This is a genomic window from Vibrio casei (assembly GCF_002218025.2).
Taxonomy (GTDB): Bacteria; Pseudomonadota; Gammaproteobacteria; order Enterobacterales; family Vibrionaceae; genus Vibrio; species Vibrio casei.
Genome location: NZ_AP018680.1, coordinates 807,400 through 865,070, shown reverse-complemented (window position 1 = coordinate 865,070; position 57,671 = coordinate 807,400). Strand labels below are relative to the sequence as shown.

The following is a 57,671-nucleotide window of genomic DNA, read 5'->3' as shown; positions in this document are numbered from 1 at the left end:
TAACTTACAACAAAAATCTAGTACACTACTATAACTGTGCTAAAATTTTTAATTATAGAATTTTATAGTCAAATAAATTCATTTTATGACAAGCAAAGCAAGCGAAGACAATACAAATGGTACAGCAAACGAGCTTGATACCCTATTAAACTGAATTTAAAAGATTATTACAATCAATTGTGGTGGGTTTGGTGAGTATTGTGTTGTTAAAACCTGTGGTTTTCTTGATAGCGCTACTGTTACTTGTCACCATGGTTTGGCTAACATTAAAAACTTTAGGCGGTCATTTACGCTTTGGTACGATTTATTACACGGTCCGCTCCTGGATAGTGCTGTTAAGTTTGCTGCTAGTCGGCTTGGTTATTAATACCCCAGACTTTGCTTTTGGTATTGCGCTATTAGCCGTACTGATGGCACTCAAAGGTCAGCATGAAATTCGCCGTTTGTTTCGACAGTTTCCTAGCCAAACCACCAAGCAACGATATCTTGACAGGCTCTTTATCCTGGTATTTAGCCTATTTATTATCGCTTTTATTGACCTAGGCACGTCATTGAACCAGCAACATCAGCTAGGCATCTTGCTTTTTGTTATTTTCGTGATTCAGTTTAACGATATTGGCCAATATTTGATGGGAAGACTGCTGGGGCAACGCTTATTCAAGCGTAAACTTGCACCTATCATTAGCCCCAATAAAACCATTGAAGGGGCCTTATTTGGTTGTATGCTGACTTCAGCCCTGAGCTTACCCATTGGCAAGTTTTTAACCCCTTTTAACTATATTCAGATTTTTATACTTGCCTGGATATTGACCAGCGTTGGTATTGTCGGAGATTTACTAGAATCAGCCGTCAAGCGCAGTCATGGCGTTAAGGACATGGGGCGATGGCTAAAGGGTCATGGGGGTATTATAGATAGGATTGATAGCTTAATGCTCGCTGTGCCAGCTTTTTGGCTCATTTATCGCACTTGTTTGTCTTGATGCCGATATTGCAGTTTCATAATCTGATTGAGTAGCGGTTTGGGTAATACCGACAATAGCGAGATAGTACGTTTCATCGGCTTTGGAAAAATATGCAAGGCTATATTTTGCTCAATTGCCGTCATGATTTCTTTAACCGCTTGTTGTTCGCTAATTATATGGGGCTTATGACTGGCATCGCCATTATTGAGTGAGCGTAGTTGAGTGGTATTAATGTAGCCTGAAGCAATACAAATGACGTTAATGTGAAAGGGTCGCAGCCCTATGCGATAAGCATCGCAACTGGCTATCATCGCTCGCTTGCATTTAGCGTACAAACTGGCATCCTCAAAATCCAGCAACCCTGCGACTGAAGCAATTGCAATCAGTGATTTGTCGGTATCATAGCTGTGCTTTAATTGTTCACTTGCCCAGCTAAATACTGCCTGAAATGCCTGTAAATTAATCGCTAGCATGTGTTGGCTTTCATCTTGATTAAGTTGGTTCTGACGCTCATTGTAATATTTACCTGCACAATAAATCAGTCGGTTAAACGGCTGTTGTGTCAGTTTATCAAACAATTTTCTCCTTGCGATATTATCGCTAATATCACAAACATGGGCGGTAAATGCAGGATTTTGAAGTAATGATTGGGGTAATTTGGCAATTTTCTCAGCACTACTGCCAATCACAGTAACTTGCCAACTTTGATTCAAATGCCAGTCTGCCAACGCCAAACCGATACCACTGGTACCGCCAATAATGATGATATGTTTCATGAGGATTCTCGCAGTTTAGCTATTGTGCGTTCATAGCCATAATCATATTGCTCGCGCATAATCGCTTGAAAGGTCGCATAATCAGGGCGTTTTACGTCAATATAGCCTTGACGGAGTTGCAGTTTTTTCGCCATCGCAGGGCGAATGTGTTTGGCGTTATCAGCAGTCTCTATCCAATGGATTTCACTGTCTAGCGTTTGATATTGATGCACATGAGCAAGTCGCTGATTGGCAAGAAAACCAAATGTGCTATAAATCGCTGGTTCTGCTAACAACCGATCATAATTTGCCTTGGTTTCAGCATAGACCTGATGAGCAAGCTCACAAGCCAGTTCAATCGGGGTTAAATTGAGTACACCACCCATCAGTAAGTGACTTTGCCATGTAAGGGGTGGTAGGTAATACATATCTGAAATGGACGCACGCACGGCAACTGCCAAGGGCATATCTGCGCTAACCCAGTGAGAGGAATGAATCGTGTCAGGTTGGTAAGGCGCTAGAGCATTTAAAAGACTTAATTTTTCAATTTCATTGGCTAAGGCTTGCTGACTACAGCGTAGCACGACTTGCCATTGATGAGCCGCATTATCATTGTATAGCCGACTGGCAATAACCAAACTGTTAATTATGGCACTCTGTTGTGAGGGTTGCCATGGCCACAATGGATTATCAGCGCTTTCATCTTTAATTGTAGCAATGCTCTGATGTGCTAGCCTATCAAGGATTTTGTTAGGAGGCGTTGGTCGACGTTTAATAACATTTGGTAGGGAATTTTTTGCTAGCTGCCACGCTTGACTCACTATTAAGCGCTGCAATGCAGGTAGTGCGTGCCCCGTAACCTGTTTAGGTGGCTTTGGGGTAATGCGACAGAGCATGTCATAGCATTCTCGGCTTTGTAATCGCTCAAATGCCTGCTCGCTATCGCCACCCGTTACCTCTAATAATCCAGCTACTAATGCCCCGCCACAACTCGCTAAGATAATATCAGGGGTTTTTGCCTGTTCATATAGCGCTTGGTACATGCCCAAATAGTAACCAAAACGAAGCCCACCGCCAGAGAAAAGGACGGCCGTGTTAAATGGCTTTGTTTGGCGGACTACTGCAGGCAATTCGCTCATGCGTTGACAGTTGGCTTAACCGCTAATGACACAGTGAAAATGCCAAACTCATCTATGCGCATGGTGACTTTTTCAAAACCTGCTTGCGTCACTAACTGATCGATTTCTGCTTGGCTGCGGCAACGCATTACCCAATCTTTGCCTTGATGACTATTAAGCGTTTTACCTATAAACTCTTGCTCAGGGTGCCAAGGTTGGTTGGTATAAATAAAGTAACCGCCCTCTGTTAGCTGACTATAAATACCCTGTATGGCAGTTTTAACTTTGGTATTATCGCTAAATAGCTCAAATACCCCAGAAGCCTTAGCAAGCTGATATTGTGCTTGATTTTGATAACTGTTAGGGTCAAAAGCATCTTTTTGTACTGCAATAAGACGCCCACTCAAGCCTTGTTGCAATGCCTTTTGCGTCATTACTTCAATATTATGGCTATCATAATCGCGTAGCTCTGCGTTTAAATCTGCATTGCCTTTTGCCAATTCAAACATGTAGTAACCGTTGCCACTGGCGATATCCATTGCATGAATGGGCGTATCACTGGCAGTTTTTTGTAGTTGCTCAATCGCCAGTTGACCCAATTCTAATAGGTGTTGTTTACGGATACGAATGCCTCGCCACCCAATGTTGTTCAAGTAGAATTGATCCACCACTTTACCCAAGAAGTTTTTGCCTTGCGGCTGGTTTTGATAGACTTTTTCAAGTGAGCTGCCTGAGTCAAAACCATGTTTGACACCCGTGGCAACGCCATCGCTGATATTACCGAATTTTTGGATGGCAAATTTGGTTAAGGCAAACTGTGGGTTAAAGCCATTGACCGCCATTCTATCGACCCGATCTTTACTGTAGCTATCTGCTTGGCTTTTGGGGTTATCAGCATATTGTAAATCTACTTGCGATAGCGGCTGTGCAAAAATCTTATCAGCAAACTCAATGCAGTCAGCAAATACCTGCTGTTTATTGACTTCATGAAAAATCGCATGATAGCTGTCTGGATAGTAAGCCCAGCGTTTCATCGGTGAGCGTATCGCTTCATAAAAGTCTCGGATGACTCGTTTATCAACGACATAGTCTTTACCCGCACATAGGATAAAGGTCGGGGTAACGATAGCACCTGCGTCATCAACCAAGCGTTTGCCGGTTTGTAATGAGTCGATTAATAGATTGCGTGAGATACTCGATGAAATCAAAGGATCTTCATTGTAAGCTTGCTGTGCCGCATCGTCATGGGTAAGCACCTTGGCTTTAACGTAACTTGAGACACGCGACATGACCCCTAGCTTTTTAGCGACTTTTAATGCTGGCATTGCAAATGGTACATACAAACGAATCGCAAAGGCCGGGGTACCTAAAATCATACCTCGCACAGTCGGTGCGTAATCGTGTACCCAACTAGTCGCAATCACCGCGCCTAAGCTACTGGCGACCAATAACAACTGTGCATCGATAGTTCCAGTTTGGGCTTTCACTACCCCAATAAACTCATCTAAGTCGCGTACCAACTGGGCGAAGTTTTCGGCATCGTCTCGCTCTCCCCCTGAGCGGCCATTGCCTCGGGCATCCCATGCAAACACCGTGAGTCAGCGGCGATTAAAGCCCATGGTCAAGTAAATGTAAAAACTTACACTAATAAATTTATGCCCATGTTTCGTGCGGTTGCACACGATGATATAACATCATCGACAGTTAAAATTGTCTGTGCAGGTCGCGATGAGACCGTGGTGGGCATTCATGCCGTCGGGTCAGATGTGGATGAAATTTTACAAGGATTTGCTTTGGCAATGAAAGTTGGTATTACTAAAGCAGATTTAGAAGAGACATTTACCATTCATCCAACAAGTGCAGAAGAATTTTTAAGTTTTAACTAAGCGGATATAAAGTGAGTGAATATTGAAAGTAAATGAGGTTAGCCGTTATAAGCAACGTCTAACCTCGCTATAAAACAGTTAGTTGATAGCAGCAAACAAATCATTCAATGCTTCACTCATACTAGGGTGGGTAAAAATATGATCACGCACCTGCTGGTAGGTTAAGCCTTGACGGATTGCTAAATCCATAAAGTTAATCAATTCATGCGACTCGGCACACAACAGTTGCACACCCAAGATTTTATCAGTTTTAGCATCTACTACGGCCTTAAGCAGCCCATCAGCTTGTTCTAAGATATTGGCTTTAGGAATAGTTGCTGCATCTAGTGTGGCGGTTTTAATGTCATAACCTTTATCTTTTGCCATTTTTGCGGTCATACCGACATTAGCAAGTGGCGGATTGACAAACACCGCATAAGGGAAAGTACGGTCTTTGGTGGTGTAACTGCCATCGCCCAATACTTGGCTTTTAACTACACGATAATCATCGAGCGAAATATAGGTAAATTGGGGGCTGCCTGCCACATCGCCCATCGCATAGATATTCGGCACGTTGGTTTGTAATTTTTCATTGACAGCAATATAACCTTTATCGGTAAGCTCAATGCCCGCTTTTTCAAGGTTTAGCCCTTCGGTATTGGCTCTGCGGCCTGTAGCAACCAAAATCGCATCGGCATGCAGTTCGCTATCAGCGGTGGTAATTGTGGCTTGCTGTCCACTATCGCTTATTTTTTTGATTTGCTGATTAGTTTTGACTGTAATATGCTGTTTTGCCATGATAGCGAGTAAAGTTTTGGTGATATCTTCATCTTCTCGTGGTAAAAAGGTATCGCCTGTTTCTAAAATCGTCACTTCACTGCCAAACCCTGCAAAAATAAAGGCAAACTCTAGCCCGATATAGCCACCACCAATAATAACGAGCTGTTTTGGTAAATCGGTTAGTTGCATGATACGGGTGCTGTCGTAGGCAAATTTGCTGTCTTTTAACCCATCAATCGGCGGCTGCCAGTTATACGCCCCTGTATTGATGTAAATATAATCAGCAGTGATGGTCAATGTGTCAGTATCGGTGACGACCTGCACGGTTTTATTATCAATAAAACTGGCTTTGCCTGTAATCACTTCGGCATTATCTAGACTATCAACTTTCTCAAAGTTGGCATGATTAAGTTTATCAATTAAATCGTTCTTTTTGCTAACTGCTTGAGCAAGTGATGGTTGTACGTCATGACCATAAGCTAAGAAGGCTAATTTTTTTGAGGGAATACAGCCAATATTGATACAGGTACCACCATACATGGTAGCGGACTGCTCCACTAAAATCACGGATTTGCCTGTCTTGGCTAAAGCTTGTGCCAGAGTTTTACCTGCTTTGCCAAAGCCGATAATCAGATGTTCGATGTGTTTTATGGTCACTGTGAGCCCCTCTGTTTTTATGATTGATTATAAGTTTTATGATTAAATAGAACTTGCTCCATAGTGTAATGATATAGTAGAGATATGCAATTTTATTAATAATAATTTAACATATTAATACCCCACTCTCAACACTTTTAAGCGGGGTTGAAACAAAAAAGGCATGAACTTAAACTTTAATCAATGACCAAAAAGATTAGAGAACAAGCCATGCCCATCGACGAATTTATCATTAAAATCTATCTAATGGTAGATGACTACTACAAAAAGATTGTAACAAACCGGCTAAGACAAGGCGGATATGCACCAAAGCTAACCGACAGTGAAATTATTACCATGGAGATAGTGGGTGAGTTTTTACAGATGGACACCGACTCACAAATCCATCAGTATTTTAAACAGCATTGGCAAACATGGTTTCCACAAATAGGCTCATATCCCAACTTTGCCAAGCAGTGCGTCAATTTGTTACAGGTAAAAACTTTGATACAACAGCATATCGTTAAACAGTATGGACAAGACAACATTCATTTTATCGATGGCTTTCCCATTCCTGTATGCCAATATGCCAGAGCGTATCGGTATAAAACCTTCAAATACGAAGGTAGTTATAGTTACTGCGCCTCAAAGCAACAAAAATATTTCGGCTTTGAAGGACATTTACTCATTAATCTATCGGGCATGATAACCAATTTTACCTTTGCCTCTGCCAGAATAGATGAAAGATTAGTGGCACCTGATATGCTTGATAATATCAAAGGCTTGTTAGGTGCAGATATGGGCTATATTAGCCCTGATTTATCTGAGTATTGCTTTAAGCGATGTGTTGATTTGCAAACACCGCTTAGAAAAAATATGCCCGATAAACGACCAATCAGTGTACTTAATCGTCTTAAAAATGCTCGTCGCAATATTGAGACGGTGATTGGTCAGTTATCACAGCGGTTTAATATGCAAAAGGTGAGAGCGAGAGATTTATGGCATTTATCCCACAGATTTATGCGTAAAATCTTGGCTCATAACTTCTGCTTTGTAATCAATAAACAGTTAGGTAATCCCCCACTTCAGTTTGAGTTGCTTATTTCAAGTTGAGAGTGGGGTTTATCATCATAACTTGTACTGAAAGCCACCAAATCAGCTAATGCTCTGGTAGCGTCTTGATCCTTAGTGCTGGCTCTCACATAAATACGAACGGTCATAACGCTACCTCTATTACTTAGACTTAATAATTAATGTTCATTGATAACAGCAAGAGATTGCTATCATTTAATATCAGATACAAGTCTAATGATAGATAAATTATTATTTAAAGGTTTTATGTTTTAGGTATAGGCTAATGATAGGAAAAAAGCACGGCAACCAGTCCTATAATTCTAAAGTCTGTTATAGATGGTTCCATATTAACAGTCTATTTTGAGTAGTCTGTTAATATGTTTGAAGGGTAAAATAACTGGTTTCCTTGGGGTATACTTTTTAGAACACCACCAATTATTTGATTTTTCTTATCTCTGAATGTTCTTAATTTCCTGGTCAAGCTGTATGCGTCTTTGCTGCGTATAGGTCGTTAAGCAACTGTTAAGGGCCATTGAGTGAGCACTACCACCACTAGAGCTACGGGCAGAAAATTTACAGGCTTTATCTCTAAAGTCAATCCATGCTAATTGCACTATTTTTAACTGCTTTTTCTCAGTTTTATTCAATCCATGCTGTAATTTGCTATAAGAGCTATTCAGCTTACTGTCTTCAGCCTTTAATTCAGCGGCAATACATTTGTTTATATCAGCTTGAGTAGTAGCCTTGTCGCATGTAGCTGCTGATGCTTGGGCAGTAGCAAATAAGCCTATTGAGAACAGCACAATACCAGATGCTTTTTTTAAATTAATTGTTATCAAATTCATATCATACTCGTGGTTAGAAATAATTTTTTATCTTATCATGCAGATTGTTTACCTTCGAGTTAATTACTGTATCTGCAGGCCAAAATAAAGCTTTCATTGAAAAACCAGTTTATTCGGTGAATGCGGCTCCCTAGTATAGAACCGTGTTCTTAGGCTTTGCTGAACAGGTTTTTTATAGCATACCTTTATCATACTAATTTTTCTAACAGTAGCTCTGCATTACTGATTGAATCTAGCTCAAAACTGAGGTTGTTAGGAAACTCTTCCCAAATAACGTTAATCCGTTCATTCTGAAAGCATATACAACCAAATCCCTGATCTATGTATTGCGCCCATTCTATGAAAACAGCCCCTATTAGCAGACATATATCTTTTACTAAATCATATATTTTATTAAATGAACTATACTGGAATTGTCGGCCACAAATTATCTTGAGTCACGCAGCATAGCCTGACGGAATTAATGAACAATAGTAGATATTTTCTGCGTCAATAGGCGACAAATATCCGTTGGTAGTCGACGGCTTTTTTCTTAACTTCTGTTTGGTATTTTTTGATTTCCATAAGGGTATTGTCTCAGAGTTTTAGGTCTCCGACAATCCCGAGACGGTTCATACAGAGTTCGGATCAAACAGCATAGATCACTTTTTTATTGCCCAATGATTATCTAAATACCATACCGCCATCGGTCAAAATAGTTTGACCCGTAATATAGTTGGCATCATCAGAAGCTAAAAATGATACTAAATTTGCTACATCTTCAGGTTCCTGTGGTCTTCCGACTAAAATACCCTGTGTAAATTCTTTCCACGCTTGTTTTGGCGCATAACCTTTATATTTGACAAATGCCGCATCAATTCGCTCCCACATAGGGGTATCAGCCACCCCAGGACAATAGGCATTTACACGAATATTATATTGGGCTAATTCTTTAGCAGTTGAGTGGGTAAATGAACGTACTGCGTGTTTAGTGGCGCTATATAAGCTTAGCATTTCATATGACTCATGTCCTGCAATACTACAAGCATTGATAATCTTACTCACGTTGTTTTGTTTTTTCATCTGCTCGGCGGCTGCTTGCGTGCCAAACACCACGCCTTTGATATTCACATTCATTACACGGTCAAGCTCTTTTTCTTCAATTTCTAAAAACGGCTCAACCGACTCCACCCCTGCGTTATTGACAAACACGTCAACCTGCCCAAAGGCTTTCACCGCTTCTTCGATAAGGCGAAATTGGTCGGCACGTTTTGACACATCGCCCACCACCGTGATGCTTTCATACCCTGCTTTGTCAAATTCGGCTTTGGCTTTTTTTAGATTATCTTCGCTGATGTCGTGTAGCACCACTCGAAAACCATCTTTGGCAAGACGAGTCGCAATGGCATTACCCAGACCCCCTGCCGAACCTGTTATGACTGCAACTTTTGCGTTGGATTTTGTAGATTTAGTCATTATGATTCCTTATTGGTGAAAAAAATTAAAAAATACATCGTATCAAAAAACGCTATCTTTTGAGTATAACAAACGTTGTAGCAATAATTTCAGCAAAATTGTTTGGCGTAAGTAATGTTTTTTTTACAAAGCGTAAAAGCCTGTTAGATATGATAATATTGCTACGACCAACCTTATCGGCAATGTAAATCCCCCAAACTTAAAACAACATCAAAGTAGAAACATTAAGCCACCTGTTTAAACTCAGCAGGTGTCATATCATTCAATGAATCATGCGGTCGTTCATGGTTATAAACATGGATCCATTCATCCGTTAATTGTCTAACCTCATTTAAATTACTGAACAGAGTAAGCCCCCGACCATCCCCTCTACTGGATTCTTAGATGAAGCGAGATAATGTCCATGATTTTCAGTAAATGGACATTAACATGGCAACCAACAAACCCAGACGCAAGACCTACAGTGACGAATTCAAAGAATTTCTAGTCCAAGAAGCGATAAGCTCAGGGCGGTCAATTGCCAGCATAGCCAGAGACAACGGCATCAACCAGAACCTATTGCACAACTGGAAACGAGAACAAAAAGCCAAACAAGCCCAAACCGACCAAATACCCGCACTTATTGACAATGACGCTTACCGCAATACACCAACATTCATCCCTGTCAGTATACAGCCGAACCCAAACCATGAGCAAAGCAACGACCATAGCACAGTCAACTCATCAGTCCTAACGGGTATAGAACTACAAATTCCCAGCCACAACACAATGCCCATAAAACTCACTATCGACCAAATTGACAAATATAGCCTCATCGAACTACTGCGGGGGCTACAATGAACCCCCTTATCAACCCCCAACAAATTTGGCTATCCACCACCCCTATGGACATGCGAAGTGGCAGTAATAAACTACTCGCCTTCATCCTACAGCACCACCCAGGCATCCGCCCACACTGTGCCTACCTATTTTACAACAAAACAGGCACACGGCTAAAAGTGCTCATCCATGACGGACTGGGCATTTGGCTATGCACCCGAACACTGGATGATAGTAAATTTCACGGACTTAGCGAACGCCTCATGCGACATCACAGCCCAAACAAACCCACTTAAACCAAGAAACCGCCCTAGAAGACCTAGCCTTACTTGAACAAGCCCATGACAACTTCTTAGCCAATCTTAGCGATGACGAGCGAGCCAAAATGCCTGCTAGCAAGCCGATTAACACACAGAACGATAGCACAGACATTCAATCCAAAAAGCCGACTCAGCCTAGACGACAAAAACGCATCGTTATCCCTGACAATCTTGACATAATACCAAACCCAATAATTAAAGCACTGCCCAATGACGAGCAGAGAGCGACTTAACCGTAGCCACCTGTTTAGCAAAATTACACCACGCCTGACAGGCGGCATCTACAATAGCTTCATAACTATCAAAACAGCGATTTGATAGCCAGTGTTGCTTAATATACTGCCAAACCTGTTCAATCGGATTTAATTCAGGCGAATAAGGCGGTAGCTTCAAGATAGTCAGGTTTGGTAAATTATAGCGCTCTTTATGCCATACCGCCCCATCCATCACCACAACCGCATGGCGACCTTTGGGTACAGCTTGGCTAATTTCTTGTAAATGCCGCTTCATACACTCGCCATTAGCATAAGGCATGATGAGTCCCACACTTTGACCTGTGGCAGGACATACTGCCCCATAAAGGTAAGTCGAGATAAACTGCTGTTGACGGACTACTCTGGGTCTTTTACCACGGTAATGCCATATTCGGGTGATTGAACCTTGCTGGCCAATCCGGGTTTCATCTTGAAACCAGATGTCAACATCGCTTAGCTTGGTATCTTCGGGCAGTATGGCAGTTACCTGCTCTATGAAGTTTTTTTAAAGGCTTCTTGGGCGTTAATGTCAGCTTGCGGATGCTGGCTTCTGGCACTTATCCAACTCATACCAATTCGAGCCAGTAGTTCATAAATGCCATTGACGCTATAGCTTGCTTGGTAATGCTCGTGAGCAAGCTTTTGGATGTCTTGTCCTGTCAGTCTGCCGCCGCCCCGTTTTGCTTGGCTGTCAACAATCAGTTGTTTAAAGCTTTCTATGTACTCGGGAGCCAATTTGCTGTTTCTGCCGCTTCTTGGTTTGTCATAGAGGCTATCAAGCCCTGATGCTTGGTAGCGTCTACGAGTACGTCGTGCGGTTTCAATGTTGATGTTGAGGTTTTCTGCAATCTCAAAGCTGTGTTTGCCAATGCGATATTGGTGAAGGATGTAAAGACGTGTTCTGGCTCTGGCGTTACTTTCAGTTTTGGCCAGTTCGCCAAAGTCATAATCATCTAGGCTGTATTTTGGGTTTGATTCTTTCATATAGCTATAATACTATATTTTATGGGTTTGGTATTAAATCAAAAGTCGACAGATTCTGAGTTGTACCGTCTAGATAATGAACCTCTAATTCCGCCATTGATGGAGGAAGCGTTTTAAGCTCTGGTCGACCGCGAAAGTCCTTCATTATTTGCTCTTGCTCAGATGTATACGGATACTTTTTAGTAATCCCACCATGACCAAAACCTTCAAATAGAGGCTGAAGAGCAATAGAACAACGGACTTCCTGTTTTAGCCTATTTGCAAATGCTAGACAATCATCAAACCGTTCTGGAACCATCATGATGTTGACGTGAAAACGGGTGTTTTGAGAAGCCTCAAGCACTTTAGATACCTCAATAAAATGAGATTCACTCTTGATGTCATTAATATGAAAACTTAAACTTACACCATGTAAGAAATGAGCATTTTTATTCCACCATTGCAATGACTTTGACCCATTAGAAACAATATTAACTAACCCTTGACGATCATGAATTAACTTAATGATATCTGGAAAATACCTGAGTAAAGTCACCTCTCCACCTCCAAACTCGAAATATGGTGTCAACATCGAGATATTCGAGCGCTCAAGAAGCAACTTAATAAAATTCACTGCAACTTCATAAGGTGGTGCTTTAATAGAACCACTATTTAAGTCTGAGTGGCAATACTTGCATGTATAGTTACAAGTATTTATTAATGCCCAGTTTATTGATTGGTAATTACAACAATTATTTAAGGACTGATAGTTATTCATGTCCCACTAGTCCTCATTGTTCACTAAAAATAATAATATCACAGTCAGGCCCTAATTTTTCGTTGGTTTAATCTCTTTAAAAAACACTCCATGTAAAATAGAGTACAGCACCCAAAATACGACCAATACTAGATAACTGTATTCATGGTTGACACTTCTCAAAATGACTATTGATAACAGTATAAAAATAAAAACTACCAACAGACCTACTAATGTTGTACGAGTTTTTAATTTACTCCCACAAAGTGAACACTTAACCATTCCGTTAATTGACAAAATGCATGATAATAGTGGGACGGCTTTATTTTTACATACAGGGCACGTTTTCATATAAATTGAAGGATATGATAAAGACCATATCCTTCCTCCTTCATAATTACAAATTAGAACAACCTAGACCAACTGCAGCACCTGCTAGGGCGCCCCAACCACCTGTGCCAAAACTAATAGCGGCACCAAGTCCTGCACAAGCGACATCTTGGCCTGAAATGCTTCCACCATGCTGACCAGAAGCTTGAAAGCCATTACCTTGGCCACCATAAGTAGTATGGCCTCCGCTTGTATTACTCCCTGAGTATGCACCATCGCCACCACCATCAACCATTGAAATTTCATCAACACTTAAGTTATACATAAATTATTTCCTTATATTTAATTACAGTAAAGAGTACTGCGCTCATAAAAACTATCTTGTTAACCAACCTTTTTTCTTACCCAAAATTTCATCTGAATAACCGAGTAAATTAGGTATCCACGTAATGGACTCTAACAAGGCTGAATATATTGGTGCTGTAATAATTTGCCGGTTTGATAAATCATCAGAAAGTTCAAAGTCTTTTATATAAGATTGCACCAATAAGAAATAAATCATTATATTGGCAGTACCGATTGCAATTGAAATCCAAATACCGGCTGCAACCATAAAACCAAACAAAATAATGCTAGATGGAAATATATACTGTGCTGCGGTAAGCAAAAACCAAGGGGAGGCACATAAGCCTGCGAACCAATGAGTTTTCCATGCTTCTGTATACGCCTCTACTCGTCCCCGAGCCCAGCGCCTGCGTTGATTAAACAGCCCTTTCGCATCTGTTGGGCACTGCGTTGTTGCCTTAGCTTTAGGTGCATACCCTGTTCGATAGCCATTCGATATTGCCTTCCAGCACCACGCGATATCTTCGACCAACCACTCGCTCCAACCACCTAATTGATTCACCACTGAAGCTCGGTGAGCAACAAACGCGCCAGCTAATACTGGAACACAACCTAGTTTGTCTTGCGCGGCTCTTATCGCACCATAAAAGCTAATGTGTTCATAATGCTGTAATTTGCCTATAAAACTGTCTTTATGGTTTTCTGGCGTAATATACCCACAGACCGCAGCGTATTTTTCATCAGACCAAAGCTTAATTACCAGCTCATAGATGCCATTGGTATCGATATAAGTATCACTGTCTACAACGACATAGACCTCTCCAGTAGCAATGCCAAGGTCTAGTACATGATCTAAGGCAAAACCTTTTCTTCCACCATTCACTGGCCTTTCTATTACTTGGAAATCATGGTTCATCTCGGTGTTATCAATCCATTCTTTAACTCTACTGATTGCGTTGTTTGTAGATCCATCGTCAATAACAATAACCTGAATTTGGCTTGGATAATTCTGATCGTTTAGCTTGTTTAGTGCGCAAACCAAATGTTCTTCGTTTTCATTATAGAAAGGTAAAAAAACCGAAACTGTTGGGTCATTGCTATTTTTACACTTCGACTTTTTTAGTTTATAGCACCCAAATAAAACTAAGGTTGTAATAAACGAGAAAAAAGATGTTGCTATTAAAATTACTTCAATCACATCAATCATAACCATCTCACTTATGCTAAGTAACTATTAATAAGCTGACTAATTGATTGATAGTCGTACTTTGTATTCAAGTGCCCCTGAAGAAGGGTAAAAGATGAATATTTGACGTTTCGTAAAGGGAAGCCAATATAATTCACATCTAACCCCTGATTCTCGGCTTCAATGAGAATATTCTGACGAAATTCTTGGTCATTAAAGCGAGTGACCACTCTACGCTCATCGCTTTTAAGCCGCTCTTTTAAACGACTAGCTCGTAGCAAATTTAAATCTGAATGCTCCTCAACTCCTAACTCTATTAACAAGAATTTATTCTCATATTGTTCTAGTAATTTCGAAAACCCCGACGAATATTCTCTTACTTGATTTGGGGGCATTTTCCCTTTCGAGTAATGATTAAGAGTGTCAATGAAGTTAACCAGCCAGGGTTCTATAAGTTCATGATCATCCCATACGGCACCAACACCATTAGCCAATACATAATTTCCAAAATCGGGCACGGCCGTTATGGTGCCAAAGTCTAAGAACCGACCATCAATTGATATATTTGAGCTCGTTAAGGAACCATGTGGGATTCCTTTCACTCTCGATGCTGCAATCTGACAAGCTAGGCGATCAATCATTTTGTTAAGGACATCACCGAGTGACACATTATTTACTTCACCAAAGAGCAATTTAGATAGGTACGGAACGGCCTTTCTTACGCGGTTAGCATCATTATCCCGTAGAAAGCTGTAACTCTCCTCTGGCCAGAAAAAAGTACATCGCTCAAAATGTGCTGGGCGCACAGAAACTTCCCTGATAGCTAAGGCACAGTGTTTATAAGGTGCATTATCTAGGTATCCAAACTTATACTTTGTATTGGTCTTAATAATGGCTAACGTTCGTATTGCTCCGTAGGGTAGATGCTTATGACAGATCTCACCCCATATTGCCTCACTAATAGCCTCATCAATAAATAATTTACCATGTGAGTGGCTTTCAGATATATTCACAGCCACTAAAGGATTACGTCCTATCCCTTTAATCTGAAAATACCCATTCAAGCCGCACCGTGCGCTACCACCGTTACATACTTCATGTCGAGAGCCATACTGATCTGCCATGAATGATTTCTTATCATTAGTTACCATTCTTGTTTTCTTCGTATAACCTTTAGACACATAACTAAAATTATTAATAAGCTCATCTTTAATAATTTTTTCATCAAGTTCAATATTGTACTCTTGAATAAGTTCTTTATTAATCCAAACGACTTCTGCTCCGTTTAGCTTATAGGTATCAAATGAAACAAAGGACTCTTCAGGTAAATCATTACCTATACATGGAGTGTTATCTCTTCCAGCTAACTTATGCGTTTTTAGTAAATCAGTAACCATAAACACTCCGTTTATTCGTTTTGATAATATTACCTTGACTATCTCGAATACAAATATTGATCTCTTTTCTATTCATTTCTGCTGATAAAGTAATGAATCTATAGAGTTCTCTCAATTGACTCATATTATTTTTTTCCACAAACCAATCCACAACTATTAGATTATTTCCTTCATTCCAATTCATTGGCTTTAATGAAAATTTAGGTTGAGTCATGTAGTTATTAAGTGTCAAATCATCTACCCAAGCCCATATAACATATCCTGTAAAACCAACATCGCTAGATAATTTCAAAAACTTATATTGCCTATGAATTACCGCTGGTTTTATCCAATGTAAAAAAGAAGCTAGGTTTAACTCCCTGCGTTTATTGCATTTAGACATCACCTCTACAAATTGGCCTAATTCATGGGTAACTTCTACTTTTGATAAAGGCCCGTAAGGTAACTTGGAAAGTTTATAATTAAAATAAGATACTGGCTTGTATTTCATTAAAACCTACAGAGTATTTAGTATTTAGTATTTAGTATTTAGTATTTAGTATTTAGTATTTAGTATTTAAACCAAATTTTAAACACTAAAAAAAAACCTTACCATTTTATTTAGAACTACGACAAAAATTTCATTATTGATATACATAATTATTACATGCTTACGCAACTTCGATTATTAGGGGTTATTATCTCCATTGTAAACACTCCGTAAAATGAATATTTACAGTACCACTACAACACCTCTCATCTCCTTCAAAAAAGAAATAACTTTAAAATCAATGCACAAAATTTTAAGTATAAGTGTACTTATTGATGAAAAGGCGACACGGTTACATTGCATGAGAAGATATAAAAACAGGAATAATGCACAGAGCATCATATAAAGAAAAGCAGCCCCCAAGAAATATTTCTCGCTGAGGCTACTTTTTATTGTGAACTTATCATTATTTAACGTTAACCAAACACCGTCTGAGCCCAACGCGCTAAACCTGCGGTCACCGAGCCAAAGTAGTTACCACTGACAATCGGCACATTAGGCAGTTGTTGCTCTAAAGCTTGGCGTAAAAAGGGTGAACGTGCACTGCCGCCCGTCATAAAAATCACATCTGGTTTTTTGGTGGCTTGGCTCATCACTTCCGTCACCAAATCCATCATTTTTTGCACCGGTGTGTCTACCGCTTCCACCATTTGATCTAGGGTTACATCAAGCTCTAATAGCTCCGAGGCTACCGGCATTATCAATGCATGTTTGTGAGTATCTGAAAGTCCAATTTTGGCCTCTTCCGCTTTACGCACAATTTGATAGCCAAGCGTATGTTGGTAGGCCGCCAGTAAACGCGCCAACTTTTCTGGTTGCTTGGCTTCTTTTTGTAATAACTTTAGCGATTTCAAATTCGCCGTTTCATAGAAATCTTTTTGCGCCACCACATTATTAATCGCGATAGGATTCCAGAACTGAGTGATCGGCATTTCAATCCCACTGTTCATCTGAGAGCCAAATCCAAATAGAGGCATGATCTGTTTAAACGCGAGATAAATATCCAAATCATTCCCCCCAACCCGCTGCCCGCTATGGCCTAATAAGCTAGAGGTTCGGTCGGTTTTATTTTGCCAACTTGGGCCCATTTCAATTAACGAGCAATCGGTGGTACCACCGCCAATATCCACAACTAATACGGTTTGATTTTGGCTTAAGGTACTTTCATATTCTAACCCTGCCGCAACCGGTTCAAATTGAAACTCGATGTCTTTAAAACCAGCACGAATAGCGGCGTGTAATAGAATATTTTCAGCTTGGCGATTGGCATCATTCCCACCACGGCCATGAAAATTGATCGGGCGTCCAATTACCGTTTGAGTAATGTCTCGTTGAGTTGAAATTTCCGCCTGCGTTTTGATGTTTTTCATCATGCTACACACTAGGTCTTCAAAAAATACCAATTGAGTGGCATGTAAACCGCTCGCTCCTAAAAAGGATTTCGGCGATTTCACGTAGTAAACATCTTGAGGATCGGAAAGGTAAGTATCCAGCGCCTGTTGGCCAAATTGAACGTCGCCAAGTTGCAGCTCAATATCTTCTTCGCGGTTAAGATTAATTGCTCGTCGTAGCGCCTGCTCACCAGCGGCATCTTTGGGCTGAACTTGCATAAAGCGGTACAAATATTCTGCCACCGACTCTCGCGTTGGGGTACAAATCGTGGAGGGGATAAAATGACTCTCGCCTTCAAGTGGCAATAAATGAGGATCGCCATTTTCCATCATTGCGACAGAGCAGTTCGCCGTCCCATAATCAAAGCCAATAAACATCCTAATCTCCACAGCAAGCGCATTTAAAAAAAGGCGCTGATATTAGCGTAGATATGATGAAAATGGCAGTGAATCTTGGTGATCAAACGTGGCTATTTACCTCGAGGGCAGTTATCACATAAGTCACGGCCTTCACATTTATACACCATGCAACAAGTGGTACGAACGTAATGCCATTTGTTTTTCACTAAATCATAATGCAATGAATCCATGGCTTTGGTCGATAGCCCAAAGGCTTCCAACCAACGCTTTGCATGCTGCGGAATATATTCCTGCGGTAAGTCTTTATGTAAATCTTGCAAGCGTAATAACGCCATCACCAACAAATCAGCCAGTAGATGTTGCGTAAAGCCAGGACGAATACGAACATTCTCATCCAATTGACTACGGTAGCGTTCAAATAAAGGCAGTAATTCGCGAGCGGCTATTTTAATCAGTTCTTCTGGCGAACCATCATGCATCGGCGCATCTTGCAGCGTAAAGCCCGCCACAAAGTTGGCATCCCCTCGCCACTGTTGTGCCATCGTCGACATTGATGGCAGTGCATGGATGCCATAAATGCTAATAAAACTCACGTATACCGGCTGCCAGATAAGCAGCGTCCACGTACGGTTTAACCAATACGCATGCCCCGCTTCAGGGTGAGAGAGTTGAAGTTTCGCGTAGATGTCTTGTAGTAATTCTTGATTATTATGATCTGAAAATAGCCAATCATCGCCCTGTGGCGCTTGCACTTGTTCACCAAGTAGTAATTCACCTTTGAGATAAGGCGTCACATGGTCGGCATAATGAAAAAGTTGTTGGTATCTAGGATCACTCACAGAAAAAACTCATCAAGCGTAATTACAGTAAACGTAATGATACTGATTTTTATTTAGATTACAAAGTAAAAAGAGGCTAGAAAGTGAAAATTGTTAGCACCCTCTTATTGCTAATACTTAACCGTTGCTCCAGAAATGAAAAAACGAGTAACTCGGAATCTCTCGCACCAATGACACTCACGTGAAAGCAAAAGCTGATCAGGAAAGAGCGCACTTTGCCGTCTAATAAGCGTTATGCCAATACAGGTAGGAAGTAAAAATGAACGTTGTATATGAATTGCTATATGTACTTTCACTATCCAAACGAGTATGGAGTCAATAGTTAATTCTTAGCTATGTTTTCGTACCACATGACGCCATCTCTTAACAGTACATTTAAGATCACAATCATCTTTCTCGCACAATCTATTATGGCGACTTTCTTAGGTTTTCGGGCGTTTAAAAAACTCTGGAAATTGGCTTTCTGATAAAAAATGCCAGTCAATTTGTTCACTGACTGGCATAATCTTCCTAACCTACTCTAGAAGTTATAATCAAATTTCAATTCAACCGTACGCTCTTCACCGTACCAGCAGTTGGCCGAGTCGTAACAAGCAAACGTATCTTTATCAAATAGGTTATTCACACTAAGGTTTACCGCTGCGCCTTGTAATCCATCGGTTAAGTTACTTAAGTCATACCCCATGGATAAATCAACCACCGTATAGCTAGGCACGGTATCGGTATTGGCGGCATCCATTTCACGCTCTCCAATATAACGAGCACCCGCCCCCAAACGTGTTCCGGCTAGCACACCATCATACAGGTAATAATTCGTCCATAATGTCGCAGCATGTTGCGGCACATAAATAGGCGTTTTTCCTTCAAGGCCCGTAGTATCTTTTGTGACTTCCATATCCATGTAGGTATAGCTTGCCGCGATATCCCAATTCGTCGTCAGCATAGTACGTCCTTCAAGCTCTAAGCCTCGGGAGCGAATTTCTCCAACTTGAATTTTACCTTGATAATTGGGGCTATCCGGATCAGGGACAACCACATCACTCTTCACAATTTGGAATAAAGATGCGGTCATCGACGTCGTATAATCAGACGATAAATATTTCACACCACCTTCAATTTGTTGCCCTGTTGACGGCTCAAAATTCTTCCCGTTCGAATCGGTTCCTGCTACTGGCTCAAAACTGGTAGCATAATTAATGTAAGGTGACCATCCGCTATCAAATTCATATAACGCACCAACTCGATAAGAGAAATTATTTTGATCAATTTTCGTCACACTACCGGCATAGTCACTGGAGGATTGATAATTATCAAATCGCCCACCGGCCATTAACACCACTCGGTTGATATGCATTTGATCTTGGAAGTAGAAGCCCAATTGCTCTACTTTCACATCATCAATATATACACCAGAAGCGGTCACTTTTGAGCGATCAATTTGATTGTTATTGGGTGCAAACGCATTGAAGCTTGGCGCAGTGTAGCCACCGTCATAACCGTAACTGGTGTAATTTGAGCTGCCTTTTAGATGCTGATAATCCACGCCCAATAATACATTATGTTCAACCACGCCTGTATTCACGCGACCCGACAATTGGTTATCGATTGTGAAACCTTCTGAATCTTCATCGGTACTGTAGATATAGCGTTCTAAACTGCCTGTCGTTGGATCCCAACCTGCCGCTGTATGGTAAGTATTTTCTTGATAAAGATCGGCTTTCATAAAACGAGCGTTTTGTAAGAATGACCAATTTTCATTGAAAGAATGGTCGATCTTATAACCTGCCATCCAAAACTCACGTTCAAATTGACTCCAATTTTTATCGCCCATGGAGGCATTTTTACCAATACTTCCATTCGGGTTATCCCATACAGAGCCAGAAGCTGGCATCGCAGAGTTCATCCCCATATTAGGATCGTTCTGATAATAAAAATTAAAATTAATAAGGGTGTTATCAGAAACATACCAATCAAACGACGGAGCAAAAACGTAACGCTCTTCGGTGGTATCATCAACCTGACCATCACGGTGGGAAGCCGAACCAATTAAACGATAATACACATTGGAGTCACCAAGTTGACCAGTAGTATCAATAGACGCTTTAACTAAATTACGAGAACCCGTTGCTAAAGAAAAGTTCGTATTACGTTCTTTTTTCGGAGATTTGGCGATCAAGTTCACCATGCCACCAGGCGGCATAGAACCGTACAAAACTGAACTTGGTCCTTTAAAAATTTCAATACGTTCAAGCGCAATCGGATCAATCTGTGGCTGTAAGTTCCAACCTAATAGATACTGTAAAACCAGACCATCATAATACATCTGGTTATTTTCAAATCCGCGAATGTTGTAATTGTCATACATGGTGACACTGCCACCTTTTAGCTCAGCATTTACTCCTGGCGCATAGCGCAGTGCTTGCTGAACAGACGAAACTCCGCGATTTTCAAATTCATCATTATTAATAACCGAAATAGATTGTGGTGTTTCTTCTGGTTGAAGTGAGGTTTTGGTTGCGGTATTACGGTAAGTTTGCCCAAGAACCGTAATCGTTTCTTGTTCACTTTGTTCCGCATTTGCCTCTGTTGCAAAAACCGAGGGGGCTGAAAGAATACAAGCAATCGCAAGCGCCAACGGCGTAGCATGTAAATAGTTATTTTTTATTAGCGATTTTCTTTTTAGATTTAAACGAGGCATTTTCCCTTCCTACAAAAATTCGTTAAAACCAATTAACGATAATAATTATCATTCACAAAAAGAATAATAACGATTTGCAACAAGGGAAAGTTAACAATTTGGGGCATGTTCGATATTGTCAGGAACTTTTCAGCGAAGTGAGAACTTTCAACCATGTTCGACTTATTCAATTGGTAGCCAGTATTCCATATACGCTTCTTGACTGTTTGTTTGGTAGTTTTCTGAATAGATTTCCAGTTCAAATCCATCAATGCCACTGTAACCACTTTGCGGTAACCAGCGAGTAAAAAACCATTCAAGTTTCGGTTTTAATCCTTCTATTGGCCCTCGATGAGGTAAAACGGCATATTCCTGCGTAGGAATAGATATAAATGAAAGCTGGCTGTTCTCGTTATTGTTATTGTTATTGCTATTTGGGATAGAATCCACATCTTCTGCCGCCCAGTAAGTGAGACGATCAGCATGAACCGTTAAGGTATCAATAACACCATAACGTCGCGGTTGGTTAAGTCGATGAACACCTCCCTGCAAGAGTGACCTCAACATTTCAAATTCACACCAGATTTGAGGGACCGATTTCTGAAAATCCGGTTGGGCAGAAAATAGCCCTGAAATTTCCCCCCTGTGCCCAAGTAAAGAAAAGGCATCCTTATGCTCAATTCGGATTTGGGTAAAGTGCGGTGTGTTTTCTACTAATTTAGCTTCTAGCTTATCATCCACACTCGAAGTAATAGGTTGCCTCAATCCTGTACGAATACCACGTTTACGATACTCCCGAGGTGAGCAGCCAAAAAACTGTTTGAATGAACGACTAAAACTGATTTCCGAGTTAAAGCCGAATGAAAGCGCAATATCAAGTACTCGCTCTGAATGAGAGTCTAATAAGGCTTCTGCCGCGCGGCTTAATTTAATTTCCCGTATATATTGAGCGACATTCACCCCCGTTTCTGCCACGAACACTCGTTGTAACTGCCAACGTGACCAACAACTTTTTTGGGCAATATCTTCTAACGATAAAGCCAAAAAAAGATGCTGATGAATGTATTCCAGCACCTTTTCTATTCGGGTAAAATGCGCAGTATTAACACGACATTGATTGAATTTATTCATTCGACATGGAACATTAGGAAGCCATTCCAGCTTTCTCAAGCTTGTTTTGCAAATACGCAATCCATGTTTGTGCTGACTCCGAAGGCAGCACTTCATTTAAACGTTTCGCTTCTGCCAACGCATCATTATATTTTTCTAAGCGGTAGAGTAAGCGTACTTTCGCTAAACTAAACTCCGTTTTTTCAACATAAGGTTTTGCTTTTTCAATCACCACCACAGCCTTATCGTACTGTTTTTGTTGAATATAAAGTTGAGTTAGCGGCCAGTAATATTTGGCATTACGTTGAGCTAATGATGCCCACGCATCGATCGCTTGTGGCCACTCTCTGGCCGCTTGGTAATAAAGCGCCTGTGTTTTTTGATTGGCTTGAGTTTTCGTGTCGGGGTAAGCGACAAACATTTCTTGTAAAATTCTTGCCGCTCTTTCAGGAATACGGTTTTGCGCGTACAACTGAGATAAGGCTTTATAATCCGTTGCAGTAAACTCGACATTCTGTTTTTTGGCTAATGCATAAGTATCAAGCGCTGATTGTGCTTTATTTTGTTGTAGCTGTGCTGAAATCTGTTGTTGCCACCAGCCTTTGTTATTAGGCTCTATGCGAATAAGCTGAGTTAAGGTTCCTTCGGCATAAGACCATTGCTTTAAGCGTAACTCTGCTATCACTTGCATGCGTAATGCTTGCAACTTTTTATTGGCATCTGGCGCGTTAAATTTCACTAACCAACGGCGAACTTGTGTCCATTTTTGTTGCTGATAGTTGGCAGCCGCTATTCTAAAATAAAGGTCGTTAATGTCTTTGTTATATTGCGCCTTGTCAGCCGGTGCAGGCTTGTAATCAATATTCAATGTTTGTTGATACGCTTTACTGGCCGAGACAAAATCTTGCTGTGAATAAAGAATATCTCCTAGCATTCGATTGGTTTGCCACTGCGCTTTTGGATCTAACGCCTTTAATAAAACAGATTTGCGCAATTCAGCGAGTGAAGATTTAGGTTGCTCGGCTTGCCAGTAATAAATACCAAGTACACGGCTCACAAACGCTTTATCATAATCACGGCTAGGCTTAAATTCTTTTAGCACTTCTATGGCTTTATCAAGCTTATCATTTTGCGCTAATTGACTCGCTTGGCTTAATTTCTTGCCTGCATACGGGCTTAAATTAGCAGCGCCAACCGAAAAAGAAGCACTGAATAAACTTATTATAAAACCACAAAGCAGACACAACCACATCCCTCTCTTATTCACCAACGAAAGGATTAATATAGTACGTTTATGTAACTGAAATGGTCTCATCATCATTGCTCTTAATTCTGAATATCCGTAAAAGTGAGTCTCTTTATTTAACCGAATTATTGACTGATCTTAAATTCAATTTTCACTTGCTGACCGCCTTGTTTTACCGCTTTACCGCCTTCAATTTTAGGCTGGTATTTCCAATTTCTTAGCGCTTGAACCGCTGGGCGAACAAACGCCTTAGTTGGCTCAGCTTGAACCACTTCAATGTTCTCTGGTTTACCTTGCTCACTAATGGTGAAAGACATCACCACAAAACCTTCAACTCGGCGCTTTAATAAACGAGCTGGGTAAGCTGGCTCTGCGCGATAAAGTGGCATGGCTTGTTGCTGCTGACCAATATCATTACCTATTGCTGTATTGATGGTTGGCATGTTCACCGCAACCCCAAAGTCAGACAAGGCAACATTGGTATCAAGTACCGCTTGTGACGCTTCGACTTGAGAAAGTGGCGTTGAGGTAACCGGCGTCGATAACGATTGAGGCTGCACTAACTCTTGTGGTGATTCAGGCACTTCTGGTGGTTCTGGCAGCTTTCGTAAGCGACGTTGCGATTGTGAATCTTGTTCTTGCATCACCATATCAAACGCCATTGGCGCTTGGTCATCCGATATGCCGGTTTTTACGCTACCCACCATCCACGACATAAAGCAAAACAACCCAATTGCCGTCACCAATCCAAGTGGCAACGCCACCAGTAAACGAAACGATGTACGATTAATCCAATGACTGGTATGGCCATTCTCTGTTGTCATTTCTGCACTCATAACTTTTTGCTCATACACATCTTTTCGTTTATGCACATCGATTCGTTCATGCTCGTCTGCTTGTACACCGTTCGCCAACAAACCCTACCGCCATCTACAATACAACTTATGGCTTACTTGCAGTCGCGAGGGCAATTTTAGAAATCCCCGCGCCTTTCGCGGCGTCCATCACCTCAACCACCGTTCCATTATAAGCGTGTTTATCCGCCTGAATAACGAGGCTCACATCCGGTTTATCGATCACTAATTTTTCTAATGCCGCGCCAACACGCTCAGCATCAACACGTCGTTTATCGATATAAACATCATTCGCTGCCGTTACCGCAATAAAAATGCCCGCGTCTTTCTGTGCGGTAGCATGAGAGGCTTGCGGGCGATTCACTTCGACGCCAGATTCATTCACAAATGAACTGGTGACAATGAAGAAAATCAACATAATAAATACAATATCAAGCATCGAAGTCAGGTCAACTTGAGCTTCTTCTTTTGCCTTTGCAGGACGAACTAATCTCATTCGCCACTCCTTAATTGTTGTTCTAAGTGCATCTCTTTACGAGTCGCCACTTTCACTAATCGAGAATGAGCAAACATACCTGCCAATGCGGCAACCATCCCTGCCATCGTTGGTAACGTTGCCATGGAAATCCCAGATGCCATTAACTTTGGATCGCTACTACCAGACAGTGACATTAAATCAAATACCGCAATCATTCCGGTCACCGTACCAAGTAAACCAAGCATTGGGCATAAGCTCACTAATGCTTTGATCAAATCAAGATGCTGAGTCAGCATGACATGAGCTTGCTGTAACATGCCTTCTTTCTGAGCAAGGGCGTACCATGAATCATGTTCCTTTCTTAGCTTCCACTCCCCAATCCAAGCAACTTTCGCTGCACGATAGGAAAAGCTTAAAAATAAAATACGTTCAATAATGAGCACCCAACACAGCATCACAATAGCGGCAAGCCACCATAAGACTTGCCCACCGCCCGCCATAAACTCGGCTAAATTAGACGAGAATAGGTTAGGAAAATCGGTTGATAGCCAAGTAAACATTACGCATAAACCTGAGAAGATGAATCCGATTCAAGCTCAGCACGCTTTGCCACTAAGCTCACACCTTGTTTTTCCAAAGTATTACGAATCACTTCAGCGCGATTAGAGAGAATATTATGCGCCAGTAATAATGGCATCGCAGCAACCAAGCCCAGAACCGTTGTGATCAAAGCCATGGAAATCCCACCAGCCATCACTTTTGGATCGCCATTACCAAATTGAGTGATCACTTGGAACGTTTCAATCATCCCCGTTACCGTTCCCAGCAAACCTAACATTGGAGCTAATGCTGCGAATAGTTTCAACATCGATAAACCACGCTCAAGCCCTTGCTGTTCATCTAAAATACTTTCTAGCAAACGTAACTCTAACGATTCAACCGACTGTTTCTTCTCTTTGTTATACACGCTAAGAATTCGACCTAATGGATTGTCGGTTGGAGTTTCTGGTTGTTTGAGTTGTTTCGAGATTTGTTGTTGTGTCATTGATAAGCGAACACCTCGGATAATCGCAATAACTAAGCCAATCAGAAGAATCACTAAAATGATTTTTCCGACAATACCTGCTTGGTCGATACGTTGCATCAGAGTTGGCTGATGTGCGTATTGCTCTAGCATCACACCACGTGTTGGATCAATTAATATAGGCTGGTTCGGTTCAGATTTGAGAGCAGATAAACTTGGCACCTCAGAAGGTAATGCTAAATAATTAGACGCTTGTTGACGAGCAAAGTCCCACTGCACATAACCTTGTTCCGATAACATCGCCATATCACCAATGCGCATCACTGGAAGTTGCGTCGTTTTTCCATCTCCTTGAACAAAAGGAATAGAAGTAAGCGCCAATTCACTGCCTGTTCTCGCTTTATAATCCATTGCTTGCCATAAATTCGTTAACAATTTTAGTGAAGGTAGCGCATCGGTGTTGATCACTTTCTCAAGCTGAACATCAAAGGCTTTTCCTTTTTCACCAAGTAATGAATTTTGATAATTTAATTGGGCATCTTTTGCAGCTTGGCGTACCACACCAAATAATTCACCTAAACTGCCGGTGGCCAAATTCAGTTCTTTTTCTTTATCCGCCAGAATTTCTTCATTGGCTGAAAAAGTATCACTTAACGTAGTATTTTCTTTTTCGATTTGAGCCAGTTGCTTTGCAAGACGATTACGCTGCGTGGTTAATTGGACGCGCTCTTCTGCGCTTAAGATCACGCGCTTCTGGTTATGTGCATTTTCAGACACTTGTTCAGCTTTTGCCTTATTGTCTAAGTTGGCAAGATCATCAGCCGATACTTGAAAAGCCGTTACCAATAAAACACAAGAGGTAAGCAGTACAGATAAAGTGCGAGGCATTTTAGTAAAAGACAACATTATTTCGCCTCCGATGATGGTTGAGTTCCCGACGAATCACTCACCTTGGTGACCGACAGAGGAAGAGTCAATAAACTAGGTGCTTGCTGTTTAGCCGCCATGGCATACGCTTTATTAATTTCGGCTTTTTGGTCTGAATTCACTTCTTGCCATTGTTTTTCAGCTTGCGACCATAACCATGCGTGCTGCGCATCTTTACTGCGGGCTAATAATGTAATACGGCCTACGTACAATAAATCCACCTGGCGAGTATCACTGTCTGCTAACTCAATCTCCCCTTCATACGTGCCTAACTTTGAGCCATAATCAAGTTCAATTTGGTAAGCTTCAAGAATGCGGCGGTATTTTTCAGCATCGGAAATATCAGCGCGTCCCATCAGCGTTTTCAAGTCATCGAGACGCTTTTCACGGCTTTGCAATCGAACCGGAACGCCTTGTTCTACCAATGATTGCAAACCATCAATCATGTGGTACATCAAAGGAACCACACCCTGGCGAGTTTCTGCAATATCAATTAATTGTGAATCAATATTTGTTTTTTCCGCTTCTTGACTCGCAACCAATTTGTTAAGGTGATCTTGATACAAAGATAAGTTGTCTACTTGAGCTTGAAGTTGTTCTACTTCAGCCTGTAGTTGAAAGCTTTGGTCTGAGTTAGCATCAATCTTTTTTTGAGCATTTGTGGCGTTTTGATTAGTTTGACGCTCAATATTACGAGCATTACTGAGAGAATCTGCCGACACAGAGAAAGAACTGACGGAAAGCCATGTAACGAATAATGCGTTGACCCAACGGGTATGGGTTCGGTGAGAAGCTGACTGTACAAATAATGAAGATAACATGTGATGTCCATTTGAATGTCTAATGTATCAGGTGAGCGTTCTTCACCTGAACCGCGGATAAACTTATTTCAATGAGGACACATTCTATATCATGATAAACTAAAAGTTAATGATAATAGTTACCATTAAGGAATAAAGTACAATTCACTTTGATTAATATCAGGTTACCTTCTAAAAAATGTATTTATTTCCTCTTTTCCCCTCTTGTCCTATAAGATTCCAACTCTGCATATAAATGTTCAGTAAAAAAACCATGCATTAAGAACCGTTGACCTAAATTCCATGGACCTACAAAATACAAAGGGTATTGGTTGTAAGCCATATTCGACAGAGATGGATCTCCTATTATCTGACCAATTCGTATCGCAAGCGACTGATCTAAATTAAAGCCATTGATGGCATCTCGATACTCTTCTTTCGTCAATAAAAGACAAAATAAACACATAAATAATGCATGAGCACTTTCAAAATCTAAGCATTGAGTCCAACGCTCTTCTACTTCAAATTCATCCATTTGTATCGGCTGCCAATACTCCCACTTAATGTCAGTTTTGGGATGGTGGCGTTTTTCCCACGGCCCTAAATCTGCAAAGGTGTCAAACAAGCACTGATCGTGGTCCACAAAACTGGCGCCCAACATATCTTTAATTGTTTTAGGGTATAAATTAACAGGAGCAACAGGGGTTAACGTATCACGTTCTCGATGATGGCTATTTTCAATCAAAAAATTTAATACATTGGATTCAGTAGCGTAATGTCTAAGGATCAATAAATTTGCTTCTTTTTTGACAAAATGGATGCAGAACCAACAAATCAGCTTTTGCAATGATTGGTGGGCGCTAAAGGCAGGTAATGGTAACCGCTTAAACAACCAAACAAGATGCAACAACATCACAAAAATAAGTTGTAAAACAGGCCGAACGATCCAACGCAATGGGTTATTTAAGTCCTTTAACCATAAGTCCACCGCCGCTTTTTCAATAGGCAATGAATTGTCGACAGCAATAGCACGCATCATTGCAGAGTAAGATTTAGGCATCGATTTCCTCCAGTTGAAGTGCGTATAAGCGGCCAACCACTCTTGCTGTACGCGTAATAGACTTTAATTGTTCGTCATTTTGACAAACTCTATCAATTAATTTATACAGTTTTTCTAAATGCTCTTGGTCGTTTTCTCCGTGGTATTGCATAAATTGAGTACCATTATCTCGATGCAAACAAGACTGAATTTGCTTTGCCCACCCATTTGCCATTTTATGACCAAGGCCTTCAATAATCCACATCGCCCCAATCATATCAATTGGGTTGGGTTGGCTGGCTCGGTACATCATAAAGGCATGTAATGCTTCCGTTCCCGCGTTACGATCGTGATTTTGAATATCCTCTAATTTTCCACCAACATTGATATAATCTTGCTCTAACACTAAGTAATCTCGATGCTCATCTTTAGCATGTTGAATAATTTCAGAACGTACATCGCTATAATCTCGATCAAAACTAGAGGCTGTGCGGCTTATCCAACGAGATCCTTCGATGACTTGCTGGCGCATATTAAGCAATAAGCATCGGTAATCGTCTTCATTAAACAGCCCTTTTTCTAATCTTGAGATAATCGAAACTCGCCCCACTTGCCTTTCAAAATCAAACCATATTTTCATCAGTTGCTGTAAGCATTGCTGTCCTTGCTCACTAATCACATACTTATCCATTTATCTTTCCTCTTCCACAACCGTCAGCTTCATATAAGCGTTATTAAACCGACCACTTTCCGGCACCATACACAGGATACTGTCGCCGACTTGGTAATGTTGAGTACGCCGAAATTCATCTAACATAATAAAAATAGACGCGCAGCCCGTATTCCCTCGCTCATAAAGATTGGTATACCACTTATGCTCAGGCACTTCACAACCGGCCTTTTTCAACATATCAAAGATAGGTTTACGGAAATAATCGGATGAGTAATGACAAAGCAGATGATCAATGTCATCGACCTTAATCCGCCCTTCACCAATCAATCGTAAAAAACCATCGACACCAAGTTTCACGATGTTATCAAGTAGGCGAACATCTTGACGAAGCAAAATTGCCCCCGCGGCTTCCGCTTGCGCGTAGCTTGGGTAGTCCTGCCAACTGGTAAAATCTTGTCCTTGCTTTCCGTCCGTTTGCCCAACAGACATGCAAACAGGATAAGCGTCAGCATGAGAAAAACTTCGAATCCAATTTATCTTAAAACACAAGCCCCTAGGTTTAGTTTCTAGCAACAATGCCCCTGCACCATCGGATAACATCCAACGTAAAAATTCAGCATTAAAATCCAATTGAGTCTTCGCCGCTTCATATCTGCTGGCTTTGAATAATCGAGAGGCTAACTCACTGGCCACCACAACAGCATTGGTATGTTCACCAGCCAGTAAATGGGTATACGCCACTTTTAATGCCATCAAACTGCTCGAACAAATCCCATGGCTAGAATGTATTTCAATATCCGATAAACCCGTTTCGGCTTGAACCATTGAAGCAAAACCAGGAAGTACCAAATCACCTTGGCTGGTCGCCGCACTTAGCATTTGAATTTTACGTGCATCTAAATAACTTTGAGAGAGGCAGTTTTGAATGGCTTCTGCTGCCATTTCAGCGTTGGAGATATAGGTTTTATGATCGCGTGTTATCGCATAGTGTCGAGCTTGGATCCCATTAGAGGCGAGTATTCGTTTTTTTAAGCGACTTGGTTTTCCAAAAACTTTGCCTAATATTTCTTCCATCTGATCATTTGAAACAGGGTTACCCGGTAAGTAATAACCAGAAGAGGTAATATAAACATCCATGTTTTATCCTTTTAATATTGACTGTGAACCCCTTATATTCCTAAGTAGATTATAAGATGGACTTAGCATCTTTAGCATCTTTAGCATCTTTAGCATCTTTAGCATCTTTAGCATCTTTAGCATCTTTAGCATCTTTAAGTCATTTGGGCATGTTCATCTATTGGGATGCATTTGTTTACGTAAACAACGAATGTTTTCTTCTAGGTATGGAAAAACACAAATTATCGCCATAAAGCTAAGGTAAGTTGTTAAAAACCATGTTCCGCCATGCTGATATTCCATCGGAATAAGTTGCATCTGCCCTTGCCAATTAAGCTGAATCAAATCAATCGCTACAGGCCAATTAATAACCATAATCAATGCCAACATATATAAGGGTAAAGTGGCTAAATAACTGTGAGCGTGCATTTCCCAAATACTAATATGCCTTTTTCCTGAGGCATACGCCACATCCCAGTGAGCAATGCACTCATGCAAAAGCCAAGCAAATATGCAAATGATAAGAACCAGCACATTAACCCGATACAATAAGCAAAAAAGGATGGGGATACCCACTTGAATACCCATTACGCTATGCATCAGCGATTCTTTTAAACCTGAGGTCACTTCAATTTTAGTCGCGCGGTGGCAGCACCAGTCCACAAACCCAGCAACGCCCCATAATGGTAGAAAAAGGAACAATAAAACATTGATCAATAGTTGCGAGGTATCCATCCATTATTTTCCATTGTGAGTTTCATTAAATCATACGATTGGTATTACTATGCCAGTGCATGACGAATATGTCATATAAAGCCAATGGCTTTGATAATAAAGTCGCATAAACGATTGAGATTTATGAAAATGTTTAATAAATAAGAATTCAAAGGCAGGTATATAAAAGAATAAAAAAAGCCACTGAACACTCAGTGGCTTAAAAGTATCACACAATATGAATTACAACATTGGCACCTATTAAGCGTTGGCTTCACGCTCTGCAATAAACGCTAATGCCATTTTGATACGAGCAGTTACACGCTCTTGACCAATTAATTGCATCGTAGCATCAACAGAAGGCGATTGACCGCCACCCGTTACCGCAACGCGTAATGGCATGCCGATTTTACCCATACCTATTTCTAGCTCAGCACAAACGGCTTCAATCACGTCATGTAAATTTTCAGTGTTCCATTCGGTTAATGCTTCAAGTTTACTAAGCGCTAATTCTAATGGCTCACGAGCAACACCACGTAGATGCTTCTTCGCTGCTCCTGCTTCAAATTCACTGAAATCTTCGTAGAAATAACGAGACTGCTGCGCAAGCTCAATCAAAGTATGGCAACGCTCTCCAACCAATTTGATCACTTCAGTAATAGCAGGGCCATTATCCAAACTAATTTCTTGTGCATCCAAGTGCCACTTTAGGTATTTTGCAACATATTCTGGCTCTGATGTTTTGATATAATGATTGTTCAACCATAACAATTTATCAGTATTGAATGCTGATGCTGATTTGCTGATTCCATCCAAGCTAAAGAATTCAATCATTTCGGCTTGTGAGAAAATTTCTTGATCGCCATGAGACCAACCTAAGCGAACTAGGTAGTTATTCAATGCATTCGGCAAGTAACCTTCATCACGGTATTGCATTACGCTTACTGCGCCATGACGTTTTGAAAGCTTGGCACCGTCATCACCTAAGATCATTGCACAGTGAGCGAAAGTCGGAACTGGCGCGCCTAGTGCTTCATAGATGTTGATTTGGCGAGGCGTGTTGTTGATATGATCTTCACCACGTACCACATGAGTAATACCCATATCCCAATCATCAACTACGACACAGAAGTTGTAAGTTGGAGAGCCGTCAGTACGACGAATGATTAAGTCATCCAATTGGCTATTTGAAATTTCGATACGGCCACGGATTTGGTCTTCAAATACTACCGAACCTTCTTTCGGGTTACGGAAACGAATTACGCATGGCTCACCGTCTTTTGCTGCTTGGTTTACTGCAACAATTTTTGGATGATTGGCATCATAGCGAGCCATTTCTTTATTCGCTTCTTGCTCTGTACGAATTTCATCCAATAATTCTTTTGATGCGTAGCATTTATAGGCTTTGTCTTCGGTTAATAGCTTATCAACCATTTCGTTATAACGATCAAAACGCTTAGTTTGGTAATAAGGACCTTCATCCCAATCCAAACCCATCCATTGCATGCCTTCTAAAATTGCATCCACCGCTTCTTGGGTTGAACGTTCAATATCGGTATCTTCAATACGTAAAACAAATTCACCGCCTTGGCTTTTTGCGTATAACCAAGAATAAAGAGCTGTACGTGCACCACCAACGTGTAAATAGCCAGTTGGGCTAGGAGCAAAGCGTGTTTTAACCGTCATGAAAAATACCTTATCGATTGTTTTTATAAAGTAGGTTTTATAAAAAAGATTTACTCACTTACTGGTTAATCATCAGTATAGTGGCATAAGTTGCGCGTATTCTAACACCCTATGCTAGGCACTAAAATAGCCAGAGATTAATTTGATGACAAACCTTTTACTTATCAATATTCTTTCCTTATCAATATAAAATCCTCCGCTCACCAATATAAAGAAAAAGGCTTGACCTTGACGTTATGGGAAGGTTCATAGTACCAGCATCAAGTAAGGAGAACGATATGACCAATTATCAATTAGAACTGCACGGACTCAACTGCATGGGGTGTGCCAAGAAAGCACGTAACGCATTTGAATCACTAGAAAATACTACGGTAGTAGACATTTCACCTTCGCATGCTCAAGTCAAAACTTTGGCTTCTTTAGATGAACTTATTAACGTTATTACACCATTAGGTTATCAAATTTTTCAAATACAGCACTTCGATTTAAGTGGATTAAGCTGTGGGCGCTGTGTCAATAAAGTAAAAGAATCTTTAAACTCACTAGATTCAATTGAGCGCATTCAAGTAGATAAAACATCATTAGAAGTAATAGGTAATATTGAAGAGCAAACCATTATTCAATTGATCTCTGATCTTGGTTATCAAGCGAAACCAGTAACGGTTAATGACAGCCAACAAAAGAAAGTGGAAGAGAAAATAAACAACACAGAAAATGAAGAATCACCGCAACCACACCTAACACCAACAGAAACAGAAACAGAAACACAGCAATATCAGCAGTTCTTGATCTCAGGCATGACCTGCGCGAGTTGTGTGTCTTCTGTTGAAAAAGCCATTAATAAGATCAATGCCGTTCAGCAAGCGCAAGTCAACTTAGCCGAACAAACCGCTTGGGTGATTATCGATCCCACCATCACAGGGCAAGCACGAATGGATCAAGAGCAATCGATCATCCACTCAATTGCGCAAGCAGGTTATCAAGCCGAGCTAATTAAAAATGATGATGAGATGCGCGCTCAGCAGCAACAGCAATTTGAAAGAGCCTTAAAAACCAACAAACAAAATGCTATAGCAGGATTAATCATCGGTGGGCCTTTAATGTTGTGGGGAGTGTTCGGCGGCAATATGATGATATTAACTCGGACCGACCAATGGGCGTGGGGTATTATTGGTATTGTTTGTTTTATATTACTTGCCACCGCAGGTAAATCTTTCTTTACCAATGCGCTGCAAGCTCTGCGTCACAAACGTGCAACTATGGACAGTCTCGTCGCCTTAGGCACTGGCTCTGCTTGGCTTTACTCTATGATGGTGACACTATTCCCGGATTGGTTTCCTATGCAAGCCCGCCATGTGTATTACGAAGCAAGCGCCATGATTATTGGTTTAATCTCACTAGGTCATTACATTGAAGCAAAAGCAAAAGCTAGAACCAATGACTCTTTGCAAAGTTTGATTAACCTTCAACCTAAAACCGCCATCGTGATAATTGATGGAAAAGAAAACAACATGCCCGTCAAGCAAATCAAAACCGGTATGCATATTCGGGTTAAACCGGGCGATAAAATCCCCATTGATGGCAAGGTAATCACTGGTGAGTCCTACGTAGATGAATCCATGCTAACTGGCGAACCTGTCGCCATCATGAAAGGTGCCGACCATAAAGTCTTTGCAGGTACCGTTAACCAAGATGGCAGCTTAGTGATAGAAGCCACCATGGTAGGCGATCAAACCAGCTTAGCCCGAATCATTCAATTGGTTCGACAAGCTCAAAGTAGCAAACCCGCTTTAGCTAAATTGGCCGATAAAATTTCTGCCGTCTTTGTACCTATCGTCATCGCCATTGCCTTGTTTTCTGCCATGATTTGGTATTTTGTTGGCCCTGAACCACAAATAAGTTATATGTTGGTCGTCGTCACAACCGTATTAATTATCGCTTGCCCATGTGCACTCGGTTTAGCCACACCACTTTCTATCACCGTTGGGGTCGGTAAAGCCGCAGAAATGGGCATTCTGATCAGAGATGCCGAAGTGCTGCAAACCGCCAGTCAAATTCAAACCGTCGTCTTTGATAAAACAGGCACTCTCACCCAAGGTAAACCAAGTGTTCAGCAAGCCTTTTACTTTGATAATGGGAAAGCCAATCATAGTATTATAGATGACCATACGATCGCCTTACTTTCAGCTATCCATACTATTGAATCGCAATCTGAACACCCTTTAGCCCAAGCGGTGTGCCAATATATTGAAGCTCAAGTTGACAGCATTAATACCCAATTATCTATTACTGATTTTAAAGCCGAACGAGGCTTAGGCGTTCATGCCATATGGAATCAATCAGAAATATTAATTGGAAGTCCTCGCTACTTAACAAATAAAGGGGTTGAAATGGTCGATGGCCAAAAAGCGTTATCAAGCCTTAGTCAACAAGCTCATACCCCTATCGCCGTTTCTGTCAATGGCACCCTAAGCGCTGTTTTTGGTGTAGCAGATCCTATTCGGGATGATTCAAAACAGACTATATCGGCACTTAAATCACTTGGTATCAAGGTCGTCATGTTATCTGGTGACAATAAAACGGTCGCCGAAGTCATTGGTAAACAATTAGGCATTGATCAAGTCATTGCTGAAGTGCTTCCTCATGAAAAAGCAGAAAAGATACAAATGCTTCAACAAGAAAATGGCGGGAAAATTGTCGCGATGGTTGGTGATGGCATCAACGATGCACCAGCATTAGCTCAAGCCGATGTCAGTATTGCCATGGGAAGTGGTTCAGATATCGCGATAGAAAGTGCCAGCATGACACTATTAAATTCTTCACCGATTGCCATAGTGAATGCCATTGCACTCTCCAAAGCTACCTTAAGGAACATTAAACAAAACTTGTTAGGTGCCTTTATATATAACACCTTAGGCATTCCTATTGCCGCAGGCATTTTATACCCAGCATTTGGTTTCTTACTTAGCCCGGTCGTCGCTGGTGCAGCAATGGCATTATCTTCAATTACTGTTGTCAGCAATGCTAACCGCCTAAGGTTATTTAAACCAAAGCACAAATAAACCGTCTATTTTTCATCATAAAAAAACCGAAAGAGCAAGCTAGCTAAGTGCACACTTACTTGAGTTATCTTGTTCTTCTTCGTAGGATAGGCATTCATTGAACGTGACGCCACTCTCGGCAGATGCCATCTATTTCAATAAAAAGGTTTAACATGAAAAATTGGGTGCAGCTGATTGTCTCTTTCCTCGCCATTCCAACCACGTTATTTAGCGCCACTCTCCACGCTGAACCCATGGTATGGAAAGCCATCAAAGACAACCAACAATTAATGTTAATTGGCACGATACATTTAGGACAAAAAAGTATGTATCCCCTACCAAGCCAATTAGAACAATTCATGAAGCAAAGTGATGGCCTAATATTAGAAGCGGATGTCAACGCCCCCCCACCCAAGATCGATTTTAGTCATGCTACTCTAACTGTAAATATACTCACTTCAGAACAAAGAAAAAAATTAGAGGATATCGCCACAGAATTAACACTCGACACAACCGCCTTGCTACACTTCCCGCCATGGCTCACCGCGATTAGCATTGAAAACCAAGCATTTCAAACTTTAGGTTACGACGCGAATCTTGGTGTGGACTCGGTTCTCGCCGATCAAGCCCAAGCTCTTAAGCTACCACTACTCACGTTCGAAACAATCACTCAGCAACTCAACATGCTGCAAAATTTACCCGAAGATGGAAAAAGCTTATTACTTGATACCCTTGAAAGTTGGCACGAAGAAAAAGGGTTTTACCAGTGCATGATACAACGCTGGCAGGATGGCGATAAAAGTGGGCTACTGAAATTGCTATCACTGGGGGGATGGGACGAGGACACCAGCCAATCTTTGCTGTATAGCCGCAATCAAATTTGGAGCGATAAGATACAAGACCCAACGTTTTTATCACCAAAAGGCCAGTATGTCATCGCTGTCGGCACACTACATCTTATTGGTGAAAATAGCCTAATTGAACACTTGGAAAAAGACGGTTATCACATTGAACTTATCACTCAAAGCCAATCTAGCCACTGTCGAATCTAAGATCTAGGCGATCTTGATTCTCAATGCTGTCTAGGTTCTAAATAATCTAGTATCTAAACACTCTGGAATAGGCTATTTTTTCCTAAACAATCAAATGATTACGGTTGTCTCGACTTTGACGAATAAGATCATCGCCTTGTTCAACATTAGATGATTTAGCTAAGCGGTCATACAGCAATACGTTAACCGTAGCGGCTAAATTCATGCACCCAACCGTTGGAACATAAACAACCGAATCCGCTTTTGATATCACCGCTTGGTCGATACTGCCATCTTCTGGGCCAAATACGTAAATCGCTTTTTCAGGATGAACAAAAGCAGGTAATGGTGTCGCGCCCTCTGCCAACTCCACACACACAATTTTAGTATCAGCATCTAAACCAGAGAGCATTTCATCCACACCATCTAGCGGTATATGACGAGCAGCACTTTTAGTGTCCGTATGAAACTTTACCGCTTTTTCATAACGCACTCCCGTATACCGAACCGCATCCACACGATAACACCCAGCTGCGCGCATAACTGCCCCTACATTTGAAGGGCTTTTAGGATTGGTTAAACCAATAGCGACATAAGAATGAGTAAGGTGAGAGTTTGAAGTAAGCATAAAGATGTCATCGAAGAAAAAAGTGAGCGTATAGTAGCAAACAAAAGCAAAAGGGTCTTGCATCAAAACACAAGACCTTCGATAAGATTAACCTAATTGTACACGCCTAACTTGAGGCCGCAATTTCATTGGCCATGTTCATTTACCGCCTAACTGCAACTCCGATTACTTTAGGTGTGACCGTCTTTACTGAGAAGGCTTTTCCGATAGCGTGGCTTTATAACGCAGCAGATAATCAATCTTGCCATCGCCTTTAAACAATTTCTTAAACGCTTTTTTATCGTAGGCGTTAAATTGCCCCATTTGCTTAGCGGATAAATTCGATCCCCCAACGTCAGTCGTATCGACCGCTAAGATATATTCACTCACCGTTTTAACCGCTTTAGCGTAACCGTCTTTAGAATTTAAATCGAAAGTGCTGGCATCTATTTTTTTACGTACTTCTTTAGACCAATAAAACTCCAAAAATGGTACTGGCTTGTCTGGCTTATCCCAACTCACGCCACGAGTAAAATACATAAGAGAGCGGTAAAGATCGTTATGAAAGTTTTTGATGCCTAATGATGTCGGAAGCTCGTCATAACGAATAGGGTTACTGTTAACATCAAATAACCATGTATTACCATCGTTTTTCATTTGCGTCCAAAATTTATCCATTCCTTTGATGTCACGGTAATCTTTCGCAACAACGACGTTGATATGAAAGTCCGCACTGCCTTCCGGCATTTCATAAAAAACATTAAACGTATGATGACCATCCGTCAGGTAATAGTCACCATCTGGCGCAATCACCACTGTTTTCATATCTTGTTTGCGCTTGCCTACAGTTAACTGACAAGTAAAGCTGGACGGATTATTAGGGCTCGCATTAACAGATATATTTTCAACACCCTTTTGGCCATTCGCTTCGCACACCTCATCAAACATTTTCTCCCGATCAAATTGATAACGACCGAGCTTATACATGATTTGGTCATACCCAACAGAAGTCTGAGTTGGGATAAGTTCGTCCAAGCTGACGTTAATAACATCACCTGCACGAATAGTATTTGCATATAATGGTGAAGTAAAAAGACCCGTAATCGTCATCACAACAGCAATAATTTTCTGATTCATTTATTCCTCTGAATAGTCAGCTAAAAAAGTTAATCAATAGAATAGGCATAAATGATGACAAATAAATGTCTGGGTACTTAACCAAACCATTAAAAACAAAGAAAGGAAAACAGTCTCACCTGAAACCACTATTCACTGACTTTAATCAATTGAGGGAATCATTTCCCAAAACTTAAACTTAAAATGAGTAACTACACATTGAGTCTTTTCTTACCATCGCAAGCCCCCCATAAAGCAATTGCGCTCGCCAGCACCACCCCAATCGCAACCGGCCACAAGTTACCCTGAGTAAAATAAGCCACCAACCCACTCACAATAGAAGCAGTAAGAAATTGCATAGAACCTAATAATCCCGCCGCTTTACCTGAGTTCTGTTTAAAGTATTGTAAATAACACGCATTGGTATTTGGCATAATCCCCGCGTTCGCCGACACCATAATGATAAACCCAGCAACGACGCCATACATATGTTGCGGAAAAAACGTAACCGACAATAACAAAATGATCGCGCCACAAAGTTGCATTTGAATAAATCGAACCAACAAAACTGCTGGGCCATGTTTTTTCAACAAATAACTATTAAGTCTATTAATGGCAATCAGCCCTAATACATTCATCAAAAAAAGCACGGAAAATACTTTCTCTGATATACCATAATATTCCATATACACAAATGGAGAGTTCGTCAAAAAAATCAGCATAACGCTAAAACCAAACGCGAGTGCTAATAAATATCCGAACACGGTTCTTTGCCGTAACACCTCAGAATAAGACATTAGTTTAGGTGTGTTCTGGGAAGTTTTCAGCACCGGTTTTGGTACCAAAAAAAAAGCATAAACCGCTAAGGTAAAACCTAATATTCCTAAGAAGATAAAAATAAAGTGCCAATTTAATAAAGTTAAAATTAACGTGCCTACAGACGGTGCAATCGATGGCGCGATCATCATGATTAAAGCAATCAATGAAAATAAACGTGCAGCTTCTCTCCCTTCCGCATTATCACGAATTAAAGCAGGAACACAGACGATAGCAATACCACCACCAATTGATTGAATAAAACGACACGCCCACAGTACTTGTATAGACTGCGCAGATGAAATGGCTACACTACCCAAGGCAAAAATTACCAGCCCGACCATCATTACGATACGACGGCCGTATTTATCTGAAAATTGACCACCCAACAACTGGCCAATCGCAAGACCGAAGACATATAAACTGACCGTCATCGCGACCCAATTGATCTCAACATTGAGTTCAGAAGCGATAGTGGGTATTGCTGGCAAGTAGGTATCAATTGAAAATGGGCTTAGCGCAAACACGCTTGCTAGCAGCACTATCAAGGACGCTGAAATAGATTTTGACATATTCACCTCTAGAAATTTTATAACAAAATGGTAACCTTAATTTATCTTTCTAGCAAGATAGATCAAATCACCTCTTAAGGTAAAACATCATGACAACCAAAATTCCTGTCTCTACATTACTTTCCTTAGGATCCTTAGGAACTGATAAGGAAAAACAACGACTATCCTATGAAGAAATCATATTACGCATTCATCGGCTCTCTGATCATTTAGCTGCGGATGTACAACATTATTTAGAACCGTATAACCTTCAACAAGCCGATTTCAGTATTCTAATCAGTCTATACCGTCAAGGAACACCTTATATTTCAAGCCCTACTCAGCTTTATCAAACGATGTTATTTAGCTCGGGTGGATTAACAAAAGTTCTCAAAAGAGTCGAAGATTTTGCTCTGATTCATCGAATAGATAATCTTAAAGATAAGCGTAGTAAACTGGTTCAATTAACACCATTAGGTTTACAACATATTGAAAATATTTTGGATAAGATAAAGCAGTCACGCCATCAAAGATTCTCATGCTTAGAGATTCAAGAACAAAAAGAAATGGAGCTGCTTTTAACAAAATTATTAGCTAACTGGGAGTAATAAAATTCTAAAAAGCCTTTTACTAAGCTCTAAACGCAAAAAAGCCACTCAATTGAGTGGCTTTTCTTAATATGGTCGGTGAAGAGGGATTCGAACCCCCGACCCTCTGGTCCCAAACCAGATGCGCTACCAAGCTGCGCTATTCACCGAGTTTCAATCAACTATGTATCGCTGAATGAGCTGCGTATATTACGGATTTATTTGGCATACGCAAGGGATTTACACGAAAAAAATCATTAAACTCAAAAATAACTTTCAAGCGATTAAATAATAATCAAGGTTAATTCACATCTATAAGCAAATCGCTATAATTTGCCTATTACGTCTACCTTGAGGACAATCTTATGCAAGATGATGATTTAGATTTATTCCAAAAAATGATGGGGGATGTAAAACCAATAGAACAAGATACGGCGATAAAACCAAAAGATCGGGCTCTAACCGAAGCTCACCTTGCTCGTCGTCAAGCTGCAGTATCACTTGCAGAGCAAAATGAAGAATACTTATCTTTAGATAACGCCCCAATGCTCAAACCTAATGATATTCTTGAGTACAAAAAAGACGGTGTACAAGATGGTGTGTTCCGAAAGTTACGTTTAGGTAAATACCCGATTACCGCCAAACTAGATCTGCATCGTCGTACGCTCAAACAAGCTCGTGAAGACGTGGTTTCTTTTCTGCGCCAAGCTCAACGCTTGGACACTCGAAGTGTTTTAATAATACATGGCAAGGGTGAACTGTCTACTCCACCAGCCCTAATGAAAAGTTACATCGCCGCTTGGTTAGAACAAATTACTGATGTGATGTGTTTTCATAGCGCACAACCTTTTCATGGCGGTTCAGGTGCAGTGTATGTATTAATTAAAAAAAGTGCGGAAATGAAGCTCGATAATCGAGAACGACATCAAAAAAGAATGAGCTAGTACTATACCCAAGTAACTTCAAGATGCGAGTTTCAGCAAGAATAAAACAAGCTTTAGACAAGGTAAATTGAATATGATCATAGTGATTCTATCTCTATTTCATTTAACGCAGCATAAAGCTTGTTTTAACTTGCCCTTCGGGAGCGCCATCCAAACCTTTATGCCGTGTCAGATTGGTTTGAAAGGTACCTACATTCCTTCACCAATCATCCCGGCCTAAAGGCTTGGATGATAGCTCTGAATTCTGCATCTTGAAGTCACTTGGGTATATTTGTATTCATCTGTCTCTTTTTAACTCGATCTGTTAAACTCTTGCACCTTCATTTCTCAAGGTGAGTTTATTTATCATTCACCTTGAGAGTTCCGTTGTGAAACGTCAAAAAGAGATCAATATGACTAATCAAACTTCTTCTATCCGTTTAAATAAATTCATCAGCGATTCTGGCTTCTGTTCACGTCGTGCAGCCGATAAGTTAATCGAAGAAGGCCGTGTCACTATAAATGGTCAAGTACCTGAAATGGGGACTAAAGTGATGCCTAGTGATGAAGTTTTGGTTGATCACAAACCTATCCGCAGTAAAGAAAAGCCCATTTACATTGCTCTCAATAAACCTACGGGTATTACCTGTACGACTGAGCGTCATATTGAAGGTAATATTGTCGACTTTATTGGCCACCATAAACGTATATTCCCGATTGGCCGTTTAGATAAACCATCCGATGGTTTGATTTTCTTAACCAACGATGGCGATATCGTCAATAAAATCTTACGTGCGGGTAATGCGCACGAAAAAGAATATGTCGTTCGTGTAGATAAATTCATTACTGAAGAATTTATTGCAAAAATGAGTGCAGGGGTCGATATTTTAGATACGACAACTCTGCCCTGTAAGGTCACCAAAGAAACTGATTTTTCATTTCGCATGGTGTTAACCCAAGGTTTAAACCGCCAAATACGTCGTATGTGTGAAGCATTAGGTTACGATGTCTATAAATTACGCCGCGTTCGTATTATGAATATAACAATTGATGGTTTACCAAATGGAAAGTGGCGTTATTTAACGGATTCAGAAGTCAGTGAAATTCACAGCATGATTGAAGGTTCTGTCGGTACAGAAGAAGCCTCTAAAATCGATGCTGAAGGCAGAGTGATAGAAAAAGCAACCGATGCTAAACTTCATGATGCACGTCAACAAGCGCAAGCAGAAAAAGAACGTGAACTTCAACGCGAACAACAACCTCAATTTAAAACGTACCGTGGTAAGGGTGAGTTTGAACGCAAAGCGCGCGGTAACCGTGATGAACAAGGTAAAACTGGTGGCAACCGTACTCGTAATCAAGACAAACCGAAAACATCATCACATACGCCCCCCGAAACTAAAGGTTCTCGTTTTAGTCATTCAAATAGCAGCGGCATTAAAAAGTGGACACCCAAAAATAAATAATGCATTTTTTGTTCACAAACAAAGCAAAAAGCCGAAAAAGCAAGCACTTAAACCTGTTTTTTAAAATAACTGTTTACCTCTCGGCTCAATCCTATAAAGTATGCTTCGTCTCCTCACTGAGACGATGGTGTTCTAACTGTTCAGTTAGGTGCCTTGCAATGTAGATTGCTTGTGCCCTGGTGGTGGAATTGGTAGACACAAGGGATTTAAAATCCCTCGGCGTTCGCGCTGTGCCGGTTCAAGTCCGGCCCGGGGCACCATCCAAAAATTTCTTCAGATTCATCCCCAAATAAAATGGCGCCTTGGCAGAGTGGCTATGCAGCGGATTGCAAATCCGTGGACCTCGGTTCGACTCCGGGAGGCGCCTCCATAAATACTGACAACCTTTATCTCCATACCGAACATTATTCTATTGACACAAACCTACAAAATTCGCTTTTGTTAATATGGCCAAATCTTGTGGTGTAAGTTCTATCTCTAAACCTCGTTTTCCGGCTGACACACAAATAGTTTCAAAATTTAAAGCAGACTGATGAATAAAGGTCGGTAGTGCTTTCTTTTGACCTAGAGGACTAATCCCTCCCACAACGTAACCTGTGGCTTTTTGCGCAATATCTGGATCCGCCATTTCGGCTTTTTTAGCACCAGCGGCTTTGGCTACTTGTTTGAGGTTTAACTTGTTCTCAACTGGAATGATCGCCACCGCAAGATTCTTCGCTTCACCATTGAGGCAAAATAATAAGGTTTTAAATACTTGTGCTGGATTTTGTCCAAGTACCTCTGCCGCCTCTAGCCCATAACTTGCTGCATTAGGATCGTGTTTATATTGATGAACCGTATGTGGGATTTTTTTCTTTTTAGCGAGATTAATTGCCGGTGTCATAATTTGTCCTTACAAACGATTACCTTTAGAAACGAAAACAGCGCTCGATTCAGCGCTGTTTTATACCTAAGTCACTTGAGTATATTTTTAAATAAACTGACTTTCAGTTCAATAATTCAGATTACTTAAGGTATTTAATTTCGCCATCCGGCTCGTAATCGGCTGCATTGATTGGGTTGTGTTTTTCTAGGTAGTCTTTTAATACTTCGGCATCAACAAACCCTGTATTCACAAAGCCCGGCTTATCATCAATTTTTGGATAGCCATCACCACCGGCTGCATTAAAGCTTGGGATAGAGAAACGATAAACTTTATTTGGATCAAGCTGCTTGCCACCAATGACAACATTGCTCACTTTGTCTTTGGCAACTGTCATTGATATTCCAGCAAACTGCACGTAAGCACCCGAATCAACCGGCTTGGTCGCCACGACATTGAGATAATCCAACAGTTCGCTACCTTTCATATCCATATAGGTGACGATATTGCCAAATGGCTGCACTTTAAGAACATCTTTGTAAGTGATATCACCTGCCGCAATAGAATCACGCACGCCACCAGAATTCATTACCGCAAAGTCGGCATTAACTCGCTCCATGTGTGACATGCCAATCAAGCGGCCTAGGTTCGTCTGCTTATAGCGCACCACGTTACGGTCACCTTCAAGCTTGCTATTCGAATAAGAAATTTGAACGTTTAGTTGTTCTTGGCCTTTATCCTGATATGGTTGTAAAAAATCTTTTAATTCTTGATCTTGTATAATTTCTTTTTGAACAAAAATTTTAGTTTTTTTACCATTCACTATTACGTTTTCTTTCAAATTGACTGGAATCAAACCATAGCTAACCATGTTTAATTGTCCATTTTGGAACTCAAAATCAGCGCGGCCCACATATTTACCCCATTCATGCGCTTGAACGATCCACGTACCATTTTGCTGATCAGGCACGCAAACTTCACCAGGCTTATAGTCGCTATCACGATGATTAGTTGATTTCATACAGACTGGCTCTTGTGAATGACCGCCTATGATCATATCCAACTCACCTTTAGGTAAATAACGGGCTAACGTCACATCACCCGGTGCATTCACGCCACTATTACCATTGTCATAATGCCCCATATGAGTCACCGCAAAAATCAAATCAGGCTTCTCATTTATCTCCAAATCAGCGATCACTTTCTTAGCTTCAAGTTTTGGATCGCGAAACTCAATACCACCTATGTACTCTGGGTTACCAATTTTAGCTGTATCTTCGGTTGTTAAACCGATCACGGCAATTTTAATGCCTTGCTCTTCAAAAATTTTATAAGGTTCAAATAAACGCTTACCTGTTTTCTTATCATAAATATTAGCTGACAACATTGGGAAATTAGACCAATCACGCTGCTTCATTAACACTGAAAGTGGGTTATCAAATTCATGATTACCAACCGCCATGGCGTCATAACCAATTTTATTCATACCCTTGAAATCAGGTTCAGCATCTTGAAGATCGGATTCAGGAACCCCGGTGTTAATATCTCCCCCAGAAAACAGTAATACACTCCCGCCTTCCGCACTCACTTGTTGACGGATACTATCCACTAAAGCTTTACGCGCTGCCATGCCGTACTCACCATCTTGGTTATGCCAAAATCGACCATGATTATCATTGGTGTGCAGTACGGTTAACTTATACAGTTTATTAGCTTGCCATTCGGTTTTCGCATTACTGTCACTTTGTGATGAACAGCCAACGATTGACGCCACCGCGATGGCGATGGTTGCAGTTTTTAATACCCAATATTTCATCTATGAACACCTAAAAAAGAAGAAAATACAAAAGTGAGTGAATGGTTAATCCATCTCGTTTACTAAATGATAACAGCAACATTGGAGGTTCACTTTTTATTTGGCAAATAGCTGTCCTAAATCTTTGAATGCTTTAAATTCCAATGCATTTCCACAAGGGTCGAAAAAGAACATCGTAGCTTGTTCCCCTACTTGATCTTTAAACCTGACGTAGGGTTCAATCACGAATTCAATATTAGCGTGCTTTAATTGGCTGGCGAGGGCTTCCCATTGTTCCCACTCAAGCACGACGCCAAAGTGTGGAACAGGAACATTATGCCCATCCACATCGTTAGTATTCGCAAGTTGCTGAGAAGAGGTTTTAGGGTGCTCATGAATGACCAACTGATGCCCAAAAAAGTTAAAATCGACCCATTGATCACATGACCGTCCTTCTTCTAATTGGAATACATCACGGTAAAATGCTCTTGCAAGAGGAACATCATAAACTGGAATCGCTAAATGAAATGGACGTAAACTCATACCTTCTCCCTGTATATTGATCGAGTATTTTCATTCCAAATTAGCATTGAAGTGCTGATTTAGAAAGTGAGTCACAACTGGTAAGTGACCATATTATCATTTATTGCATAACAACCTACCCCACATAAGGAATGCACAGGCATAAAAAAATCCAGCGACCTAAATCGCTGGATTACAATACCGAGATGTTATTCTCAATGTAGATTAACGAATATCGATATGCTCAAAACCTTTAATTAGATCATCAAGTGCTTTCATTTGCTTTAAGAAAGGCTCAAGTTTATCTAACGGTAAAGCAGAAGGACCATCACATTTTGCTTGTTCAGGGTTTGGATGTGCTTCAATAAATAAACCCGCAATACCTGTCGCTAATCCTGCTTTTGCAAGCTCAACAGTTTGCTCTCGACGTCCTCCTGAAGCGGCCCCTGAAGGATCACGCATTTGCAATGAATGAGTTACATCAAAAATAATTGGGCTGCCATTAGACGACTTTTTCATTACACCAAAACCAAGCATATCAACTACTAGGTTGTCGTATCCCATGCAAGCACCACGCTCACATAAAATAATCTTGTCATTGCCACATTCTGCAAACTTATCAACGATGTTACCAACTTGATTTGGGCTCATGAATTGTGGTTTTTTCACATTGATCACTGCACCGGTTTTTGCCATCGCTTCAACAAGATCAGTTTGACGAGCAAGAAAAGCCGGAAGCTGAATCACATCAACCACATCAGCAACAGGTTGCGCTTGTGCTTCAGTGTGAATATCAGTAATGATCTTCACACCGAAAGTATCTTTCAATTCTTGAAATATTTTCAAACCTTCTTCCATACCAGGACCACGGTATGAATGAATAGATGAACGATTTGCTTTATCAAACGACGCTTTAAATACGTATGGGATCCCAAGCTTTTCAGTCACCTTCACGTAATGCTCACAAATTTGCATGGCTAAATCACGAGACTCCAGCACATTCATGCCAGCAAAAAGGGTGAAAGGCTTATCGTTTGCAACAGGAATGTCGCCTACTTGAACGGTTTTTTGTTGCATCGCTGTTGATTGCATTGTTTGCTCCGTCAATCAATAAACGCACGAGTTGAGCGTTAGTGAATAGTTACGTGGTTACCACTTAAAGCATTCACCTGAAGTTTTAAAATTTCAGATGAAGGGTCTTCAGGGCAATTGTCTATAAAGTACTGAAAATCATCAGCCGCCATTTGATGGCAATCTAGCTGTTGATAAATAAAACCTCTATCACGGATTTCATAAGGATCATCTGGCACAAAACTTAATGCGATATCCGTGCAGGTTAGTGCTTGTGTAAAATTGTCTTCTCGTAGCAAGGCACTTTTAATAACAGCTAACCAACGACCTAATGTGGTTGGGTTGTCCGAAGTCACTAAATCTTTGGGTTTTAATCTAGCTAATGGTCCATCGTGGCCAATTAACCAAGCACGTAAAATAGATTTAGAGACATACTCCCCATTAAATGGGTTGATGTATAACGCTGGTTCATTATGCCAACATACTTTAACTATAAATTGGCTTGGAAAAGTCACCCCCTCTATAGGGAAACCTAAACGCTCACCAAAATACAATAACAAAGCACCTAAACTAACGGGTATGCCTTTACGACGTTTTAAAACCGAATCAATACGCGTATTTTCCGAGTTAAAAAATTCTTCGCTATCACCGTGAAACTTCCACTCATGATAAAAATAACGAAGGAAAGATTCAAACTTCTGCTTTTCGTTTTGTTCATGAACTAACGAATGTTCGAGTTCATCAAACATTGAATCTAAGGTTAGCATAATCCATTGTTTATCGGTTTCTGGGAAAATTTGGTAAATGAGAGCTACCGCCCCTTCAATTAAGGTGCATTCATCCAGATCTTGATCAAAAAACTCTATATCACTCATTATTTTCCAAAGTACTTATTGAATTCAATTACAGGGTTGGAACTTTTGTCATCGCAAGATGCGCAGCCCAATACAACCAACCTAAGGCACCAAAGAAAGCGACACTGCGAATTAACTTAGTTCTGCCAAGTTTCAAAGCCACAAAACCCAGTGCGATATACACAAGTACGCAAGTGATTTTTTCAGTTAGCCAAGCCCCGGCGGCGGTAAAAGGAATAAATCCTGTGATAAATATTAAAGAAATACCTGAAGCGAGTAATATGGTATCAACGACATGTGGTGTCACTTTAAAAAATTTCTTTTGTAATAATGGTGAGTCCATCATCATCAAAATATATCGAACAGTAAGAAATAAAACACTCAGCGCAATGGCGAGTAAATGTATGTGCTTCATCGAGGTATATAACATTGCTTTTCTCTTATTGTTTTAGATCGCATAACGCAGATCGAAATATCTATTCTACATAGACGCTTTATTTCATTGCCAGCAGCCTAATGATACTCGATCATTATGGCCATAATCTTGCTCAGTACTAATAAACTGATACCCGTATTGGGCTAAAATAGCTCGTACGGCTTCACCTTGCTCAAACCCATGCTCCATCAATAACCAACCTTCTTTTTTTAAAAACTTTCTCGATTGGTCAGCAATATGTCGTAAATCAGCTAAGCCCTTTTCTTCAGCCACTAATGCGGTCAATGGCTCAAAACGAACATCACCTTGTTCTAAATGAGGATCCATTTTATCAATGTACGGAGGGTTACTCACAATGCAAGCAAACTGGTTAGAAGCCTCTATTGGTGTAAACCAACTGCCTTGTACGAAGTGTGCATTAATAATATTCAATTTTTTCGCATTTCGAGTCGCAAGTTGTTGAGCTTCTAGCTGTAAGTCCACACCTAGTACTTTACGAGAAGGAAACTCTGAAGCCAGCGCCAATGCAATAGCGCCCGTTCCTGTGCCCAAATCAAGAATATCACCATCAAGTAAGGATACTTTCTCAATGGCTAGCTCGACTAAACGTTCCGTATCAGCTCGTGGTATCAACGTTGAGGTTGATACCTCTAGTGGTAAAGACCAAAACTCTCGCTCGCCGATAAGATAAGCAATCGGCTCACCGGCCACTCGTTTGGTTATCAAGGCATCAAACTGTAACTGTTGCTTAGGCTCAATCAAACGCTCTGGCCATGTAAGCAAATAACTTCTTGGTTTATCTAACACATGGCACATCAGTACCGTAGCATCAAGGGCTGGGCTATGGCTACCGCTGCTAATAAAAGCCTGAATAGCCGCTTGCAAGTTCACTTCAATGCTTATCATAACGTTTCAACAATTAATGGTTTTCTGACAAAGCAGCAAGCTGATCGGCTTGATGTTCTTGAATCACAGGGTCAATTAAGCTTTGCAAATCCCCTTCCATCACTTCATTTAAACGGTAAACTGTTAAGTTAATACGGTGATCAGACACGCGGCCCTGTGGATAGTTATAAGTGCGAATACGGTCACTGCGGTCACCAGAACCTAATAAATTACGACGAGTATCTGACTCTGCTGCTGCACGCTTTTCTTCTTCTGCTTTAATAATACGAGCAGCAAGAACCGCCATCGCTTTGGCTTTATTTTTATGCTGAGAACGTTCATCTTGACACTCAACAACGGTACCAGTTGGTAAGTGAGTGATCCGAATCGCTGAGTCAGTGGTGTTAACATGTTGACCACCAGCGCCGGATGAACGGAAGGTATCAATTTTCAAATCAGACGCTTTAATTTCTGGGATCTCAGCTTCTGGAATCTCGGCCATAACAGCAACGGTACACGCAGAAGTATGAACACGACCTTGCGATTCAGTCGCGGGAACACGTTGTACTCGATGTCCACCAGATTCAAACTTCAATACGCCATAGGCGCCATCGCCATTAACTTTAGCGATCATTTCTTTATAACCGCCATGTTCAGCATCATTACTGCTGATCACTTCAATTTTCCAGCCTTTCTTTTCCGCAAAGCGGCTGTACATGCGGAACAAATCACCCGCGAAGATTCCCGCCTCATCACCACCGGCACCCGCTCTAATTTCTAAGAAACAGTTACGATCATCATTTGGATCTTTCGGTAATAATAAGATTTGTAGCTCAGCTTCAAGGCGTTCGATTGCCGCTTTTGATTCTTTGATTTCATCTTGCGCCATTTCACGCATTTCAGCATCGTCTTCTTGCGCCATTTCTTCAGCAGCGTCTAAGTCTTCTTGTGCTTGTTGGTAGGCTTGAAAACATTTCGTCACTTCTTCAAGCTGTGAGTATTCTTTCGATAAGGCACGAAATTTATTTTGATCCCCAATAACACCAGGATCGCCAAGTAAATGCTGAACTTCTTCATAACGTTCAACAAGAGTTTCTAATTTGGTCAAAATTGACGAGTTCATAATTTTATCTTTAATTTGAGTATAGTATTAATGAAGGCGTGTTAATCGATATTGGTCATCTGAAACTTCAGCATAGCTACCATTCTTCAAGGCCAAGGCTTTGACGAATAATCGCAAGCTTTTCTGATTCGCCCTGCTCGGCAACCACTTGCATGGCGCGCGTTGGGGTATGGATTAAACGATTTGTGAGTTTGTTACTTAATTCTCGCAACACCTTTTCAGGGTCGCCACCCGCAGACAAAGCATTCAGGCTGCGCTCTAATAAATCTTCTTTGATCTCATTGGCATGTTGTCGGTAATCTCGAATACTGTCGACCGCTTGCAGTGAACGTAACCACGTCATAAAAGCTGCACTTTCTTCTGAAACGATCGCTTCAGCTTGAATCGCTTCTACTTTACGTTGTTCGATATTTTTATTCACTATACCTTGTAGATCATCGACGCTATAAAGATAAGCATCATCCAGATCACCGACCTGTGATTCAATATCACGAGGTACCGCAATATCAACCAGTAACATCGGTTGATGCTTACGTTTTTTCAACGCAGTTTCCACCATCCCTTTACCAATAATAGGAAGTGGACTCGCCGTTGAGCTAATCACGATATCCGCTTGAGGTAAATGTTCGGGTATTTCAGATAAAGTAATGGTTTCACCACCAAATTGATCGGCTAACAATTTTGCTCGCTCTATCGTTCGGTTAGCCACAATAATCTTCTTACATTGGGTCGATGAAATATGTTTAGCAACCAATTCAATGGTTTCTCCCGCACCGACTAAAAGCACCGTAACATTTTTCATCGATTCAAAAATTTGCTTAGCTAAAATACAAGCAGCATAAGCAACTGATACTGCACTACCACCAATAGCCGTTTCGGTCCTAACGCGTTTTGCAACCGAAAAAGCCTTATGGAATAACTTTTCAGTCATACCATTTACCGCGTTTAGTTCGGTGGAGGCTGCATAAGCTTGTTTGACTTGTCCTAGTATTTGAGGTTCACCCAACACTAAAGAATCTAACCCACAGGCAACCCGCATTAAATGCCTTACCGCGGCTTGTTCTTCATAGGTATAAATACTTGGCATCAACTTTTCAGCATCAACCTGATGGAAACTCATAAGCCAATCAATAACATGGCCTTTATGAACCCCTTTTCGAATATCACAATAAATTTCAGTACGGTTGCATGTCGATACAATCACACCGCTTTTTATGGTGTCACTTAGCCCTATCTCCGCTAATGCTTCAGACAGTTTCTCTGGTGAAAATGCAATTTTCTCTCGCAACTCAACCGACGCTGTATTGTGATTGATACCAATAGCAAGCAAGGACATGTAGTAGGGCTACTCTGAAATTAAGAATAAAGAAGCGCAATTTTACTTGATGGGCTGTATGAATGAAAGGGGTAGATATTTTTATTAACTCCCAAGTTAAAAAATAAAACTAACCAATTGATTTTAAACAAATTTAATGAGTTGGTTTTTTACCGCACTCTATACTAATAAGGAATATAGCTGCTACTCATAGCAAGAGAATGGTATAGTTATTGCCATTATATGAACTTCAATAAGGAAGCGACCTTGTCATTGACCTCAAGCCTCTCTCTTCTTCGTTTTACTGACGTATCATTATTTTCTCGTCTCTATCTACGATTGTTAAAATCATGTTCAACTTACCGTACATCGGCATGGCTTCCAATAACCTGCTTGCTTATCATTCTTTCTGGTTGCAGTAGTGTTCCACCGACTCAAGAAGCCTATTCAGTTGATTGGCAAAATCATAAACAACAACTAGAACAGCTCGATACCTTTAAAGTAACCGGAAAAATTGGCTATAAAGATGCCGAACATCGTCAATCTCTTAATTTCATTCTCAAGCACGCCTCTCAATATGACGAATTGAAACTACTCTCATTTCTAGGCCAAACGGTCTTAACGGTACAAATGACCTCCACAGGCGCGATGATTACAACTTCCGATGGTCAGGTCCGTACCGCCAAAGAAGCCAACGATTTAATTAAGAAGTTAACAGGGTTAAGTATCCCGGTAAGCCAGCTTCCAGATTGGCTCAAAGGATTACCAACTCAAGCAGATAGTGTGGCTTATAATCAATCACACACCGTTGAGAGCCTTGAAAAAAGTATTGATAACCGCCAGTGGAAACTTTCTTATCTTAGTTATCAATCCACCGATATCGGTAAAGAATCGCCGCTGCCATTACCTAATCAATTATTTTTAGAGCAAGACAATACTCAAATTAAGATTCTAATCAGTAAATGGATATTTTAATGCCACAACAAATCGATTCTTTCATTTCACACATAAAATGGCCGGCACCAGCCAAACTGAATTTATTTTTGTATATCACAGGCCGCCGCACGAATGGTTATCATGATCTACAAACACTTTTTCAATTTATTGATCATGGAGATACACTCCAATTTTCACCCAATAAAAGTGGTAAGCTCACCATCACCCCTGAAATAAAAGGGGTGAGCCTGGAGCAAAATCTGATTTGGAAAGCAGCAGAAGCACTTAGAATCGAAGCCCAAAAAACATTGAACATTGTCCCTTCGGCATTAGGTGTCGACATTCAATTGAATAAAACTCTCCCTATGGGAGGAGGATTAGGTGGCGGATCGTCCAATGCTGCAACGACGCTGATCGCATTAAATGAAATATGGTCACTCAATTTCTCAATCAATACCTTAGCCAACCTTGGCCTAACTCTTGGTGCGGATGTGCCTGTTTTTGTTCGAGGTCACTCCGCTTTTGCTGAAGGGATCGGTGAACAATTAATCCAGGCGAACCCAAAAGAAAAATGGTATTTAGTGATCAAGCCCAATGTAAACATTGCAACAGCTGAAATTTTCACACATCCTAATTTAACTAGAAACACACCAAAGCGAGAGCTTTCAACGCTTTTACAACAACCCTACGAAAACGATTGCGAAAAAATCGTCACTTTGCTGTATCCGGAGGTTGCTAAGCAACTTTCATGGCTGCTACAATACGCGCCGTCGAGATTGACTGGAACGGGGTCTTGCCTATTTGCTGAATTCGACACTCAGCAACAAGCCACATCCATATTAAGCAAGCTCAACAAACAACAAAATTCAAATAGTGTCTTCGGCTTTATCGCCAAAGGGGTGAATATCTCACCACTTTATAAGACTTTGGCTGACTATAAACAAGCCGACAACAACTCAATTTAAAACTGGACGCAACCCGAGGTTTCCACCGTGCCTGATATGAAGCTATTTGCTGGTAACGCCACACCTGAACTAGCCCAACGTATTGCAGATCGTCTATACATTTCCCTTGGTGATGCAGATGTTGATCGTTTTTCTGACGGCGAAGTCGCTGTTAAAATAAATGAAAATGTCCGTGGTAGTGATGTATTCATTATCCAATCTACTTGTGCACCAACCAATGACAACCTAATGGAATTGGTGGTCATGATTGACGCCATGCGCCGCGCTTCTGCTGGCCGTATTACTGCTGTTATTCCTTACTTTGGCTACGCACGCCAAGATCGTCGAGTTCGCTCGTCTCGTGTGCCAATTACCGCAAAAGTAGTTGCTGACTTTTTGTCTAACGTTGGTGTAGACCGCGTTCTGACAATCGATTTACATGCAGAACAAATTCAAGGCTTCTTTGATGTCCCTGTTGATAATATCTTTGGTACTCCGGTATTAATGGAAGATATGAAATCTCGCGGCTTAGAAGATCCTGTGGTTGTTTCTCCAGATCTTGGTGGTGTTGTTCGTGCTCGTGCAACAGCAAAAATGTTAGACGATACGGACATCGCGATCGTTGATAAGCGTCGCCCTCGTGCAAACGTATCAGAAGTTATGAACCTTATAGGTGATGTTAAAGATCGCGATTGCGTTATCGTTGATGACATGATTGATACTGGTGGTACCTTGTGTAAAGCGGCTGAAGCATTGAAAGAACGTGGGGCAAAACGCGTATTTGCTTACGCAACCCACCCAGTATTCTCAGGAAATGCGGCACAAAACATTGCCAATTCTGTCATTGACCAAGTCATTGTAACGGACTCAATTAGATTATCAGAAGAGATGAAAGCAACAGGTAAAGTGACTCAATTAACGTTATCTAGCATGCTAGCTGAAGCGATTCGTCGCATTAGCAATGAAGAGTCTATTTCTGCAATGTTTAACTAATTACGACGCCTTACTCAGTCATTTGTAAGTCACCGTAATAGCAACATTTATGAAAACCACTGCACTTTTGTGCGGTGGTTTTTTATTATTTGCTTGGCTGCACACCTTGATAGAAAATATGCTATCATGCCGCGCTTTAAAAATTTGCAAAGAGAACTCGATCTTGACTCAATCTATCAAATTGTTAGTTGGCCTTGCTAATCCAGGACCTGAATATGTAAGAACTCGCCATAATGCTGGAGCATGGGTGGTGGAAGAGCTTGCACGTGTTCATAATGTTAACTTAAAAGAAGAAAGTAAATTCTTTGGTTTAACAGGAAGAATCTTGGTCCATGGGCAAGATCTACGCCTTCTTATCCCGACAACATTTATGAACTTGTCAGGAAAATCAGTCGCGGCACTCGCAAAATTTTATCAGATAAAAACAGAAGAGATCATGGTCGCGCATGATGAACTCGATTTACCTCCAGGCGTTGCCAAATTCAAAAAAGGTGGTGGCCATGGTGGGCATAACGGCTTAAAAGACATTATCGCTAAACAAGGCAATAATAAAGAATTTTACCGTTTACGCATTGGTATAGGGCACCCTGGCCATAAAGATCGCGTAGCGGGTTATGTACTAGGCAAAGCGCCGACTAAAGAACAAGAATTACTCGATGCGGCAATCGATGAATCCGTACGTAGTTTAGACATACTGCTAAAAGATGATCTTGCCAAAGCACAGAATCGCTTACATACGTTTAAAGCCGAATAGAACAAGCATCAAAAGTTCAAATTTAGCAAAACAATCAAATGACAACATAAGTCGGTAATACCACCGAAAGAAAGAAGGTTTATAATATGGGTTTCAAATGTGGAATCGTCGGTCTACCTAACGTAGGTAAATCTACTCTATTTAATGCGCTGACTAAAGCTGGTATTGAAGCAGCTAACTTCCCTTTCTGTACTATCGAACCAAATACTGGTGTCGTACCGGTTCCAGATCCTCGTCTAGAGGCTCTAGCAGAAATCGTTAACCCTAAACGCATCCTTCCAACCACCATGGAATTTGTTGACATTGCAGGCTTGGTTGCTGGCGCATCTAAAGGGGAAGGCTTAGGGAATAAATTCCTAGCTAACATTCGCGAAACTGATGCTATTGGCCATGTTGTACGTTGTTTTGAAAACGAAAATATCGTTCATGTTGCAGGTCGTATTGCGCCAATTGAAGATATTGAAATCATCAATCTTGAACTTGCTCTTGCTGATTTAGACAGTTGTGAACGTGCTATTCAACGCCAAGCGAAAAAAGCAAAAGGTGGTGATAAAGATGCTAAATATGAAATCACGGTCTTAGAAAAATTATTACCCGTTTTCACTGAAGGCGGAATGGCGCGTTCGGTTGAATTGAGTAAAGAAGAGTTAGCGGCTGTTGGCTACCTAAACTTCCTAACGTTAAAACCAACCATGTACATTGCCAACGTAAATGAAGATGGATTTGAAAACAATCCTTTCTTAGAACAGGTCCGTGAATATGCAAAAGGCGAGAATGCCGTTGTCGTTCCTGTTTGTGCCGCCATTGAGTCTGAAATGTCAGAATTAGATGAAGAAGACCGTAATGAGTTTCTAGCCGACTTAGGCATAGAAGAACCAGGTTTAAACCGCGTTATCCGTTCGGGTTATGAATTATTAGCGCTACAAACTTATTTTACTGCCGGTGTGCAAGAAGTTCGAGCATGGACTATCCCTGTCGGCGCGACAGCACCACAATCAGCAGGAAAAATTCATACTGACTTTGAAAAAGGCTTCATCCGTGCAGAAGTTATTGCCTATGAAGATTTCATTCAATTTAAAGGTGAAAGTGGCGCAAAAGAAGCCGGAAAATGGCGTTTAGAAGGTAAAGATTACATCGTTAAAGATGGTGATGTCGTTCACTTTCGTTTTAACGTATAAATCAATGCTCTTACATTAAAAAAAACACCAAAGCCAGTGACCTACACTGGCTTTTTACATTGCACTTATGCCATATGTAACTAATATCGGCTCATTATTAATTTCACGTTATAACCTATGGTTTTGTTCACAAATAACACTTTTTGTTTAAAAAAAGTGCGAACAATTCATTTTGGCTGATTTATTCAAAAAAACTATTGACGCTTACCAGCCTAATCCGCATAATGCGCTCCGTTCTCATCGCAGAGTTATTGTGATGAAACAGAGGTGAAAACTTCAGTTTGGCTACGTAGCTCAGTTGGTTAGAGCACATCACTCATAATGATGGGGTCACAGGTTCGAATCCCGTCGTAGCCACCATATTTTATACGACTGTCCTTTTTTAGGAGTGTCGTTACTCGATAACTAAACTTCTCCAGTTCGTTTAGTAAATAATATCGAGAATTAGCCTTTATCTTAAGATAAATCAGCTAACACGGTTTTGCGGTCGTGGCGGAATTGGTAGACGCACCAGATTTAGGTTCTGGCGCCGTAAGGTGTG

56 protein-coding genes, 5 tRNA genes and 2 pseudogenes (2 of these 63 only partly in view) are annotated in these 57,671 nt (G+C 40.8%); 20 read left to right on the top strand and 43 right to left on the bottom strand.

The window, feature by feature from the left end; genetic code table 11:
• Together VCASEI_RS04225 and VCASEI_RS04220 are read left to right on the top strand one after the other, a co-directional pair.
• On the top strand, positions 1-34 hold the final stretch of the coding sequence (locus tag VCASEI_RS04225; RefSeq protein WP_162621019.1) for a hypothetical protein. Its footprint begins 1,088 nt before the window's first position; 34 of the gene's 1,122 nt are visible here — the last part of the coding sequence; its start codon lies off the left edge, out of view; it ends in the stop codon at positions 32-34.
• A 166-nt stretch (positions 35-200) separates the two neighbouring features.
• On the top strand, positions 201-980 hold the full coding sequence (locus VCASEI_RS04220; RefSeq protein WP_162621018.1) for a phosphatidate cytidylyltransferase: 780 nt from the start codon (positions 201-203) through the stop codon (positions 978-980).
• Here VCASEI_RS04220 and VCASEI_RS04215 read toward each other — a convergent pair.
• From VCASEI_RS04215 to VCASEI_RS04205, 3 genes are read right to left on the bottom strand one after another with little or no spacing between them, the layout of a single operon-like run.
• Positions 959-1,738, bottom strand: coding sequence for an SDR family NAD(P)-dependent oxidoreductase (locus VCASEI_RS04215; protein WP_089111064.1), 780 nt, complete (start codon positions 1,736-1,738; stop codon positions 959-961). The genes VCASEI_RS04220 and VCASEI_RS04215 overlap by 22 nt on opposite strands.
• Entirely contained in the window at positions 1,735-2,847 is a 1,113-nt protein-coding gene (locus VCASEI_RS04210) for a patatin-like phospholipase family protein (protein WP_162621017.1), read from the bottom strand. Before VCASEI_RS04210 ends, VCASEI_RS04215 begins: the two co-directional genes overlap by 4 nt.
• Before the next feature lie 5 nt (positions 2,848-2,852).
• Positions 2,853-4,427 (bottom strand): alpha/beta fold hydrolase, encoded by a 1,575-nt coding sequence (locus VCASEI_RS04205; protein ID WP_089111066.1) that lies wholly within the window; start codon positions 4,425-4,427, stop codon positions 2,853-2,855.
• Between VCASEI_RS04205 and VCASEI_RS04200 the strand changes: the two genes are divergently transcribed.
• Positions 4,401-4,721, top strand: coding sequence for a hypothetical protein (locus VCASEI_RS04200; RefSeq protein ID WP_089111067.1), 321 nt, complete (start codon positions 4,401-4,403; stop codon positions 4,719-4,721). The two genes, VCASEI_RS04205 and VCASEI_RS04200, sit on opposite strands and share 27 nt — an antisense overlap.
• A 78-nt stretch (positions 4,722-4,799) precedes the next feature.
• On the opposite strand, the gene VCASEI_RS04195 is transcribed toward VCASEI_RS04200, so the two are convergent.
• Complete coding sequence (locus VCASEI_RS04195; RefSeq protein ID WP_089111068.1) at positions 4,800-6,137, bottom strand: FAD-dependent oxidoreductase; 1,338 nt, start codon at positions 6,135-6,137, stop codon at positions 4,800-4,802.
• A 210-nt stretch (positions 6,138-6,347) separates the two neighbouring features.
• Here VCASEI_RS04195 and VCASEI_RS04190 point away from each other — a divergent pair, with 210 nt between their 5' ends.
• Positions 6,348-7,229, top strand: coding sequence for an IS982 family transposase (locus tag VCASEI_RS04190; RefSeq protein ID WP_089111072.1), 882 nt, complete (start codon positions 6,348-6,350; stop codon positions 7,227-7,229).
• Between the two features lie 410 nt (positions 7,230-7,639).
• Here the strand turns inward: VCASEI_RS04190 and VCASEI_RS04180 are convergent, their stop codons facing one another.
• From VCASEI_RS04180 to VCASEI_RS04170, 3 genes and pseudogenes are all read right to left on the bottom strand, one after another.
• Positions 7,640-8,035, bottom strand: a complete 396-nt coding sequence (locus tag VCASEI_RS04180) for a lysozyme inhibitor LprI family protein (protein WP_089111069.1) — start codon at positions 8,033-8,035, stop codon at positions 7,640-7,642.
• 663 nt (positions 8,036-8,698) lie between these two features.
• Positions 8,699-9,490, bottom strand: a complete 792-nt coding sequence (locus tag VCASEI_RS04175) for an acetoin reductase (RefSeq protein ID WP_197709576.1) — start codon at positions 9,488-9,490, stop codon at positions 8,699-8,701.
• A gap of 224 nt (positions 9,491-9,714) precedes the next feature.
• Positions 9,715-9,834 (bottom strand): annotated as a pseudogene (locus tag VCASEI_RS04170) (integrase core domain-containing protein); the annotation flags it as partial.
• 85 nt (positions 9,835-9,919) lie between these two features.
• On the opposite strand from VCASEI_RS04170, the gene VCASEI_RS04165 reads away from it, so the two are divergent.
• Together VCASEI_RS04165 and tnpB are read left to right on the top strand one after the other, a co-directional pair.
• Complete coding sequence (locus tag VCASEI_RS04165; RefSeq protein ID WP_089111071.1) at positions 9,920-10,330, top strand: transposase; 411 nt, start codon at positions 9,920-9,922, stop codon at positions 10,328-10,330.
• Positions 10,327-10,605, top strand: coding sequence for an IS66 family insertion sequence element accessory protein TnpB (tnpB, locus tag VCASEI_RS19855; RefSeq protein WP_107928103.1), 279 nt, complete (start codon positions 10,327-10,329; stop codon positions 10,603-10,605). Before VCASEI_RS04165 ends, tnpB begins: the two co-directional genes overlap by 4 nt.
• Positions 10,606-10,824: 219 nt before the next feature.
• Here tnpB and VCASEI_RS04155 read toward each other — a convergent pair whose 3' ends face one another.
• The 23 genes and pseudogenes from VCASEI_RS04155 to gltX all read right to left on the bottom strand — a co-directional run bounded on the left by VCASEI_RS04155 (position 10,825) and on the right by gltX (position 33,324).
• Entirely contained in the window at positions 10,825-11,325 is a 501-nt protein-coding gene (locus VCASEI_RS04155; protein ID WP_238321398.1) for an IS630 family transposase, read from the bottom strand.
• A 50-nt stretch (positions 11,326-11,375) separates the two neighbouring features.
• The gene (locus tag VCASEI_RS04150; RefSeq protein WP_110957774.1) at positions 11,376-11,867 is read right to left on the bottom strand and encodes a helix-turn-helix domain-containing protein; all 492 of its coding nucleotides are present in this window, start codon (positions 11,865-11,867) and stop codon (positions 11,376-11,378) included.
• A gap of 19 nt (positions 11,868-11,886) precedes the next feature.
• Positions 11,887-12,624 (bottom strand): radical SAM protein, encoded by a 738-nt coding sequence (locus tag VCASEI_RS04145; protein ID WP_238321388.1) that lies wholly within the window; start codon positions 12,622-12,624, stop codon positions 11,887-11,889.
• 376 nt (positions 12,625-13,000) lie between these two features.
• Complete coding sequence (locus VCASEI_RS04140) at positions 13,001-13,258, bottom strand: hypothetical protein (protein ID WP_086957987.1); 258 nt, start codon at positions 13,256-13,258, stop codon at positions 13,001-13,003.
• Positions 13,259-13,309: 51 nt separating this feature from the next.
• Positions 13,310-14,485: a glycosyltransferase gene (locus VCASEI_RS04135; RefSeq protein WP_089110435.1), complete on the bottom strand. Its 1,176-nt coding sequence runs from the start codon at positions 14,483-14,485 to the stop codon at positions 13,310-13,312.
• Between the two features lie 11 nt (positions 14,486-14,496).
• Positions 14,497-15,861 carry a protein adenylyltransferase SelO family protein gene (locus VCASEI_RS04130; RefSeq protein ID WP_086957983.1) on the bottom strand — a complete coding sequence of 455 codons (1,365 nt, stop codon included), beginning with the start codon at positions 15,859-15,861 and terminating at the stop codon, positions 14,497-14,499.
• On the bottom strand, positions 15,851-16,351 hold the full coding sequence (locus VCASEI_RS04125; protein WP_089110436.1) for a toxin-activating lysine-acyltransferase: 501 nt from the start codon (positions 16,349-16,351) through the stop codon (positions 15,851-15,853). Before VCASEI_RS04125 ends, VCASEI_RS04130 begins: the two co-directional genes overlap by 11 nt.
• 455 nt (positions 16,352-16,806) lie before the next feature.
• Complete coding sequence (gene yegD, locus VCASEI_RS04120; RefSeq protein WP_086957979.1) at positions 16,807-18,159, bottom strand: molecular chaperone; 1,353 nt, start codon at positions 18,157-18,159, stop codon at positions 16,807-16,809.
• A gap of 92 nt (positions 18,160-18,251) precedes the next feature.
• Positions 18,252-18,980, bottom strand: a complete 729-nt coding sequence (locus tag VCASEI_RS04115) for a siderophore ferric iron reductase (protein ID WP_086957977.1) — start codon at positions 18,978-18,980, stop codon at positions 18,252-18,254.
• 322 nt (positions 18,981-19,302) lie between these two features.
• Positions 19,303-19,416: pseudogene (locus VCASEI_RS04110) on the bottom strand (IS110 family transposase); the annotation flags it as partial.
• Positions 19,417-19,500: 84 nt separating this feature from the next.
• Positions 19,501-21,678, bottom strand: a complete 2,178-nt coding sequence (locus VCASEI_RS04105; RefSeq protein WP_089110437.1) for a TonB-dependent siderophore receptor — start codon at positions 21,676-21,678, stop codon at positions 19,501-19,503.
• Positions 21,679-21,840: 162 nt separating this feature from the next.
• Positions 21,841-22,788 (bottom strand): AraC family transcriptional regulator, encoded by a 948-nt coding sequence (locus VCASEI_RS04100; RefSeq protein ID WP_089110438.1) that lies wholly within the window; start codon positions 22,786-22,788, stop codon positions 21,841-21,843.
• Between the two features lie 13 nt (positions 22,789-22,801).
• On the bottom strand, positions 22,802-24,019 hold the full coding sequence (locus VCASEI_RS04095) for a tetratricopeptide repeat protein (protein ID WP_226983434.1): 1,218 nt from the start codon (positions 24,017-24,019) through the stop codon (positions 22,802-22,804).
• A gap of 119 nt (positions 24,020-24,138) precedes the next feature.
• A complete protein-coding gene (locus VCASEI_RS04090) occupies positions 24,139-24,927 on the bottom strand; it encodes an energy transducer TonB (protein WP_226983433.1) in 789 nt (262 codons plus the stop codon).
• Positions 24,928-24,955: 28 nt separating this feature from the next.
• Positions 24,956-25,363, bottom strand: a complete 408-nt coding sequence (locus VCASEI_RS04085) for an ExbD/TolR family protein (protein ID WP_086957972.1) — start codon at positions 25,361-25,363, stop codon at positions 24,956-24,958.
• Positions 25,360-25,905 (bottom strand): MotA/TolQ/ExbB proton channel family protein, encoded by a 546-nt coding sequence (locus VCASEI_RS04080; RefSeq protein WP_089110439.1) that lies wholly within the window; start codon positions 25,903-25,905, stop codon positions 25,360-25,362. Before VCASEI_RS04080 ends, VCASEI_RS04085 begins: the two co-directional genes overlap by 4 nt.
• Complete coding sequence (locus tag VCASEI_RS04075; RefSeq protein ID WP_170924535.1) at positions 25,905-27,275, bottom strand: MotA/TolQ/ExbB proton channel family protein; 1,371 nt, start codon at positions 27,273-27,275, stop codon at positions 25,905-25,907. Before VCASEI_RS04075 ends, VCASEI_RS04080 begins: the two co-directional genes overlap by 1 nt.
• Positions 27,275-28,117: a DUF3450 domain-containing protein gene (locus VCASEI_RS04070; RefSeq protein WP_086957968.1), complete on the bottom strand. Its 843-nt coding sequence runs from the start codon at positions 28,115-28,117 to the stop codon at positions 27,275-27,277. Before VCASEI_RS04070 ends, VCASEI_RS04075 begins: the two co-directional genes overlap by 1 nt.
• A gap of 184 nt (positions 28,118-28,301) precedes the next feature.
• On the bottom strand, positions 28,302-29,156 hold the full coding sequence (locus VCASEI_RS04065; protein ID WP_086957966.1) for a DUF6999 family protein: 855 nt from the start codon (positions 29,154-29,156) through the stop codon (positions 28,302-28,304).
• Positions 29,149-29,826, bottom strand: coding sequence for an iron-containing redox enzyme family protein (locus tag VCASEI_RS04060; protein WP_086957965.1), 678 nt, complete (start codon positions 29,824-29,826; stop codon positions 29,149-29,151). Before VCASEI_RS04060 ends, VCASEI_RS04065 begins: the two co-directional genes overlap by 8 nt.
• A complete protein-coding gene (locus VCASEI_RS04055; RefSeq protein WP_086957963.1) occupies positions 29,827-30,945 on the bottom strand; it encodes a beta-ketoacyl-ACP synthase III in 1,119 nt (372 codons plus the stop codon).
• A gap of 153 nt (positions 30,946-31,098) precedes the next feature.
• A complete protein-coding gene (locus VCASEI_RS04050; RefSeq protein ID WP_086957961.1) occupies positions 31,099-31,659 on the bottom strand; it encodes a diguanylate cyclase in 561 nt (186 codons plus the stop codon).
• A 240-nt stretch (positions 31,660-31,899) separates the two neighbouring features.
• Positions 31,900-33,324: a glutamate--tRNA ligase gene (gene gltX / locus VCASEI_RS04045; RefSeq protein ID WP_086957960.1), complete on the bottom strand. Its 1,425-nt coding sequence runs from the start codon at positions 33,322-33,324 to the stop codon at positions 31,900-31,902.
• Positions 33,325-33,602: 278 nt separating this feature from the next.
• On the opposite strand from gltX, the gene VCASEI_RS04040 reads away from it, so the two are divergent.
• Complete coding sequence (locus tag VCASEI_RS04040) at positions 33,603-36,386, top strand: cation transporter (protein WP_089110440.1); 2,784 nt, start codon at positions 33,603-33,605, stop codon at positions 36,384-36,386.
• Positions 36,387-36,538: 152 nt separating this feature from the next.
• Positions 36,539-37,417, top strand: coding sequence for a TraB/GumN family protein (locus VCASEI_RS04035; protein ID WP_162621016.1), 879 nt, complete (start codon positions 36,539-36,541; stop codon positions 37,415-37,417).
• Between the two features lie 82 nt (positions 37,418-37,499).
• Here VCASEI_RS04035 and VCASEI_RS04030 read toward each other — a convergent pair whose 3' ends face one another.
• The 3 genes from VCASEI_RS04030 to VCASEI_RS04020 form a co-directional block, all read right to left on the bottom strand.
• Positions 37,500-38,024: an RNA methyltransferase gene (locus tag VCASEI_RS04030; RefSeq protein WP_086958075.1), complete on the bottom strand. Its 525-nt coding sequence runs from the start codon at positions 38,022-38,024 to the stop codon at positions 37,500-37,502.
• Positions 38,025-38,210: 186 nt separating this feature from the next.
• Entirely contained in the window at positions 38,211-39,140 is a 930-nt protein-coding gene (locus VCASEI_RS04025; protein WP_089110442.1) for a ParB/Srx family N-terminal domain-containing protein, read from the bottom strand.
• Between the two features lie 191 nt (positions 39,141-39,331).
• Entirely contained in the window at positions 39,332-40,507 is a 1,176-nt protein-coding gene (locus VCASEI_RS04020; RefSeq protein ID WP_089110443.1) for a multidrug effflux MFS transporter, read from the bottom strand.
• Between the two features lie 89 nt (positions 40,508-40,596).
• Between VCASEI_RS04020 and VCASEI_RS04015 the strand changes: the two genes are divergently transcribed.
• The gene (locus VCASEI_RS04015; protein ID WP_089110444.1) at positions 40,597-41,094 is read left to right on the top strand and encodes a MarR family winged helix-turn-helix transcriptional regulator; all 498 of its coding nucleotides are present in this window, start codon (positions 40,597-40,599) and stop codon (positions 41,092-41,094) included.
• 72 nt (positions 41,095-41,166) lie between these two features.
• On the opposite strand, the gene VCASEI_RS04010 is transcribed toward VCASEI_RS04015, so the two are convergent.
• Positions 41,167-41,243: transfer RNA gene (locus tag VCASEI_RS04010), tRNA-Pro, on the bottom strand.
• Positions 41,244-41,438: 195 nt separating this feature from the next.
• Between VCASEI_RS04010 and smrA the strand changes: the two genes are divergently transcribed.
• The 4 genes from smrA (at position 41,439) to VCASEI_RS03990 (ending at position 43,832) form a co-directional block, all read left to right on the top strand.
• Positions 41,439-42,017 carry a DNA endonuclease SmrA gene (smrA, locus tag VCASEI_RS04005; protein ID WP_086957949.1) on the top strand — a complete coding sequence of 193 codons (579 nt, stop codon included), beginning with the start codon at positions 41,439-41,441 and terminating at the stop codon, positions 42,015-42,017.
• Between the two features lie 392 nt (positions 42,018-42,409).
• Positions 42,410-43,462 (top strand): 23S rRNA pseudouridine(2604) synthase RluF, encoded by a 1,053-nt coding sequence (gene rluF, locus VCASEI_RS04000; RefSeq protein WP_086957947.1) that lies wholly within the window; start codon positions 42,410-42,412, stop codon positions 43,460-43,462.
• Between the two features lie 173 nt (positions 43,463-43,635).
• Positions 43,636-43,722: transfer RNA gene (locus tag VCASEI_RS03995), tRNA-Leu, on the top strand.
• Positions 43,723-43,758: 36 nt separating this feature from the next.
• Positions 43,759-43,832, top strand: a tRNA-Cys gene (locus tag VCASEI_RS03990).
• Between the two features lie 39 nt (positions 43,833-43,871).
• Here the strand turns inward: VCASEI_RS03990 and ybaK are convergent.
• The 9 genes from ybaK to hemA all read right to left on the bottom strand — a co-directional run bounded on the left by ybaK (position 43,872) and on the right by hemA (position 52,346).
• Entirely contained in the window at positions 43,872-44,345 is a 474-nt protein-coding gene (gene ybaK / locus VCASEI_RS03985) for a Cys-tRNA(Pro) deacylase (RefSeq protein WP_089110445.1), read from the bottom strand.
• Between the two features lie 121 nt (positions 44,346-44,466).
• Entirely contained in the window at positions 44,467-46,140 is a 1,674-nt protein-coding gene (gene ushA / locus VCASEI_RS03980; protein ID WP_089110446.1) for a bifunctional UDP-sugar hydrolase/5'-nucleotidase UshA, read from the bottom strand.
• 96 nt (positions 46,141-46,236) lie between these two features.
• A complete protein-coding gene (locus tag VCASEI_RS03975; protein ID WP_086957942.1) occupies positions 46,237-46,662 on the bottom strand; it encodes a VOC family protein in 426 nt (141 codons plus the stop codon).
• Positions 46,663-46,866: 204 nt separating this feature from the next.
• A complete protein-coding gene (gene kdsA, locus VCASEI_RS03970) occupies positions 46,867-47,718 on the bottom strand; it encodes a 3-deoxy-8-phosphooctulonate synthase (RefSeq protein WP_086958074.1) in 852 nt (283 codons plus the stop codon).
• Between the two features lie 53 nt (positions 47,719-47,771).
• Positions 47,772-48,587 carry a SirB1 family protein gene (locus tag VCASEI_RS03965; RefSeq protein WP_086957940.1) on the bottom strand — a complete coding sequence of 272 codons (816 nt, stop codon included), beginning with the start codon at positions 48,585-48,587 and terminating at the stop codon, positions 47,772-47,774.
• Between the two features lie 28 nt (positions 48,588-48,615).
• The gene (locus tag VCASEI_RS03960; protein WP_086957938.1) at positions 48,616-48,996 is read right to left on the bottom strand and encodes a SirB2 family protein; all 381 of its coding nucleotides are present in this window, start codon (positions 48,994-48,996) and stop codon (positions 48,616-48,618) included.
• Positions 48,997-49,065: 69 nt separating this feature from the next.
• On the bottom strand, positions 49,066-49,908 hold the full coding sequence (gene prmC / locus VCASEI_RS03955; protein ID WP_086957937.1) for a peptide chain release factor N(5)-glutamine methyltransferase: 843 nt from the start codon (positions 49,906-49,908) through the stop codon (positions 49,066-49,068).
• A 13-nt stretch (positions 49,909-49,921) separates the two neighbouring features.
• Positions 49,922-51,010 carry a peptide chain release factor 1 gene (prfA, locus tag VCASEI_RS03950; RefSeq protein WP_089110447.1) on the bottom strand — a complete coding sequence of 363 codons (1,089 nt, stop codon included), beginning with the start codon at positions 51,008-51,010 and terminating at the stop codon, positions 49,922-49,924.
• Between the two features lie 76 nt (positions 51,011-51,086).
• Complete coding sequence (gene hemA / locus VCASEI_RS03945; protein ID WP_086957933.1) at positions 51,087-52,346, bottom strand: glutamyl-tRNA reductase; 1,260 nt, start codon at positions 52,344-52,346, stop codon at positions 51,087-51,089.
• A 246-nt stretch (positions 52,347-52,592) separates the two neighbouring features.
• On the opposite strand from hemA, the gene lolB reads away from it, so the two are divergent.
• The 7 genes from lolB to VCASEI_RS03910 all read left to right on the top strand — a co-directional run.
• Positions 52,593-53,300, top strand: coding sequence for a lipoprotein insertase outer membrane protein LolB (gene lolB / locus VCASEI_RS03940; protein WP_162621015.1), 708 nt, complete (start codon positions 52,593-52,595; stop codon positions 53,298-53,300).
• Positions 53,300-54,226, top strand: coding sequence for a 4-(cytidine 5'-diphospho)-2-C-methyl-D-erythritol kinase (gene ispE, locus VCASEI_RS03935; RefSeq protein ID WP_086957929.1), 927 nt, complete (start codon positions 53,300-53,302; stop codon positions 54,224-54,226). Before lolB ends, ispE begins: the two co-directional genes overlap by 1 nt.
• Before the next feature lie 27 nt (positions 54,227-54,253).
• Positions 54,254-55,198 (top strand): ribose-phosphate pyrophosphokinase, encoded by a 945-nt coding sequence (locus VCASEI_RS03930; RefSeq protein WP_086957927.1) that lies wholly within the window; start codon positions 54,254-54,256, stop codon positions 55,196-55,198.
• Between the two features lie 163 nt (positions 55,199-55,361).
• On the top strand, positions 55,362-55,952 hold the full coding sequence (pth, locus tag VCASEI_RS03925; protein WP_086958072.1) for an aminoacyl-tRNA hydrolase: 591 nt from the start codon (positions 55,362-55,364) through the stop codon (positions 55,950-55,952).
• Between the two features lie 86 nt (positions 55,953-56,038).
• The gene (gene ychF, locus VCASEI_RS03920) at positions 56,039-57,130 is read left to right on the top strand and encodes a redox-regulated ATPase YchF (RefSeq protein ID WP_086957925.1); all 1,092 of its coding nucleotides are present in this window, start codon (positions 56,039-56,041) and stop codon (positions 57,128-57,130) included.
• A gap of 283 nt (positions 57,131-57,413) precedes the next feature.
• Positions 57,414-57,490, top strand: a tRNA-Met gene (locus VCASEI_RS03915).
• 123 nt (positions 57,491-57,613) lie between these two features.
• A tRNA-Leu gene (locus VCASEI_RS03910) sits at positions 57,614-57,671 on the top strand (it continues 27 nt past the right edge of the window).

What these genes read in the sequence shown, in the direction of transcription:
- VCASEI_RS04215 (WP_089111064.1), bottom strand. Translation starts at nt 1,738, where the DNA reads ATGAAACATATCATCATTATTGGCGGTACCAGTGGTATCGGTTTGGCG.
- VCASEI_RS04190 (WP_089111072.1), top strand. Translation starts at nt 6,348, where the DNA reads ATGCCCATCGACGAATTTATCATTAAAATCTATCTAATGGTAGATGAC.
- VCASEI_RS04180 (WP_089111069.1), bottom strand. Translation starts at nt 8,035, where the DNA reads ATGAATTTGATAACAATTAATTTAAAAAAAGCATCTGGTATTGTGCTG.
- VCASEI_RS04175 (WP_197709576.1), bottom strand. Translation starts at nt 9,490, where the DNA reads ATGACTAAATCTACAAAATCCAACGCAAAAGTTGCAGTCATAACAGGT.
- VCASEI_RS04165 (WP_089111071.1), top strand. Translation starts at nt 9,920, where the DNA reads ATGGCAACCAACAAACCCAGACGCAAGACCTACAGTGACGAATTCAAA.
- tnpB (WP_107928103.1), top strand. Translation starts at nt 10,327, where the DNA reads ATGAACCCCCTTATCAACCCCCAACAAATTTGGCTATCCACCACCCCT.
- VCASEI_RS04150 (WP_110957774.1), bottom strand. Translation starts at nt 11,867, where the DNA reads ATGAAAGAATCAAACCCAAAATACAGCCTAGATGATTATGACTTTGGC.
- VCASEI_RS04145 (WP_238321388.1), bottom strand. Translation starts at nt 12,624, where the DNA reads ATGAATAACTATCAGTCCTTAAATAATTGTTGTAATTACCAATCAATA.
- VCASEI_RS04140 (WP_086957987.1), bottom strand. Translation starts at nt 13,258, where the DNA reads ATGTATAACTTAAGTGTTGATGAAATTTCAATGGTTGATGGTGGTGGC.
- VCASEI_RS04135 (WP_089110435.1), bottom strand. Translation starts at nt 14,485, where the DNA reads ATGATTGATGTGATTGAAGTAATTTTAATAGCAACATCTTTTTTCTCG.
- VCASEI_RS04130 (WP_086957983.1), bottom strand. Translation starts at nt 15,861, where the DNA reads ATGGTTACTGATTTACTAAAAACGCATAAGTTAGCTGGAAGAGATAAC.
- VCASEI_RS04125 (WP_089110436.1), bottom strand. Translation starts at nt 16,351, where the DNA reads ATGAAATACAAGCCAGTATCTTATTTTAATTATAAACTTTCCAAGTTA.
- yegD (WP_086957979.1), bottom strand. Translation starts at nt 18,159, where the DNA reads ATGTTTATTGGCTTTGATTATGGGACGGCGAACTGCTCTGTCGCAATG.
- VCASEI_RS04105 (WP_089110437.1), bottom strand. Translation starts at nt 21,678, where the DNA reads ATGCCTCGTTTAAATCTAAAAAGAAAATCGCTAATAAAAAATAACTAT.
- VCASEI_RS04100 (WP_089110438.1), bottom strand. Translation starts at nt 22,788, where the DNA reads ATGAATAAATTCAATCAATGTCGTGTTAATACTGCGCATTTTACCCGA.
- VCASEI_RS04095 (WP_226983434.1), bottom strand. Translation starts at nt 24,019, where the DNA reads ATGTGGTTGTGTCTGCTTTGTGGTTTTATAATAAGTTTATTCAGTGCT.
- VCASEI_RS04085 (WP_086957972.1), bottom strand. Translation starts at nt 25,363, where the DNA reads ATGAGATTAGTTCGTCCTGCAAAGGCAAAAGAAGAAGCTCAAGTTGAC.
- VCASEI_RS04080 (WP_089110439.1), bottom strand. Translation starts at nt 25,905, where the DNA reads ATGTTTACTTGGCTATCAACCGATTTTCCTAACCTATTCTCGTCTAAT.
- VCASEI_RS04075 (WP_170924535.1), bottom strand. Translation starts at nt 27,275, where the DNA reads ATGTTGTCTTTTACTAAAATGCCTCGCACTTTATCTGTACTGCTTACC.
- VCASEI_RS04070 (WP_086957968.1), bottom strand. Translation starts at nt 28,117, where the DNA reads ATGTTATCTTCATTATTTGTACAGTCAGCTTCTCACCGAACCCATACC.
- VCASEI_RS04065 (WP_086957966.1), bottom strand. Translation starts at nt 29,156, where the DNA reads ATGCCTAAATCTTACTCTGCAATGATGCGTGCTATTGCTGTCGACAAT.
- VCASEI_RS04060 (WP_086957965.1), bottom strand. Translation starts at nt 29,826, where the DNA reads ATGGATAAGTATGTGATTAGTGAGCAAGGACAGCAATGCTTACAGCAA.
- VCASEI_RS04055 (WP_086957963.1), bottom strand. Translation starts at nt 30,945, where the DNA reads ATGGATGTTTATATTACCTCTTCTGGTTATTACTTACCGGGTAACCCT.
- VCASEI_RS04050 (WP_086957961.1), bottom strand. Translation starts at nt 31,659, where the DNA reads ATGGATACCTCGCAACTATTGATCAATGTTTTATTGTTCCTTTTTCTA.
- gltX (WP_086957960.1), bottom strand. Translation starts at nt 33,324, where the DNA reads ATGACGGTTAAAACACGCTTTGCTCCTAGCCCAACTGGCTATTTACAC.
- VCASEI_RS04040 (WP_089110440.1), top strand. Translation starts at nt 33,603, where the DNA reads ATGACCAATTATCAATTAGAACTGCACGGACTCAACTGCATGGGGTGT.
- VCASEI_RS04035 (WP_162621016.1), top strand. Translation starts at nt 36,539, where the DNA reads ATGAAAAATTGGGTGCAGCTGATTGTCTCTTTCCTCGCCATTCCAACC.
- VCASEI_RS04030 (WP_086958075.1), bottom strand. Translation starts at nt 38,024, where the DNA reads ATGCTTACTTCAAACTCTCACCTTACTCATTCTTATGTCGCTATTGGT.
- VCASEI_RS04025 (WP_089110442.1), bottom strand. Translation starts at nt 39,140, where the DNA reads ATGAATCAGAAAATTATTGCTGTTGTGATGACGATTACGGGTCTTTTT.
- VCASEI_RS04020 (WP_089110443.1), bottom strand. Translation starts at nt 40,507, where the DNA reads ATGTCAAAATCTATTTCAGCGTCCTTGATAGTGCTGCTAGCAAGCGTG.
- VCASEI_RS04015 (WP_089110444.1), top strand. Translation starts at nt 40,597, where the DNA reads ATGACAACCAAAATTCCTGTCTCTACATTACTTTCCTTAGGATCCTTA.
- smrA (WP_086957949.1), top strand. Translation starts at nt 41,439, where the DNA reads ATGCAAGATGATGATTTAGATTTATTCCAAAAAATGATGGGGGATGTA.
- rluF (WP_086957947.1), top strand. Translation starts at nt 42,410, where the DNA reads ATGACTAATCAAACTTCTTCTATCCGTTTAAATAAATTCATCAGCGAT.
- ybaK (WP_089110445.1), bottom strand. Translation starts at nt 44,345, where the DNA reads ATGACACCGGCAATTAATCTCGCTAAAAAGAAAAAAATCCCACATACG.
- ushA (WP_089110446.1), bottom strand. Translation starts at nt 46,140, where the DNA reads ATGAAATATTGGGTATTAAAAACTGCAACCATCGCCATCGCGGTGGCG.
- VCASEI_RS03975 (WP_086957942.1), bottom strand. Translation starts at nt 46,662, where the DNA reads ATGAGTTTACGTCCATTTCATTTAGCGATTCCAGTTTATGATGTTCCT.
- kdsA (WP_086958074.1), bottom strand. Translation starts at nt 47,718, where the DNA reads ATGCAACAAAAAACCGTTCAAGTAGGCGACATTCCTGTTGCAAACGAT.
- VCASEI_RS03965 (WP_086957940.1), bottom strand. Translation starts at nt 48,587, where the DNA reads ATGAGTGATATAGAGTTTTTTGATCAAGATCTGGATGAATGCACCTTA.
- VCASEI_RS03960 (WP_086957938.1), bottom strand. Translation starts at nt 48,996, where the DNA reads ATGTTATATACCTCGATGAAGCACATACATTTACTCGCCATTGCGCTG.
- prmC (WP_086957937.1), bottom strand. Translation starts at nt 49,908, where the DNA reads ATGATAAGCATTGAAGTGAACTTGCAAGCGGCTATTCAGGCTTTTATT.
- prfA (WP_089110447.1), bottom strand. Translation starts at nt 51,010, where the DNA reads ATGAACTCGTCAATTTTGACCAAATTAGAAACTCTTGTTGAACGTTAT.
- hemA (WP_086957933.1), bottom strand. Translation starts at nt 52,346, where the DNA reads ATGTCCTTGCTTGCTATTGGTATCAATCACAATACAGCGTCGGTTGAG.
- ispE (WP_086957929.1), top strand. Translation starts at nt 53,300, where the DNA reads ATGCCACAACAAATCGATTCTTTCATTTCACACATAAAATGGCCGGCA.
- ychF (WP_086957925.1), top strand. Translation starts at nt 56,039, where the DNA reads ATGGGTTTCAAATGTGGAATCGTCGGTCTACCTAACGTAGGTAAATCT.